Origin of the sequence: Virgibacillus sp. JSM 102003 (assembly GCF_041949995.1) — a bacterium.
Lineage (GTDB): Bacteria > Bacillota > Bacilli > Bacillales > Amphibacillaceae > Lentibacillus.
Genome location: NZ_JBHFQH010000015.1, coordinates 56,436 through 108,517 on the forward strand (window position 1 = coordinate 56,436; position 52,082 = coordinate 108,517).

General features: G+C 37.9%; 65 protein-coding genes, 14 tRNA genes, 2 rRNA genes, 1 riboswitch and 1 other annotated feature (1 of these 83 only partly in view). Of the genes, 15 read left to right on the top strand and 66 right to left on the bottom strand.

Annotated features, from left to right (window positions below):
• From ACE1TG_RS15805 to fosM, 10 genes are all read right to left on the bottom strand, one after another.
• Position 1, bottom strand: a 1-nt sliver of a protein-coding gene (locus ACE1TG_RS15805) for a hypothetical protein (RefSeq protein ID WP_375053386.1). It extends 413 nt beyond the left edge of the window; a 1-nt sliver of its 414-nt coding sequence is all that appears in the window; only part of the start codon is in view: it crosses the left edge, with 1 base visible at position 1; its stop codon lies off the left edge, out of view.
• Between the two features lie 39 nt (positions 2-40).
• Positions 41-889, bottom strand: a complete 849-nt coding sequence (locus ACE1TG_RS15810) for a metallophosphoesterase (RefSeq protein WP_375053387.1) — start codon at positions 887-889, stop codon at positions 41-43.
• Positions 890-1,097: 208 nt separating this feature from the next.
• Complete coding sequence (locus ACE1TG_RS15815; protein WP_375053388.1) at positions 1,098-1,808, bottom strand: alpha/beta fold hydrolase; 711 nt, start codon at positions 1,806-1,808, stop codon at positions 1,098-1,100.
• A 20-nt stretch (positions 1,809-1,828) separates the two neighbouring features.
• Positions 1,829-2,236 (bottom strand): hypothetical protein, encoded by a 408-nt coding sequence (locus ACE1TG_RS15820; RefSeq protein WP_375053389.1) that lies wholly within the window; start codon positions 2,234-2,236, stop codon positions 1,829-1,831.
• A gap of 52 nt (positions 2,237-2,288) precedes the next feature.
• Positions 2,289-2,552 (bottom strand): hypothetical protein, encoded by a 264-nt coding sequence (locus ACE1TG_RS15825; RefSeq protein ID WP_375053390.1) that lies wholly within the window; start codon positions 2,550-2,552, stop codon positions 2,289-2,291.
• A gap of 59 nt (positions 2,553-2,611) precedes the next feature.
• Positions 2,612-3,229 (bottom strand): NUDIX hydrolase, encoded by a 618-nt coding sequence (locus ACE1TG_RS15830; RefSeq protein WP_375053391.1) that lies wholly within the window; start codon positions 3,227-3,229, stop codon positions 2,612-2,614.
• Between the two features lie 84 nt (positions 3,230-3,313).
• Positions 3,314-4,531 carry an MFS transporter gene (locus tag ACE1TG_RS15835; RefSeq protein WP_375053392.1) on the bottom strand — a complete coding sequence of 406 codons (1,218 nt, stop codon included), beginning with the start codon at positions 4,529-4,531 and terminating at the stop codon, positions 3,314-3,316.
• A 139-nt stretch (positions 4,532-4,670) separates the two neighbouring features.
• Positions 4,671-4,923: a binding site (T-box leader), on the bottom strand.
• A 73-nt stretch (positions 4,924-4,996) separates the two neighbouring features.
• Entirely contained in the window at positions 4,997-5,455 is a 459-nt protein-coding gene (locus ACE1TG_RS15840; protein WP_375053393.1) for a GNAT family N-acetyltransferase, read from the bottom strand.
• Between the two features lie 48 nt (positions 5,456-5,503).
• Entirely contained in the window at positions 5,504-5,977 is a 474-nt protein-coding gene (locus ACE1TG_RS15845) for a GNAT family N-acetyltransferase (RefSeq protein ID WP_375053394.1), read from the bottom strand.
• Between the two features lie 23 nt (positions 5,978-6,000).
• A complete protein-coding gene (fosM, locus tag ACE1TG_RS15850; protein WP_375053448.1) occupies positions 6,001-6,420 on the bottom strand; it encodes a FosM family fosfomycin resistance protein in 420 nt (139 codons plus the stop codon).
• Between the two features lie 72 nt (positions 6,421-6,492).
• On the opposite strand from fosM, the gene ACE1TG_RS15855 reads away from it, so the two are divergent.
• Complete coding sequence (locus tag ACE1TG_RS15855; protein WP_375053395.1) at positions 6,493-6,903, top strand: DUF6376 family protein; 411 nt, start codon at positions 6,493-6,495, stop codon at positions 6,901-6,903.
• A 250-nt stretch (positions 6,904-7,153) separates the two neighbouring features.
• Complete coding sequence (locus tag ACE1TG_RS15860; protein ID WP_375053396.1) at positions 7,154-8,389, top strand: MFS transporter; 1,236 nt, start codon at positions 7,154-7,156, stop codon at positions 8,387-8,389.
• On the opposite strand, the gene ACE1TG_RS15865 is transcribed toward ACE1TG_RS15860, so the two are convergent.
• The 6 genes from ACE1TG_RS15865 to ACE1TG_RS15890 all read right to left on the bottom strand — a co-directional run bounded on the left by ACE1TG_RS15865 (position 8,324) and on the right by ACE1TG_RS15890 (position 11,526).
• Positions 8,324-9,112 carry a helix-turn-helix transcriptional regulator gene (locus ACE1TG_RS15865; protein WP_375053397.1) on the bottom strand — a complete coding sequence of 263 codons (789 nt, stop codon included), beginning with the start codon at positions 9,110-9,112 and terminating at the stop codon, positions 8,324-8,326. The genes ACE1TG_RS15860 and ACE1TG_RS15865 overlap by 66 nt on opposite strands.
• 309 nt (positions 9,113-9,421) lie before the next feature.
• Complete coding sequence (locus ACE1TG_RS15870; protein ID WP_375053398.1) at positions 9,422-9,742, bottom strand: hypothetical protein; 321 nt, start codon at positions 9,740-9,742, stop codon at positions 9,422-9,424.
• 51 nt (positions 9,743-9,793) lie between these two features.
• Positions 9,794-10,282, bottom strand: a complete 489-nt coding sequence (locus tag ACE1TG_RS15875) for an NUDIX hydrolase (protein ID WP_375053399.1) — start codon at positions 10,280-10,282, stop codon at positions 9,794-9,796.
• A 128-nt stretch (positions 10,283-10,410) separates the two neighbouring features.
• Positions 10,411-10,869, bottom strand: a complete 459-nt coding sequence (locus tag ACE1TG_RS15880) for an NUDIX hydrolase (RefSeq protein ID WP_375053400.1) — start codon at positions 10,867-10,869, stop codon at positions 10,411-10,413.
• Between the two features lie 3 nt (positions 10,870-10,872).
• Positions 10,873-11,055 carry a hypothetical protein gene (locus ACE1TG_RS15885; protein ID WP_375053401.1) on the bottom strand — a complete coding sequence of 61 codons (183 nt, stop codon included), beginning with the start codon at positions 11,053-11,055 and terminating at the stop codon, positions 10,873-10,875.
• 12 nt (positions 11,056-11,067) lie between these two features.
• Entirely contained in the window at positions 11,068-11,526 is a 459-nt protein-coding gene (locus ACE1TG_RS15890; protein WP_375053402.1) for a GNAT family N-acetyltransferase, read from the bottom strand.
• Positions 11,527-11,621: 95 nt separating this feature from the next.
• Here ACE1TG_RS15890 and ACE1TG_RS15895 point away from each other — a divergent pair, with 95 nt between their 5' ends.
• A complete protein-coding gene (locus tag ACE1TG_RS15895; RefSeq protein WP_375053403.1) occupies positions 11,622-12,473 on the top strand; it encodes an aminoglycoside phosphotransferase family protein in 852 nt (283 codons plus the stop codon).
• 40 nt (positions 12,474-12,513) lie between these two features.
• Here the strand turns inward: ACE1TG_RS15895 and ACE1TG_RS15900 are convergent, their stop codons facing one another.
• The 8 genes from ACE1TG_RS15900 to ACE1TG_RS15935 form a co-directional block, all read right to left on the bottom strand.
• The gene (locus ACE1TG_RS15900; RefSeq protein ID WP_375053404.1) at positions 12,514-12,918 is read right to left on the bottom strand and encodes a VOC family protein; all 405 of its coding nucleotides are present in this window, start codon (positions 12,916-12,918) and stop codon (positions 12,514-12,516) included.
• A gap of 1 nt (position 12,919) precedes the next feature.
• Positions 12,920-13,285: a VOC family protein gene (locus tag ACE1TG_RS15905; RefSeq protein ID WP_375053405.1), complete on the bottom strand. Its 366-nt coding sequence runs from the start codon at positions 13,283-13,285 to the stop codon at positions 12,920-12,922.
• Between the two features lies 1 nt (position 13,286).
• Positions 13,287-13,805, bottom strand: coding sequence for a GNAT family N-acetyltransferase (locus ACE1TG_RS15910; RefSeq protein ID WP_375053406.1), 519 nt, complete (start codon positions 13,803-13,805; stop codon positions 13,287-13,289).
• 31 nt (positions 13,806-13,836) lie between these two features.
• Positions 13,837-14,250, bottom strand: a complete 414-nt coding sequence (locus ACE1TG_RS15915) for a diguanylate cyclase (RefSeq protein ID WP_375053407.1) — start codon at positions 14,248-14,250, stop codon at positions 13,837-13,839.
• Position 14,251: 1 nt separating this feature from the next.
• A complete protein-coding gene (locus tag ACE1TG_RS15920; RefSeq protein WP_375053408.1) occupies positions 14,252-14,428 on the bottom strand; it encodes a hypothetical protein in 177 nt (58 codons plus the stop codon).
• Positions 14,429-14,582: 154 nt separating this feature from the next.
• On the bottom strand, positions 14,583-14,807 hold the full coding sequence (locus ACE1TG_RS15925) for a hypothetical protein (protein WP_375053409.1): 225 nt from the start codon (positions 14,805-14,807) through the stop codon (positions 14,583-14,585).
• Positions 14,808-14,822: 15 nt separating this feature from the next.
• Positions 14,823-14,993: a hypothetical protein gene (locus tag ACE1TG_RS15930; protein WP_375053410.1), complete on the bottom strand. Its 171-nt coding sequence runs from the start codon at positions 14,991-14,993 to the stop codon at positions 14,823-14,825.
• 31 nt (positions 14,994-15,024) lie between these two features.
• Positions 15,025-15,597, bottom strand: coding sequence for a hypothetical protein (locus ACE1TG_RS15935; protein WP_375053411.1), 573 nt, complete (start codon positions 15,595-15,597; stop codon positions 15,025-15,027).
• Between the two features lie 42 nt (positions 15,598-15,639).
• Here ACE1TG_RS15935 and ACE1TG_RS15940 point away from each other — a divergent pair, with 42 nt between their 5' ends.
• A complete protein-coding gene (locus tag ACE1TG_RS15940; RefSeq protein WP_375053412.1) occupies positions 15,640-15,771 on the top strand; it encodes a hypothetical protein in 132 nt (43 codons plus the stop codon).
• Here the strand turns inward: ACE1TG_RS15940 and ACE1TG_RS15945 are convergent.
• From ACE1TG_RS15945 to ACE1TG_RS15965, 5 genes are all read right to left on the bottom strand, one after another.
• Positions 15,760-16,137 (bottom strand): hypothetical protein, encoded by a 378-nt coding sequence (locus ACE1TG_RS15945; protein ID WP_375053413.1) that lies wholly within the window; start codon positions 16,135-16,137, stop codon positions 15,760-15,762. The genes ACE1TG_RS15940 and ACE1TG_RS15945 overlap by 12 nt on opposite strands.
• Positions 16,138-16,217: 80 nt before the next feature.
• A complete protein-coding gene (locus tag ACE1TG_RS15950) occupies positions 16,218-16,361 on the bottom strand; it encodes a hypothetical protein (RefSeq protein WP_375053414.1) in 144 nt (47 codons plus the stop codon).
• Between the two features lie 234 nt (positions 16,362-16,595).
• Positions 16,596-17,192, bottom strand: coding sequence for an SIMPL domain-containing protein (locus ACE1TG_RS15955; RefSeq protein WP_375053449.1), 597 nt, complete (start codon positions 17,190-17,192; stop codon positions 16,596-16,598).
• A gap of 175 nt (positions 17,193-17,367) precedes the next feature.
• Positions 17,368-17,520 (bottom strand): small acid-soluble spore protein P, encoded by a 153-nt coding sequence (locus tag ACE1TG_RS15960; protein ID WP_092493287.1) that lies wholly within the window; start codon positions 17,518-17,520, stop codon positions 17,368-17,370.
• A 93-nt stretch (positions 17,521-17,613) separates the two neighbouring features.
• The gene (locus tag ACE1TG_RS15965; protein ID WP_375053415.1) at positions 17,614-18,246 is read right to left on the bottom strand and encodes a YczE/YyaS/YitT family protein; all 633 of its coding nucleotides are present in this window, start codon (positions 18,244-18,246) and stop codon (positions 17,614-17,616) included.
• A gap of 367 nt (positions 18,247-18,613) precedes the next feature.
• On the opposite strand from ACE1TG_RS15965, the gene betB reads away from it, so the two are divergent.
• On the top strand, positions 18,614-20,083 hold the full coding sequence (gene betB, locus ACE1TG_RS15970; RefSeq protein ID WP_375053416.1) for a betaine-aldehyde dehydrogenase: 1,470 nt from the start codon (positions 18,614-18,616) through the stop codon (positions 20,081-20,083).
• Between the two features lie 251 nt (positions 20,084-20,334).
• Here betB and ACE1TG_RS15975 read toward each other — a convergent pair whose 3' ends face one another.
• The 8 genes from ACE1TG_RS15975 to mscL all read right to left on the bottom strand — a co-directional run bounded on the left by ACE1TG_RS15975 (position 20,335) and on the right by mscL (position 26,471).
• Entirely contained in the window at positions 20,335-21,345 is a 1,011-nt protein-coding gene (locus tag ACE1TG_RS15975; protein ID WP_375053417.1) for an NERD domain-containing protein, read from the bottom strand.
• 218 nt (positions 21,346-21,563) lie between these two features.
• Positions 21,564-22,118, bottom strand: a complete 555-nt coding sequence (locus ACE1TG_RS15980) for an SLOG family protein (protein WP_375053418.1) — start codon at positions 22,116-22,118, stop codon at positions 21,564-21,566.
• Positions 22,119-22,183: 65 nt separating this feature from the next.
• Positions 22,184-22,960, bottom strand: coding sequence for a TatD family hydrolase (locus ACE1TG_RS15985; RefSeq protein ID WP_375053419.1), 777 nt, complete (start codon positions 22,958-22,960; stop codon positions 22,184-22,186).
• Complete coding sequence (locus ACE1TG_RS15990; RefSeq protein WP_375053420.1) at positions 22,953-23,690, bottom strand: ABC transporter ATP-binding protein; 738 nt, start codon at positions 23,688-23,690, stop codon at positions 22,953-22,955. The genes ACE1TG_RS15985 and ACE1TG_RS15990 overlap by 8 nt, the downstream gene beginning before the upstream one ends.
• A gap of 1 nt (position 23,691) precedes the next feature.
• Positions 23,692-24,456, bottom strand: coding sequence for an ABC transporter permease (locus ACE1TG_RS15995; RefSeq protein ID WP_375053421.1), 765 nt, complete (start codon positions 24,454-24,456; stop codon positions 23,692-23,694).
• Positions 24,456-24,746, bottom strand: a complete 291-nt coding sequence (locus ACE1TG_RS16000) for a thiamine-binding protein (RefSeq protein ID WP_375053422.1) — start codon at positions 24,744-24,746, stop codon at positions 24,456-24,458. The genes ACE1TG_RS15995 and ACE1TG_RS16000 overlap by 1 nt, the downstream gene beginning before the upstream one ends.
• Before the next feature lie 10 nt (positions 24,747-24,756).
• Entirely contained in the window at positions 24,757-25,743 is a 987-nt protein-coding gene (locus ACE1TG_RS16005) for an ABC transporter substrate-binding protein (RefSeq protein WP_375053423.1), read from the bottom strand.
• 128 nt (positions 25,744-25,871) lie between these two features.
• Positions 25,872-25,982, bottom strand: a riboswitch (TPP riboswitch).
• 54 nt (positions 25,983-26,036) lie between these two features.
• Complete coding sequence (mscL, locus tag ACE1TG_RS16010) at positions 26,037-26,471, bottom strand: large-conductance mechanosensitive channel protein MscL (RefSeq protein ID WP_375053424.1); 435 nt, start codon at positions 26,469-26,471, stop codon at positions 26,037-26,039.
• A gap of 278 nt (positions 26,472-26,749) precedes the next feature.
• Here mscL and ACE1TG_RS16015 point away from each other — a divergent pair, with 278 nt between their 5' ends.
• From ACE1TG_RS16015 to ACE1TG_RS16035, 5 genes are read left to right on the top strand one after another with little or no spacing between them, the layout of a single operon-like run.
• The gene (locus tag ACE1TG_RS16015; protein ID WP_375053425.1) at positions 26,750-27,592 is read left to right on the top strand and encodes a MurR/RpiR family transcriptional regulator; all 843 of its coding nucleotides are present in this window, start codon (positions 26,750-26,752) and stop codon (positions 27,590-27,592) included.
• A gap of 17 nt (positions 27,593-27,609) precedes the next feature.
• Positions 27,610-28,749, top strand: a complete 1,140-nt coding sequence (locus ACE1TG_RS16020) for a M20 peptidase aminoacylase family protein (protein WP_375053426.1) — start codon at positions 27,610-27,612, stop codon at positions 28,747-28,749.
• Positions 28,739-29,545, top strand: coding sequence for a GNAT family N-acetyltransferase (locus ACE1TG_RS16025; RefSeq protein ID WP_375053427.1), 807 nt, complete (start codon positions 28,739-28,741; stop codon positions 29,543-29,545). The genes ACE1TG_RS16020 and ACE1TG_RS16025 overlap by 11 nt, the downstream gene beginning before the upstream one ends.
• Position 29,546: 1 nt before the next feature.
• Positions 29,547-30,662, top strand: coding sequence for an o-succinylbenzoate synthase (gene menC / locus ACE1TG_RS16030; RefSeq protein WP_375053428.1), 1,116 nt, complete (start codon positions 29,547-29,549; stop codon positions 30,660-30,662).
• 38 nt (positions 30,663-30,700) lie between these two features.
• Positions 30,701-31,861 carry a YkvI family membrane protein gene (locus ACE1TG_RS16035; protein WP_375053429.1) on the top strand — a complete coding sequence of 387 codons (1,161 nt, stop codon included), beginning with the start codon at positions 30,701-30,703 and terminating at the stop codon, positions 31,859-31,861.
• A gap of 220 nt (positions 31,862-32,081) precedes the next feature.
• On the opposite strand, the gene ACE1TG_RS16040 is transcribed toward ACE1TG_RS16035, so the two are convergent.
• The 3 genes from ACE1TG_RS16040 to ACE1TG_RS16050 all read right to left on the bottom strand — a co-directional run bounded on the left by ACE1TG_RS16040 (position 32,082) and on the right by ACE1TG_RS16050 (position 34,286).
• Complete coding sequence (locus ACE1TG_RS16040) at positions 32,082-33,014, bottom strand: manganese-dependent inorganic pyrophosphatase (RefSeq protein WP_375053430.1); 933 nt, start codon at positions 33,012-33,014, stop codon at positions 32,082-32,084.
• A gap of 77 nt (positions 33,015-33,091) precedes the next feature.
• Positions 33,092-33,655 (bottom strand): hypothetical protein, encoded by a 564-nt coding sequence (locus ACE1TG_RS16045; protein ID WP_375053431.1) that lies wholly within the window; start codon positions 33,653-33,655, stop codon positions 33,092-33,094.
• A 73-nt stretch (positions 33,656-33,728) separates the two neighbouring features.
• On the bottom strand, positions 33,729-34,286 hold the full coding sequence (locus tag ACE1TG_RS16050; protein ID WP_375053432.1) for a hypothetical protein: 558 nt from the start codon (positions 34,284-34,286) through the stop codon (positions 33,729-33,731).
• Between the two features lie 63 nt (positions 34,287-34,349).
• Between ACE1TG_RS16050 and ACE1TG_RS16055 the strand changes: the two genes are divergently transcribed.
• On the top strand, positions 34,350-35,468 hold the full coding sequence (locus tag ACE1TG_RS16055; RefSeq protein WP_375053433.1) for an NAD(P)/FAD-dependent oxidoreductase: 1,119 nt from the start codon (positions 34,350-34,352) through the stop codon (positions 35,466-35,468).
• Positions 35,469-35,561: 93 nt separating this feature from the next.
• On the opposite strand, the gene ACE1TG_RS16060 is transcribed toward ACE1TG_RS16055, so the two are convergent.
• Both ACE1TG_RS16060 and ACE1TG_RS16065 read right to left on the bottom strand, forming a co-directional pair.
• Positions 35,562-35,978 (bottom strand): universal stress protein, encoded by a 417-nt coding sequence (locus tag ACE1TG_RS16060; protein WP_375053434.1) that lies wholly within the window; start codon positions 35,976-35,978, stop codon positions 35,562-35,564.
• A 40-nt stretch (positions 35,979-36,018) separates the two neighbouring features.
• Positions 36,019-37,479 (bottom strand): SulP family inorganic anion transporter, encoded by a 1,461-nt coding sequence (locus tag ACE1TG_RS16065; protein ID WP_375053435.1) that lies wholly within the window; start codon positions 37,477-37,479, stop codon positions 36,019-36,021.
• A gap of 292 nt (positions 37,480-37,771) precedes the next feature.
• On the opposite strand from ACE1TG_RS16065, the gene ACE1TG_RS16070 reads away from it, so the two are divergent.
• Positions 37,772-37,939: a hypothetical protein gene (locus ACE1TG_RS16070; protein WP_375053436.1), complete on the top strand. Its 168-nt coding sequence runs from the start codon at positions 37,772-37,774 to the stop codon at positions 37,937-37,939.
• Positions 37,940-38,105: 166 nt separating this feature from the next.
• On the opposite strand, the gene ACE1TG_RS16075 is transcribed toward ACE1TG_RS16070, so the two are convergent.
• From ACE1TG_RS16075 to ACE1TG_RS16105, 7 genes are all read right to left on the bottom strand, one after another.
• Complete coding sequence (locus ACE1TG_RS16075) at positions 38,106-38,777, bottom strand: hypothetical protein (RefSeq protein WP_375053437.1); 672 nt, start codon at positions 38,775-38,777, stop codon at positions 38,106-38,108.
• Positions 38,778-38,941: 164 nt separating this feature from the next.
• Positions 38,942-39,592 carry a YczE/YyaS/YitT family protein gene (locus ACE1TG_RS16080; protein ID WP_375053450.1) on the bottom strand — a complete coding sequence of 217 codons (651 nt, stop codon included), beginning with the start codon at positions 39,590-39,592 and terminating at the stop codon, positions 38,942-38,944.
• 231 nt (positions 39,593-39,823) lie between these two features.
• Positions 39,824-40,768, bottom strand: a complete 945-nt coding sequence (locus ACE1TG_RS16085; protein ID WP_375053438.1) for a cation diffusion facilitator family transporter — start codon at positions 40,766-40,768, stop codon at positions 39,824-39,826.
• A gap of 299 nt (positions 40,769-41,067) precedes the next feature.
• Complete coding sequence (locus ACE1TG_RS16090; RefSeq protein ID WP_375053439.1) at positions 41,068-42,759, bottom strand: diguanylate cyclase domain-containing protein; 1,692 nt, start codon at positions 42,757-42,759, stop codon at positions 41,068-41,070.
• A gap of 222 nt (positions 42,760-42,981) precedes the next feature.
• Positions 42,982-43,422, bottom strand: a complete 441-nt coding sequence (locus ACE1TG_RS16095) for a GtrA family protein (protein WP_375053440.1) — start codon at positions 43,420-43,422, stop codon at positions 42,982-42,984.
• Between the two features lie 42 nt (positions 43,423-43,464).
• Positions 43,465-44,601, bottom strand: a complete 1,137-nt coding sequence (locus ACE1TG_RS16100) for a glycosyltransferase family 4 protein (protein WP_375053441.1) — start codon at positions 44,599-44,601, stop codon at positions 43,465-43,467.
• 17 nt (positions 44,602-44,618) lie between these two features.
• A complete protein-coding gene (locus ACE1TG_RS16105) occupies positions 44,619-45,767 on the bottom strand; it encodes an NAD-dependent epimerase/dehydratase family protein (protein WP_375053442.1) in 1,149 nt (382 codons plus the stop codon).
• A gap of 392 nt (positions 45,768-46,159) precedes the next feature.
• Here ACE1TG_RS16105 and ACE1TG_RS16110 point away from each other — a divergent pair, with 392 nt between their 5' ends.
• The 3 genes from ACE1TG_RS16110 to ACE1TG_RS16120 are packed head-to-tail and all read left to right on the top strand — an operon-like array spanning position 46,160 to position 48,273.
• Positions 46,160-46,714 carry a GbsR/MarR family transcriptional regulator gene (locus ACE1TG_RS16110; RefSeq protein WP_375053443.1) on the top strand — a complete coding sequence of 185 codons (555 nt, stop codon included), beginning with the start codon at positions 46,160-46,162 and terminating at the stop codon, positions 46,712-46,714.
• Positions 46,711-47,367 carry a cysteine hydrolase family protein gene (locus ACE1TG_RS16115; protein ID WP_375053444.1) on the top strand — a complete coding sequence of 219 codons (657 nt, stop codon included), beginning with the start codon at positions 46,711-46,713 and terminating at the stop codon, positions 47,365-47,367. The genes ACE1TG_RS16110 and ACE1TG_RS16115 overlap by 4 nt, the downstream gene beginning before the upstream one ends.
• Positions 47,368-47,385: 18 nt before the next feature.
• The gene (locus ACE1TG_RS16120; protein WP_375053445.1) at positions 47,386-48,273 is read left to right on the top strand and encodes a glycine betaine ABC transporter substrate-binding protein; all 888 of its coding nucleotides are present in this window, start codon (positions 47,386-47,388) and stop codon (positions 48,271-48,273) included.
• A 341-nt stretch (positions 48,274-48,614) separates the two neighbouring features.
• Here ACE1TG_RS16120 and ACE1TG_RS16125 read toward each other — a convergent pair whose 3' ends face one another.
• From ACE1TG_RS16125 to ACE1TG_RS16205, 17 genes are all read right to left on the bottom strand, one after another.
• Entirely contained in the window at positions 48,615-49,808 is a 1,194-nt protein-coding gene (locus tag ACE1TG_RS16125) for a DUF4317 domain-containing protein (RefSeq protein ID WP_375053446.1), read from the bottom strand.
• A gap of 309 nt (positions 49,809-50,117) precedes the next feature.
• Positions 50,118-50,200: transfer RNA gene (locus ACE1TG_RS16130), tRNA-Leu, on the bottom strand.
• 6 nt (positions 50,201-50,206) lie between these two features.
• Positions 50,207-50,280, bottom strand: a tRNA-Cys gene (locus ACE1TG_RS16135).
• A gap of 12 nt (positions 50,281-50,292) precedes the next feature.
• Positions 50,293-50,367: transfer RNA gene (locus ACE1TG_RS16140), tRNA-Gly, on the bottom strand.
• Positions 50,368-50,371: 4 nt separating this feature from the next.
• Positions 50,372-50,446: transfer RNA gene (locus ACE1TG_RS16145), tRNA-Gln, on the bottom strand.
• Between the two features lie 16 nt (positions 50,447-50,462).
• Positions 50,463-50,538 (bottom strand) — tRNA-His (locus tag ACE1TG_RS16150).
• A 13-nt stretch (positions 50,539-50,551) separates the two neighbouring features.
• Positions 50,552-50,625, bottom strand: a tRNA-Trp gene (locus tag ACE1TG_RS16155).
• Between the two features lie 17 nt (positions 50,626-50,642).
• A tRNA-Tyr gene (locus ACE1TG_RS16160) sits at positions 50,643-50,727 on the bottom strand.
• A gap of 21 nt (positions 50,728-50,748) precedes the next feature.
• Positions 50,749-50,824: transfer RNA gene (locus ACE1TG_RS16165), tRNA-Phe, on the bottom strand.
• A 27-nt stretch (positions 50,825-50,851) separates the two neighbouring features.
• A tRNA-Asp gene (locus ACE1TG_RS16170) sits at positions 50,852-50,928 on the bottom strand.
• A 29-nt stretch (positions 50,929-50,957) separates the two neighbouring features.
• Positions 50,958-51,034, bottom strand: a tRNA-Met gene (locus ACE1TG_RS16175).
• A gap of 180 nt (positions 51,035-51,214) precedes the next feature.
• Positions 51,215-51,290, bottom strand: a tRNA-Val gene (locus ACE1TG_RS16180).
• Between the two features lie 7 nt (positions 51,291-51,297).
• Positions 51,298-51,372, bottom strand: a tRNA-Glu gene (locus ACE1TG_RS16185).
• Between the two features lie 15 nt (positions 51,373-51,387).
• Positions 51,388-51,479, bottom strand: a tRNA-Ser gene (locus ACE1TG_RS16190).
• Between the two features lies 1 nt (position 51,480).
• Positions 51,481-51,555: transfer RNA gene (locus tag ACE1TG_RS16195), tRNA-Asn, on the bottom strand.
• Between the two features lie 126 nt (positions 51,556-51,681).
• A 5S ribosomal RNA gene (rrf, locus tag ACE1TG_RS16200) occupies positions 51,682-51,797 on the bottom strand.
• Positions 51,798-51,956: 159 nt separating this feature from the next.
• Positions 51,957-52,082: ribosomal RNA gene (locus tag ACE1TG_RS16205) — 23S ribosomal RNA — on the bottom strand; the annotation flags it as partial.

The following is a 52,082-nucleotide window of genomic DNA, read 5'->3' on the forward strand; positions in this document are numbered from 1 at the left end:
AGGCTCCCGCTCCTCATCTTAAAGACTATTTATCTCCGAACTATTGACCATTTGCATGAAGCGTAACACTTACAATTTCCGGACGGTTAAAGATTCTTTGGGGAATTATACTATTACCAAGCCCTCTGCTAACAATCATCGTAGAGCCGTTTTCAACATACTTGCCTGCTGTATAATTTGGAAACAAACCTTGATCAGGAGCAATTAATCCGCCAATAAACGGCAACCTAAACTGACCACCATGTGCATGACCGGAAAAGGTAAGATCTATGTTATGATCCTGGTAAACGGAAAACATTTCTGGCCGATGTGATAAAAGAATTGAGAAATCAGCACGCATCTTAAGGCTGTTGATCGTTTCACTTACGATACCTTTCTCGGAATAGGGATTTTCAGCTCTTGCAGGGTCATCAATACCCAAAATTGCAATACTACTACCATTCACCTGAATTAGTTCGCTTGAATTCCGAAGCACATTGACTCCCGCAGCTTCTAAGTCATTCTCTAGGGAACTATATTCCTCTGACCACCATTCATGATTTCCAGTTACGAAATATACAGGTGTAATTGCAGTCATATTTTCCATTAATGTAATACCCGGTTTTTTATTAATGTCTTTTTGATCGACTATATCTCCGGTAAATACTATTAAATCAGGATTTTCATTTTTAACACGTTCTACTAATCTCTTTTGATTTTCTCCAAAACATTTACTGTGTAAGTCAGACAGATGAACAATCCTATAACCATCAAAGCTTTCTGGCAGTTCACTAGAATGAACATCTAATTTCGTTGTCGTTAAAACATTATTTTGATGATAGGAGAGCGCAATTGCGAAAACAATTATTGCCAGTATGAGTAGTAACTTCTTTTTCGTGAAAAATTTCAATTTAAATACCCTGCCTATCGAGTTAGACTACAATCTAACTGAATTTTATCACAATTCATTTGCCCTTGGAATGACTTAAGCGAAAAATCCTCTTTAACGACCATCCGGGGTGCCAATCATAGTGCGTCTTTTACTTTTTCACAGCCATATATATTCTGTATCCATCAGCATCATTTCCATATGGTCACCTCATGCCATGTTCGATATTCTAATCCGTGTCGTGCAGGAACATTTCTAATATCTTTGTATAAAATTCTGGCTGTTCGGAATGAACTAGGTGCGATGCAAACGGAATTATAGATACATGAACATCTTCTTTCATCATTTGGTATAATATAGCACTGTTTGTTTCACCCTTATTTCCTTCACCAACCATATACAGAACGGGTGATTCAATACCATTCAAATCTTTTGTCTGCTGAAATGGATACCAATCTTCATCCTTAGCCATATACAAAAACTGCTTCCAATCAGAACTATGCAGATTATCAAAGTAATTTACCGTATCGTCATCTAATAATAATTGAGCCTGATGTTCTACATCTTGTTTATGCATTTCGAGCCAGTTATCTGGTTTTTCCGCCAGAACACCAGAAATGGTCAAACTCCTCACCTTATTCGGATATTTTTTTGCAAAGAATAAACCAACTAAACCACCTAATGAGCAACCCACAATATGTGCAGATTCCTCACCCAAATCGTTGAGAGTCTCAGAAACATCTGAAGCTGAATCATCGAAAAAATTGGAAAAGTCGTTTTCAATTGATTTGCCATGGCCCCTCAAATCAGGAAGAATGATTTTATATTTATCCTTAAAATATTCTTTCTGGTACTCAAAATCTATTAGTCCTGTCTGCAAACCCGTATGAAGAAATACAATAGGCTTTCCATCCCCAAAAACGTCAGTATGTAATATCATATCCATCCCCACTTTTCTATTTAATTTATTTTAGAAATGATTAGTTCATACTCGGAAATTATATCTACTTTATGTTCAATACAAGCCAATGAAAAATGTTTTAAATTTTTGTCTGGCAACGTCGATTTCCTTCTTATAAAATCAAAATAACTAGATTTTTCATAGATTCGAAATGCCTCACCTTTATATCCTTCATCATCGTTCCAGATGGTAAAATCATCGTAAATCACGGAATATGTAACATAATTTGGAAAGTCGATCTGTAGGGTTGTCACTTCGCTGTTAGGATCTGGATGTATAAGTAAGTCAGTTAAATCCTCACTTTTATTTACAAGTATCCTCAACCTTACTCCTTTTGTTCTTGGTTCCAGAATACCTTCAAATGAAATATCATACCCTTTTTCAATTACCAGATCTTCAAATTTCACTACAATTAACCTCCACTGCTGTTGACTCTATTCTTCTTTGGCAAACCCTATTTCAGAATCGCTTTTCAGGCATCGGTAAATATCTTGTAAAATAAGCACCTAAAAGCAACAGGGAAACGCCAATAGACCAGCTTAATACTCCTATAACGTTAAACCAGTAGGCCAAAATGTTTGTTATTGCAACAAGGTATAAACATATTGGGGTTAAAGCGCTTTTCATCCCTGTAACACCGGCTTTTTTTCTTTTTTGAACAACAATATATATGGAAAAAACAAGAACAATCAAAATAATTACAGTTAAGATAACCGGAGCCAATTGATTACCTCCCCCTTTTAGGAAACCTTAAATTTTCCTCTCTAAGTTATTACAGAAAATTAATCAACTATTGATAATTTACTAGGATTTCTTAAAAAATCAAAAAGCATTTTTATCTGGTTTTCTGTATTTCTCCCAGTTGAAAGTTTAGGGAGATTGTTTTCAGAAAAAAATTGTACATCTTTTGTTTCGATTCCAGTTTCTGCTTGTCCTCCGATTAATTCGCATTGAATAAATATTTTGTAATAATGATAAGGTTGAGGTGGGTGAGAATGTTTATTCATATCCAACAGTGCAGCTAATTTTTTGGCGATGACATTATAACCTGACTCCTCTTTAACCTCTTTCACAATATTTTCAGAAGGTGATAATCCAATATCACAAAAGCCTCCTGGTAATGACCATTTATCATCAATTTTTTCCCGCACCATTAAGATTTTATCGTCATTAAAAACAGCTCCTCGTACATCTGCTTTAGGGGTTTGATAACCTGTTTCATTTGTGAACAACCCCGCTATTTTTTCCATTTCCAAATCAGTATATTGCTCCATTATCTCAGTACTAATTCTTTGTAGCTCTTCATACCTTTCAATATCGTACATATCATTTGAAAACGATAGCCCTGATTGAGAGATTGATTGAATTTTTTTAGCCCATTCTAACCATTTATAACTCATTTTGAACACCTTCCCGCAAGTATATCTAATTGTCATGAATCTTTACATCTAGTTTAACACAAATTATCAGAATACCTTGTAAACTTAATAGCTATTATATAGGGAACTGTCTTGATTATTTTGTTTTAAATTATACATAAACAAAAGTCCTGTCACCACCAACATAATAATTGCCCCAGCAATCACAACCACCTGAATCGAGATCAATTGTGCTGCAATACCCATCACTGAAGTCATCACAATAATTAATATTGCCTCGGCAAGCCCATAAACACTGCCAATTCTGCCCATGACTTTGACTGGAATATTGTCTTGATAAAATGTGTAGAATCCTGTATTGGCGAATGCCAGTGAAAAGGACAGGATAAAGAATCCTACAGCTGCTATAAAAAAGCCACCGGAGAACGCATAGATAATATAGCCAATGGAAACAAACAATGATCCTGCTCCCATTAACAACGGTACTGAAATTTTCTTTACAGAAACGGCATTTGTTATTGCTCCCACAACAATTCCTGCGCCGGCAATACTCACAAGAAATCCGTATTTTCCATTCGTTAAACCCAGTACCTCTTTCGCAAATGCTGCCTCGAGTGAATCTATCGCCGTAGCCATCACTATCATGCTGCTAAACAGAAAGTAAATAATCATCACCGAGACATTCCGACGACTGAAGTGCAACACAGCAAACCAGTCTTTTTTAAGTGCTTCTAAAGAAAATTTCTCCTGATGAAACATTCTATTCTTTTCAAGGTTAGGCATGAGCAACGTGATGCCACCTGACAAAAACAACGCGATTGCATTGATAATAATGGCGAAGTCGGGAGTTCCAATAATAAACAACAGACCGGCTATCGCTGGACCAATGAGGAAACCTCCTGAATCAATCAGGCTCCGCAGCGAATTGAACTGTTTTCGCTGTTCGATTGGAATCAATTTTGTTATATATGTCATCGATGTTGGCTCAAATATGGAGCTAGCCATATTGATAAAAAACACACAAATATAAATGAGCCAAATCGTTGAAAATGCAGGTAGTACGGCGATAACCAAGGCCCGAAAGATATCCAAAAATATCATCAGGTTTCTTTTGTTAAGACGGTCTATTAAACTGCCAGACCAGCTATTTGTGCAGATTGTTGCCACTGGTTTCAGAATATATAGTGCAGCCACAGCTAATGGGGATCCTGTCATATCCAGGACTATTAAATTTAATGCAATTAAGAAAATCCAGTCTCCTATATTGGATACACCTATACCGAATAGTAGGATTGTGGTATATTTCCATTTCTCCAATTTCATCAGTCCTCACTCCTTCGCTTAGAAAACTTAGCTTATCGCCAGTCCTTAATATAGATAAGCCTTAGTTGCCTTGTGCAGTAAGAAAGGATTTATACTTTCTTAACTGCCAAATAAAAAAACTCGCCCTCAAGAAATTAATCTTGAGGACGAGTTAACGCGCATCGCGGTGCCACCCCAGTTTATCAATATGTCACCATATCAAACTTATCAGGTACGGTATGAACATACGTATACCCTAGCCCTATAACAGGAGCACCTGTCACACTATCCCCTTCTGGTTCCAATGTGATACTCAGAGCCTTGCTTCAACATGGTCATTCCTGCTCCTTTTCAGCGACTGGAGCTCTCTTTAAAAAATGAAACATGTCTACTCTTCTCATCAACGCGTTTTTCCGATTTAGTTAAAAGATAGATTATCAAAATTAGAGTATATTGTAAAGCTATTTTTTATTGATTGTGTTAACTTCATAATTTCTTCAGCATATGAATCCGTTGACTATCTCGTCTAAACGCAGTATATCCGTTCGTTTTATATAAATTAATAGCGCTTGACCATTCCTTATTGGTTTCCATTACTATTTTTGTATAGCCCATTATCCTTGCTTGCCTTTCGAGATGGAACAGCATTTTTCGGGCGATGCCTTGTCGTCGATATTCTTTTTTTACGGACATTCGTTCAATTCTTGCTGTCGACTCGCTTTCTTTTGTTATGGCCCCAGTGCAAATAACCCAGTCCTCGATTTCTCCTACATAAAAGGCATTTCCGTTCTTGTTATAGTGTCTATATATGCTGTTCAGATCAGGATTCAATGTGTGATCTATAAAACCAAAGTGTTCCTTGAAGCCTTCTAGAATTATGTCTTTGGCTGCAGTCTGTTGTTGTTCGGTAACTTTTGTAAAATTTACTTCGGCAATTGTTTTCATAATGCATCACCTTTAATGATAGTTGTCTAGCAATAGGCTTGACCTCAATTAAGCTTCCTTCACCATCGTTATAAAGCTTGTGGTATCAGTGTCAAATTCTGTTCGTTTTACAAATCCTAATTTTTCATAAAGATGAATAGCTCGTTTGTTAAATGTTGCTACAGTTAATCGATGAGGTGAATCATTATTGTTTTCCTGAATGTATGAAAAAATGAATGAGCAAAATTCAAAGCCATACCCTTGTCCAGTAAAACTGGGCTTCATCCCAAACCCTACATCCAGCATATCTTCATTATATGCGCCAAATTTTCTGCCGGGCGGTACTTGAGCTGACTCACCTATACAAAAATAACCGAATAATTCGTTATTCTGATCAACTATTGCGTGGTATGATCCTCCCAGGAATTCCTTTAAAGAGTCATTCGTCAACTCATTGTTATAAAGATCATACGGTTTGGCATATCTCCAATTAAGTGCTTCGACAGCCCGTTCTTCGTTCATATTTTTTATAAATAATTGCATGTTGTAACCTCTTTCCCTCTGCTCTAATCAAAAAACTCCATGTGCGATTTTTCCTGTCTATAATAATCGATTCTATCCTGTAAAGTTCCTGTATGAAATTCGAACTTGTGCCCATCTGGGTCTGTAAAATAAATAGACTTCTTGTCCCGATCGTCTCTTGGACGGCCCGATAAAATAGTTACGTTAAGCCGCTCTAGCTTTGCATACATTTCATCGAATTCATTTTCTTCAATCGAAAATGCCATATGTGTATAGGATTCATGTATTTCGTTTCGCGGGATATCTGCTTCAACATTCAATGCCAGCCATAATCCATCCAGATCAAAGTAGGCTGTATTTTTCCCTTTCACTATTAATTTCGCGTTGAAAACCTCCTCGTAAAATTTTATGGACCGATTCAATTCTGAAACAGAAAACAGTAGATGATTTATTTTCATTAGTATCCAACTCCAATAACAAGACATAACATATATTCCATGTTATGTTATTAGCAGTATAATTGAAAGGAGAGTTATATGAAAAAATTAATTATTTCGCTAATCATGGTAACAGCCTTAATACTTAGCGGATGTTCTTTTCTACAGGAAGCAAATGATTCGTTAAACTATGCAACGGAAACAACCGAGTATATAAATGAGCTTAGCACTTTTGCAGAAGAAGCCCCTAATCTTGAAGGTCCAGAACTTAAGTCCAGATTGGAATCACTAAAGGGTACGATTAAGGACTTTATGGAAATAGAACCTCCATCAATGGCCGAAGATATTCATAAAGAATTGGAAAGCAAGAGCCAAGTGCTGCTTGATGCTACAAACAAGATTTTAAAGGACGGCGAAGTCAAAATCGAACAACTGAAGCAATCCGACGTTTATAAGACCATTGATAATATCACAAAGCTTAAGAATCAAATTGAGGATTTGGGATTATAACGGGCTTTTAGCATTCTGGTTTTTATTAGACGACTGATATTACTTGGTTCACAATTTCCTACATTAAGTGTGTTTCTTTATAGTACTATCGAATACCAGCCATAAAAAGTGGCATTAATTTTTAAAAAATTGATGCCTCTTTTTTGCTTTTGGAAACGATAATTATAGTAGAATATTGTTTGTTTTTTTAGCAATATGTAATAAGACGTGTTCCTCTGCTGTTGATAAAGTACTAGTAGAGGTGAAAAACATGTATATAGAACTGCTGCAAAGCAAAAATATTCGGTACTATCTAATTGGTGGCGGGGTATCCCGTTTGGGTGATGTGTTATCCGGTATGGCGTTTCTCTTTCTCGCGTATGAGATTACTGAATCAACCATTTATACTACGGCAATGGCAATCGCAGAAACAGCACCATATCTTTTATTTGGCTTAATTGGAGGGGTGATTGCTGATTGGCTGCCGAGGAAAAAGCTATTAATTACACTTGACCTGTTACGTATCCCACTTATCTTTTCAATTTTTCTATTACATCATGTCAATCTGTTGGACTATTATTACTTGCTCATTGTTAGCTTTGCCATTCAAACAATCGGTTGCTTTTTCAATCCAACACACCGGGCTATTTTACCAATTATCACTGAGCCCGAGGAACGCTCGCTAACGAACAGTTTAAATGATACTCTGGGGCGTGGTGTTACAGTTCTAAGCCCAGTCATTTCGGTTTGGCTGTTATCATATGGTACTATTTATTTTTTCGTTATCGATGCACTAACCTATTTAGTCAGTGTCATTTGCCTGCTTCACGTACATTTCACGGAAATTAAACAAGAAGTAAACAAGTCTGTCAAAGGTGTTTTCCTTGCTATAGCGGAATTCTTTGCTTGGGCTAAACGAAACATCACGATTAGACAACTATTTACTATTACGTTTCTAATCGTATTCTTTAACACGTGGGTATGGGAAGTTGGACTGTTGCTTGCACTATCAGAAATGAGTGGTAAAAGTGAGGAATTGTACGCTATTCTCCAAGGAGTATTTGGCGGGGCTGTTATCTTAACAAACATTACAATTCCATACTTCATTAAAAAAATGACGATGAAAGTCTATTTGACAGGAGCAGTTGTCTGGGGAGCTGGCATCACATACTACGGTGTATTTTATCAGATTGAACATTTCTTTGTCGGTGCAATCCTCGTGGGCATTGGGTTGCCGATTTCCAGTCTTGCCAGAGTATACCTGATTCAGTCACTTGTTCCTGAAAATAAACTTGGGCGTGCATTCAGTTCTAATGCATTTCTGCTTTACCTGGCAAACACCATCTCACTCCTGTTTTATGGGATGCTTGTATCCTTTATTCCGATTCAATGGCTTATGATTGGAAGTGGCATAATAATTTTAATAGTAAGCAGTGCAGTCCTACTTATTATTACGATAAAACATACGAAACTCAGTTGGCGTTCTCCCATAAACTTTCTTAAATAGATTATTGTAAGAAGAGATATTTTTGAAGCCGACTTTTAAAGAAATCGACAGAATCGATTCTCCCGTTTGAATAAGGAATTGCTGACTCTTTATCAGACGGTACAATTGGAGCCACGAATATGGCGATAAGCCTGTTTGGTTTTTAAACATATGTGCAAACTGATATTTATTTATCCCAGACAGCTTGGCCATTTCAGCAAGTGTCCAGTTCTCATCATAGCTCTCCTTTAAAGCGTTGGTTACATTCTCTAGTTCACCAGACACTACCGATAAATCATTAGAGTGTGAACCAGGACCATTTTGCAACATAAGTATGGCAAGTTGGGTTAGACTGTTTTCGATAAATAATTCATTGGATGAAACGGTTATGTATTCACGAATAAAGGATATCCAGTTAGTAATTTGCGGGTTTATAGAAGGTATCAATGCGAATTCCGGATCAGTTAGTTTAAAACCTAGCTGTTCCGCGACTTCTTGTAATAAGGATTGCTCCATCTCCACAAGGAACTTCTCTTCGGTGACATGAAGTTGTTTATGCTGCTGGCCTGGGTTTAAAATTAAAGAATTACCAGCATCTATTGATATATCACGCTGACTTGTTTGGTACAGTCCTTTTCCATATGGTGAAAAAATCAGCTTATAGCATTCATCACTTCTCCAATTACGCTCCCCCAAACTATCGTGACGCATGAGAAGCAAGCCTTTATCGTGTTCTAATATCATCTCGTAACCCCCTTACGTACAATAAATATGATTATTGGAACCATATTCAAACTATATTCTCTAAATTACAGAATAACATAAGGGTTAACTTTCATTAAAAAAGCTGCCTCACTGGTAGACAGCCCTGTCGATTTTAACGACTATAGCTTTTATTTTTACGCTTGTTCATAAATTTTCTAACCATAGGATAAATAATTGGTCCATATTTAATCAATCTTCTTATAAGTTTTCCCATTTTCAATTCCTCCATTAAGTTATCATTCACAGGTAGTATTCCTTTTAATAGAGGAAATCAAACAAGTTTGTTGGTTAACTTAATATACTGAACGGAAAAAACAGCCACACATCATCAACATAGACTACCATTATCCCGCCGAATACAGATCCAAGGATTAGAAATGCAACATAGTGAAGTCCACTTTTTACCAAGTTAAATGAATGAGCCAAAGCCAAAACGATGAATACGAACGTCAATCCGACTGTTAGCTGGCCAATTGAAAAGCCACCCAAAAAACTGAAAATATAAGTGCATAAGGCAGCAACCCAATACATTTTAGGGTCGCCTTTAATAGCCAAAACGACTGCTATCAATGTGATCAGTACAAATCCATAGAAGATGAACGTAAACATTGTAATCGCTCCTTATTTATTTTTATCGAACACAAAGAAGACATTTCCATACTATGTTACAGATTGCTCCAATGGTTCCGATATGACATCAATGATTTCCGTATCTTTATATACAAATCGATAACTATATGTATTCTGCTCATCAAGCATTTTCGGCAAAAAATATTTTATGTTTTCGATTACACCAAAATTTTCATCATGCAGTACCCATGAAAGTTTTTTCCAATCCAATATCCCTTCGTCAGTGCTCTTCGGTGTTGTATAATTATATGATTCTGGAAGCTCTGCAATGAACACATACATACCACCAAGGTCCTTGCCATCCGCTTCCCAACATACATTACCTTTGTACATAATATTTTTTGGTTCATTTATACCTGTTTCTTCGTTTATCTCGCGCAGGATGCAATCAAGGGCAGTTTCATTATCTTCTACCTTTCCACCTACCCCATTCCACATTCCCATCCAGGCAGGAGACTCTCTATTCAGCAAAAGAATTTCGTCTCCTTTTTTTATGAAGCAAATTGTATAGTTAAGCATTCCTTTGTCTCCTTCTCATTCTTCTTCATACTCATTAATGCCACAACATTCCCAAAGCAAGCTATTATTTGTATAATTATCATCATTTGTTCGGATACCTGTTGCAAACCTTATTCTATTTCATCCTGCTAGTTACTCGCATTTAAAATTTCCATATAAGGGTTTATGAAATTTCGGTAAATATCAAGTAAATCGTTTGGAAGATGGTTTAGTTGAAAAAACTGAACATCTACAGATTCCGTTCTATCTATTTTAATATCACCTTGAACCTCATCCGTTGTATAAACTGCAGTTACGGAGTAAAATTCATCGCCATTAGCAACTTTTAAATAGTATTCTTCACCAGAAAAAATACCTAGTAGCTTTAGACTCCCAATAGTCAAATTGGTCTCTTCTTTGACCTCTCTTCGTGCAGTTTCCTCCATGCTTTCTCCCAATTCCATAAGGCCGCCTGGCAATCCCCAGCCACCATCTGATCTGTGCTGCAGTAATAATTCATTTTTGTCATTTAAAATTAATACGACTGCCCCTGGCAATATTAGTGGTCTGTGCCCAACTAATTCTCTTAACTCTTTAACATAATCCATTATTTACGTTTTCACCCTTTTATTTTTCACAAACTCAATAAACCAGTACAGTGCAATCCAAGGTAAAATATATCTGGTAACCCATTCAAAAATTGGAAGTATACCTATTAGATTGAAACTCTCAGTAAAGATAAAAATAAAGAACAAAATTCCTAAGACAATAGCGCTTTGAACATAAAACGGCATCCTAAAATCCTCCTATTTCTTCAAGCTAATCCCTAAACAGATCATATCAGTACATCTAATCCCATTCTCGAATATTTCTTCCTCATAATTTTTTATAAAAAAATCCTTTTCAATTCCACTAATTCTAAACCCGCATTTCTGATAAAGTGCCAATTGATTTATACTCGAGTTACCGGTTCCAACTTCAATTTGGGTAAACCCTTGCAGTCGTGCGTTCGCAATAGCATGTGTTACTAATTTTTTGCCGACACCTTTCCCTTGTTCACTCTCTTCAACCGCAATATTTTTAATTTCTATTATGTTCGAATTGATTGGTAGAAGTATATATACTCCTACCAATCTATTATCAATTTTTGCTACATAACACTGACCCTGATTTAGATACTCCTGGATAAGATCTTCAGATGGATCCGCTAAAAGAAGTAAATTCATTGGTGCCGTTTCATTAGATTTTAATTTTTGAATTTCCATGATGATCACCTATTCCTTATCCTTTATATATTTCGATTTCCACCATTGAATTCCTCTAATTATGCTAAAATTAAACTAAAAGGGAGAGACTGATAATGGAACAAGAATTGATTTACTTTTTTAGAAAAGCACTACCAAAATTGAAAATCCATCATTATAGGCGCAATACACATGGATGGGATAACGATATCATAATTGTAAACGAAGATACTGTTTTTCGTTTTCCCAAGAGTGACAAAGTTGCTAATAAAGTCATGTCGGAAGCCTTGCTTTTGAAAAAAATAAATAAACATAAACCCTTCCTGACAATTCCAGATTACACAATGTTATATGAGGAAAATAATAAACTAAGATGTGTTTATTATGAATACATTAAGGGGAAGCCATTAGAGCAAAAGCTGATGAATGATAGAAACGCAATGCTTCTTGGTGATTTTTTAACCAAGCTGCACAGAGTGAATCATCCGAAGTTAAGCACCCTCCATACATATGATTACTGGAACGGCTTATTTATATCTGTAAGGGAGAAAGTTTATCCAAACATAAATGGATTCCTGCAGCAAACAATTACAAAATTATTCACCAGGTTTCTAGATACATTTCCTACCCTTACATATCCAACGACTGTAATTCATGGTGATCTTTCGGCTTCGAATATCATCTGCAATAAGGGTGAAGTTACAGGAATAATCGATTTTACCGATGCACAAATCAGCGATCCAGCTTTTGACTTTGCGGGTTTCTACTGGGAATTTGGGCCTGAATTTACGAAAAAGGTATTGTCTTTCTACGAGGGTATTGAATCAAAAGAATCTATCTTTGAAAGAGTAGAAAGTTTCTATGGATTGCAGCCTGTTTTTCATGAACTTTTACATTCGGTTCATGATGACCAAATGGTTAAATGGAACAGTGCATTATCGAGATTTTTAAAACTATGTAATTTATGAGGGACCTGATAGAAAGCCCCCTCGCTCTAAAACGCATAGTCTAAATACCGTTCGTATTCATTAAAACAATTCGCCAACCGTCCGGGTCTTCAATCGTTACTCCTTTTTCCTCCCAATAATCATTTTCAGGCGGGACACTAGGATAACCCATACCATGTAATCGGTTCGCTACATAATCGATTTTACTTTTCTCCGGAATATAGAAGACTAGCAGATTATCTTCTGTTGGTGCAGGACAAGGACTGCCATCAGCATGTTTAGTGAATTCAAGGTGGTAACCTGCATTTGGCAATCCTAATATAACGCCTGTATATCCGTCTGGATTCGCAAAGTCGGTTAATCGTTCCAACCCAAGACCTTTCTCATAAAAATCGATTACTTCCTCAAATTTGTCTGTTGGCCTTGCAACTCTTATTTGTACCGCTGAAAAATCATTGAACTCCATCCTATCGCTCCTTTATTTGTCCCAATTCTATCCTGTTTCCATCTGGGTCCAGGAATACTGCAATAATTCCCCAGTCAAATTCAAGACGCTGATTTAAGAATACAACTCCACGCATTTCCAATGTCGAAACTGCTTCGTCCACATCGTTCACGTCAAAACGCAGTACAACCGGATTTTGCTTTCTGTTTTTTTCACCTTTCGAACTGAATCCGCCTCTTTCGACCATAAGATAACCATTAGAAACATGAAATGATACTAAGTTCTCTTTTTCAAAGTTTACCTTTAGTTGCAGTACATTTTTATAAAAATTGATGCATGCTTCGTATTGCTCAACAAATAATATCGTACCAAATTCCTTGAAATTCATTTTATCCCTCTTTCACAAGTCGGCTAAGCTCACGCCATCCGTATGCTGTTTCTTTTAGTTTTTCTCCATCAATTTCTAATTCTGCATGTCCCAGTTTTTCGCCACACAAGGCTTCATAAAAACATTTTGCACCATTGTCCTCCAAAACCCATACCAGCATGGTGTTCATACCCGCTTGCAGCAGTTCTTCTGCAACTGGCTGGACAAGCAATTTGCCAATACCTTTGCCCTGGTGTTCCTCAATTATATATATTGCATAAAGTTCCCCGTCATAGCCTTCGTATTTCCCTTCTCTCTCCTTACCACCTGTTGAAAACCCAACAATTTCGCCATCGTTATTTTCCGCTACAAAAACACTGTTACTAGTCATGTTTCGTTCCCATAACTTGGTGCGATGGTCATAATCCAACTTTTCCAAATAAGTATCAGGAACGATATTTCTGTATGTAGAACGCCAGCTATCAACATGTACCTTTGCTATATGTGGTGCATCCTGTTGGGTCGCCTTTCTTATTTTCATAGAATTATAGCCTCCTGTTCGTGGTTTCTGATTATCGCATTTTCTCCAAGATCTTATAATCCTTGGTTTTGATTACTTTAACATCATTGTTCTTAGCATAACGAAATAAATCCTGATAAATAGTCTCAGGGTGAAAGTTGATTATCCTTATATTCAAACCTTTGATCACTTTTATAACCGCACATTTCTTTGCCCAGCTAACACGCTTTAATTTTAGTTCAGTAATTCGTACAGGAGCTACCTCTTTTTTATAAATAGGTACAGCGAAGATATACGTTTTATATGTTATTTTTTCGTCATCGATCGTTAATTCAAAGCTCATAAAAATCAATAAAAATATAACTAGTAAGAAGAACAAATAATAAGTATTGAATGCGGTAAAAGTAAGAGCCATCAAAAACAGAACAGTTCCTGATATATATTGTGTTTTAGCTTTATAAGTCATGCTAATCCTTATCCAGGTCATTCTTCGGATAAAATTCTTCTTCCTGTATTCCGTGTTTTTCTTTCAGAGCTTTACCAACTTCTGAACTATCGATACCGTGCCTGACCGCTACAGTAATGACAAGGTATGCTATGTAAAGTGTTAGCGCATAAAGTATTATTGACATAATTATTCCCATCATCATTCCTCCTTGTAAATTTTATCATAACACAAAATTCCCACAATTCACGTGATTGGAAAGTAAACCATCCTTCCCTCTCTAGTATAATAGAAAAAACCATCAAACTATATATAAGTTGATGGTTCTCCTCAGTACATTTTTAAGTTTTAATTTATGCTTCTTTCTTTTCAGATCTGATAAAAATGCCAACAAACCCAAATAAAACAGCAAAGACACCAATCCACATATTACTCATAAATGCTGCAATGGAAAAAGTTAAAAACATAAGAGCGAACATAGCATGCATATACCTTAATGCTGATTTTTTGTTTGTACTAATAGCATTAAACGACTCAATCAGTATCATTAAAATATTCAACAATACAATCCAGTGCACAAATTCACCCTCCTACTAAAGACTGCCGGATTTCTTATTTTTAAACAGTGATTTGGTATTTGTTTCCTGCACCATTTCAATTTCAATTCCCTTATTAAATTTCTGGGCACTCGCATTTATAAACATGTAAGCAACACCTAGTGAAATAACAAGCATTAGTGTAACACCAGTGATAACATCTTTCATGGCGATTCCAATGACAAATTTTCGTCCCGGTTTAAATCCTTGATAAAACAAACGAAATCACAAGTATAAAAATAACAACAGCTAGAACCAATCCAAACACAAATCCAATTAGGTTAAATTTCCATGTGTAGCCCTTAAAATCAGATGTGTTTTTCGCGTTGTCAACTTTGGATGTGTGTATGAGCATTGTAATATTAATAGTAAGCAATAAAAAAATGATAAGAATAACAAAGAACCAAATGCTTATGGGGTGCTGACTGCTAATGTCGTACATGAAGTAGGCCTGAGTCATAATCATGGCGCCCACGAAAATATTGATTACATACGCGGTTTTGTTCTGCTTTTTCCACTCCTTGCCCATAATCTCTTTCTCATACTTATTAACCTGCTCAATAATTGGCACCCAAGACTTCGTTAAATCCTTTTTTAAAATATTAAAAAAAGACTGCACGATCAGGAAAGCACCAAGCGTAAATAAAATGTAGGACATATTCAATCCTGTATAATTTATGATAGCTACATAAACTGTCATACCGATTAGTATAATTGCGTTTACAAGAATAAATTGCTTCTTTCTCATATCCTTTATAGCCTCAGCCGTCATGAAATCCTCCCCTTATGGTAGATTTTAACATAAATTGATCGTATGTGGACTCTTATTTTTGGCTGCCAGTTCCGAAATGACGGTCTTTATCGATTAGTTGTCGATGTTTATCTACTTGGTGGCGATTTTAACGATTCTAAGTCGATGTTTATCTATTTTGATTTAATAGCTTAATATATACCTTCTACCGCTAGTATTTCCAATCTGTTTGAATTGTTCTTTCACTAGTAATCTATGTGCGATTTGAATACCATCAACCTGCAAAAAATCTCGTGCCTGTCGATTATTTATTGTGTTACCTATCAGCAAACTGTAGTGCCGTAACACTTCCAAGTGAGCATTCTTGGACGTAGCTCCACAATGATGGCAAATCCATTTAGCTTTTTTGTGAGTCATTGGCAGAGAACTACAGCCAGGACAAAAAACACCACGCAGAATATCCGCGTACTCAACCTGATATTTTTTTAAGATATCTACCTTATTTGTTGTGTGTGCTTTAATAAGGAATGAGGAAAGAAATTGAAGTTGCTGTTCGCCCAAACACACTTTATTATGTGTGGAAGCATAACCGTCTATTTTTGTGAGCAGGCTTTCTTTATGAATGACTGTTTCAGAAACGGCTATTTTTCGCCATTATAGCCTGCTCGGAGTTTTTTTGCATGTTTGTTTACTTCTTTACTCTTAAAATGATGTTCTGCGAGGCGCCAGCTGAGTGCTTCGGTTTGCATCATTAATACGGGGACATCGAGTGGTTTAACAATCAATGGAGCACTTCCTTTATTATTTAGTTTTAATATTTATTCGCTATTTTGCCGGGGATTCCTGCTTGATTTGGGCCGATAGATGTGACGAAACTGTGAACTTTATCGATTTGCTGTCGATGTTTATCGATTTTACCTCCTGATTTATCGGTTGGATGTCGATGTTTATCGATACGATGTCAAACTTTATCGATTCCGCAAATTTGCCATAAAAAATAGCCCGCCAGCTACTCTGCACTAGTAATGAAATTGAGCCTCAACTGTCGCACCAATAACTATCTGCCCCGGTTCGATTGGTGTAGAAGCTTCCATTGTGGCATAAGCTTTATAGGTAATTGGCGCTTCGCTTATTTTTTCAATAATTTTGATTGGATAAGGTGCTATGCCAATTTGCATTGTGTTAGCAAGTGTTTGTGCTTTTGCGTATGCATCCTTTAACGCGGAACTAAGCGCTTGCTTGTAATATACATCCTTATTTTCAACTGTAAACTGTATATTTGAAACTCTGTTGATACCATTTTGCACAGCAACATCAATGACATTTCCAGCCTGGTCGATGTCCTTGATTTTTACTGTTATTGCATTCGTCACCTCGTACCCTCTGAAGACTTGAGTGCCATCAACATAATCATACTTCGGGTTAATAGTGTAAGCAGTTGTCTGGATATTTTCCCTCGCTATCCCTAACTGTAATAATGCCTGAATAACTTGATTCATGGTGTCGGCGTTCTCCTGTTGCACCTGACTTAACGACATACCCTCAGTGACCACTTCCAATTGAACCTCAATGACATTCGGCTCGACAGACAAATTTGATATTCCAGTAACAGTCATCACTCGATGGTACATATACATTCCGCCCTTCACAAGTAATCTCTTTAGATAATATGCTGATTATTCGATTTACATGTACCAAAGGTTAGAAAAATAAAGATATAGTTGCGCTTATGCAGTAAAAAATAACACCTTAAACCAGTGCCTGATTTAAGGTGTTATTGACCTAGAAAATCTACATGTCATGATGAGGATTATGCTTTTGCCGTGAATGATTTTTTTGTTTTACTTTATGCGATCCTTCTAACGGTTCTCCGTAAGGCTGCTTTGGACTCTTGGGCAAATTTGGCTGCTCCTGCTGTTTTGGACCTTTTGGTTTTCCACCCATTTTCAATTCCTCCTTTACATGTACATGGATAGTTTTTGAAGAGGAATTGCAATTTATACAATTTAGCCTTTTTACAACAAGCTAATTTACACTTTAGGAAGCAATATTTTTCCCATGCCTCCGTCCGTGAAATTTCAGTCCCTTCACATATGGTAAGAAGAAACTGATGAGTACGCCTGATATAAGTGCGTTAACCAGTGTTCCAATTCCAATCGCACCATTAAAGAAGAATGCTAATATAACGAGACCCACGCTTATTAATACCCGTGAATACGTAACTTTCCAGCCGGTCAGATTTGAAACAATCAACATGGAACGATCCATTGGATTTGGAGCAATGTCAGATTGCAAATAGAACGCAACTCCCAATCCAATTAAAATAATGCCAATTCCTAAAGTAATTGACTGGCCGATCCATGTAACTGGAACAATCCAATCTCCCAATAAAAATAACCAGGTGTCAATCCCAATACCTGTGGCAAGTGATGTTACGATGGCAAAATACTCCGGTCTTTTTTTCTCCGCTATTGCATTACAAAGTACCATTGATAAGCCGACTACGATTTCCCAGCTTCCAATTGTTAATCCGAATGTCCTGTGTAATCCTACAAGAAGTGCATCAAACGGCGATGCTCCTAATGCTGATTGGATTGTAAGTGCTATTCCAAGTGTTAAAATAATAATGCCCATTAGGTAAAAATGAACTCCAGAACGGATTAACCGCATGATAATCACTCCTTTATTAAAAATTAACCGACAAGATATGAGAAGTGACAGTCCCAATCCCAGACTCAAAGTGTAACATATTCTATCCGCTTTTTTCAGCTGAATTATTTTGCTTGTAAGGCTTGATAGCAACTTATTTCAGGACGAAATGCCAAAAAGGAAGCCAGCTTCAAACTTGGCTTTTCTGTTTACATATATCAAATTTTAATAAAAAATGAATTTACGATTTAGTCTGTATTGGTAGTTCTGAATATAATGTATAATTTCTTCTTTTTGACAAAAAAATATGTGCATGATACATTTATTTTGTTAGAAATGTTAAATTTTTTCTTAATAAACTTAACAAAATATATAAGGAGGGGCTACTTTGACCATTAAAAAACAATTTATTGATGGGAAATGGGTACATTCCAACTCAAATAAAGTTAGAAATATTATTAATCCATTTAATCAAGAAGTTATTGCACAAGTAACAGAGAGTGATGAAACAGATGCAAAAGCTGCTATCACTGCTGCAAGAAAAGCTTTTGATCAAGGTGTTTGGTCGTCGACACCAGCAACTGAACGCGGACAAATCGTATACAAGATTGCCGATTTTATTGCACGTGACAGAGAGGAATTAGCAGAACTGGAGTCACTTGATACTGGTAAAACAATGGAAGAAAGCCGCGGTGATATGGATGATATTGCTGGTGTATTCCGCTATTATGCCGAGGCCGCTGATAAAGATGGAGGAGAAATTATTGACTCCCCTATTCCAAATTCAGTGAGTAAAGTAGTCCGGGAACCTGTTGGTGTATGCGGACAAATTACACCATGGAATTATCCACTATTACAGGCATCTTGGAAACTCGCTCCAGCATTGGCAGCAGGCAATACACTGATCATGAAGCCTAGTGAGATTACACCACTTACTTCCATAAAAGTGTTTGAATTAATAGAAGAAGCTGGCGTCCCTAGCGGTGTAGCAAACTTGGTACTTGGAGCTGGAAACACGGTAGGTGCTGAGTTATCGGCCAACACTGACGTTGATTTGATTTCGTTTACAGGCGGAATTGAAACCGGGAAAAAAATAATGCAAGCGGCAAGCGTAAACGTGAAAAAGATCGCGCTTGAGCTTGGCGGTAAAAACCCAAATGTCGTTTTTGCCGATGCTGATTTTGAAACAGCTGTCGATCAGGCAATGAATGCCGTATTTTTCCATGCAGGTCAAATTTGCTCAGCAGGAACACGATTGATTATTGAAGAAAGCATTCACGATGAATTCGTTAGTGCCCTAGTTGATCGCGTAAAAAACATTACACTAGGCAATGGCTTTGACGAAACAACACAAATGGGACCACTCATTTCAGAAGAACATTTAAATAAAGTAATTAATTATGTAGAAAAAGGAAAAAAAGAAGGCGCAACTATTGCAGTTGGCGGCGAACGCCCTGAAGATCCTAAGCTGCAGGACGGTTTCTTCTATCTGCCAACGGTTATAACTGACTGTACAACAGATATGAGTGTCGTACAAGAAGAAGGATTCGGTCCTGTCATCACAGTGGAAAAATTCACTACAGAAAAAGAAGCTATTAACCTGGCAAATGATTCTATTTACGGGCTTGCCGGTGGTGTTTGGACAAAAGACATCGCTAAGGCTGAACGCGCTGTTGCTAAAATGCGCATGGGAACAGTTTGGATTAACGAATTCAACTTATACTTCCCACACGCACCATGGGGTGGATTTAAACAATCCGGAATTGGCCGCGAGCTAGGCAAACCAGGCCTTGATGAATATCAGGAAACCAAGCACATTTTCCACAACTTAAAACCGGAGTCTATGAACTGGTTCTAAGGTTATACTAGAACGTCTATCTAAAGAAGTAATAACAGATCCACAAACTGTCAGTAATCTAGGTGACCTATCGATTTACAAACGTTGCTTCGGACAAGTAGAAAAAACAGTATAATATTGATGAGAATGCAACTTGGCGTGACGCCAAGTTGCATTTTTGATTGTGCGGTGAGCTGTTAAGCGAGCGATAAGTGTGAATTACGGCGAATTAGTTGTGAACTTCGAGCAACCTATTTGTGAACTACAGCGAATTAGTTGTGAACTTCGGCGCTTTTCTTGTGAACTTCGGGATTTAGTAGTTTTTCAGCGTCTAACCTGTACTTTCTCCCACTTTTTTCACCAATTTGATCAAAATGCTCCTGTTGTAATATTCGTTTAACTGAGTACTCAGACCCAACCTGTAAAAACTCTCGTGCCTGACGATTATTTATATAATCACCCACTAACAATGCAAAATCTGCCAACACTGACCGGTGGGCATTCCGTGACGTGCAGCCACAATCAGTACACCGCCATTTCCCACCCCTCCAGAGCATAGGAACTGCACCACATTTCGGGCAAAAAACACCTTTCACAAAATCTTTAGGCGTAACATCGAATTTTTTCATACCATTGTATTCCTCAGGTTCATGTTCCTCTAATAACTTAAACGTAATTTCTATCAACTGATCTTCGGAAAAGCTAGGAGTCTGGTACATTTCGGAAAACTCCTCAATTCTAGGAAGTACTTTTTCTTTATGCATCACAATTTCATTAATGGTCTTATTATTGGTAATATTTTTCAGAAAGGTATCGTCGCGGCTGTAAACTACAATTTTTTCAATGGGTATCGGAGGTAAGTCATATTTGCGGAGGTAGTCAAGAAATCTCCTATGCTGTAAATTGACCTGATCTACAGGATTAGTGAAAACTTCTATCTCATCGTTATTATTGCGATATGCTTGACCCATTCCATCGAAGTGCATATTATCATATATATTTTTCACTTCAACAATGAGAAAAAATTTAAGGGATAGAAGAAGGATATCTATTTGGAAGTGACCTTGCTTGTCGGGGATTCTAAGGTAATGAAAGATGATAAACTCGTCTTCTGGCAAAAAGCTTAGAAAAAATTCCATTGATTTTTCGCCGTTATATCCTGTGCGGAGATTCCTAGCCTTTTTGTTTATTGTTTCTTTTTGGATATGATCTACTGGTGTCCTTGTATCTAATGCTTCTGCTTGAAGGATATGTTTGGGGACTTCAAAGGGTTTTACAAACAATGAGACACTGCCTTTCTTATTTAGTTTTTAATTGCAATGTTCTATATTCGACTTTATTCGTGAAAAGTCCTTCTTTTTTAATAAATATATATGAACTTCGGCGTTTTAATTGTGAACTTCGAGCAACCTACTTGTGAACTTCGGCACTTTTCCTGTGAACTTCAGCGGAAACTATGTGAACTTCGGGATTTAGCACTTTTATCACTAATTCTACTCTGTCACTCCCAATAATCCGAGTCAGTCATGCGCAATTCTTCTACGATATCCTCGAGGTCGCTTGGGGTGATTACAAAAATCGGGTATTCTTCTCCGCTCTGACTTGCTTCTTCATGAAAAAACCGATTGCTGCCCGGATATTCATCATCTAATAGGATGAGGCATGCATCACTTTTGTCCACCAGCCATTTATTCTTCGCTTTGAATTGAAATGCGCCTTTATAGTCCCCTTTATATAGGGGCTGATAAAAGTCGGCAGTCATTGTTAACTCTTGATAGACTTGCTGGATTGGCTCTGGCCAGCGACTTTCCTGATTCTCAAAAGGGGGAATGATTGCGAGTTTAATATTATACCGTTCTTTTAAATCGAGAACCACTTCACCAGCCCATAATTCGACTCCCATTTGACCAGAAATAATTACCCACTCAAGCCCTTCTTCAATAAAGCCAATTAGTCGCTTTTCGATTGCTGCTTTAACAAAAGAAACACGCTGGTCATCCGGCTTAAATATATTCAATTCCATCGGTTTGTATCCTGTAACTGCTAATACCTTCATTGGTGTCTGTCACTCCCAGCCTATAAACTTACCTATTTTATAATAACATTTTTCCGTGAAATTTCTCACAGTTTATAAAAGCGACATGTATTATCATAAATCTGACTATACGCACTCTCGACCGAAACATTCCTCAGCTCAGAAATTTTTTCGATACTCTTATGGATCATTCCAGGGTGTGTCATTTTCCCTTTAAAAACTCCGTCAAATGGCCATGGACCATCTGTTTCCACCATCACACGGGATAACGGATAGGCGCTGACTAAATCCTGAATTTCCTTTTCATATACTACATCAGGTGTCACCGATAAAGAGTATCCATTTTTCGCCATACGCTCTATCGTCTTTGAATCTCCCTTGAACCAATGAAAATGCGCATCAGTTACAGAATACTTTTCCAGTAAATCGCACACAATTGGAGCACCTTCATATATTGCGTGGAGAATTATCGGTTTGTCGAGTGCTGCAGCTTTTCGGATAAATATTTCCAGTAGTTCAACATAGGCGTCTATTGATACTCCTTTATTATCTTGCCGCAAGTAATAAGGCAATCCAACCTCCCCAATAGCAATCATTTCTTGCTGATTTTGCTCAATAAACGATAGAAGTTCAGCAGTCTCGTAATCAGCAGGCAGCGACTGTTCCGGATGAAAGCCAAATGCTGACTTAATACGGCTGTCTTCATGAGCCAAACGCAGAGTTTCCTTGGACGACTTCAAATGGTTCGACACACAAATTAGTGTGTCCACCTTAGCCAACTCCAGCCCACTTAGAACTCGCTGCCGCTCTTTCTGGCTATACATATCCAAGTGAATATGCGAATCGATTATTCTATCAGACATCTTCACTCAACTCCTGATAGATTGCTTTTTTCCAGTCTAAAAATTCCTCTGTCAACAGAATATCTTCATAACGCGGCCTCTCAAACGGAATTGTAAACTCTTTTTTGACAGTTGATGGTTTTTGGGACAGGACAATAACCCGATCGGACAGAAAAATTGCTTCATCAATATTATGTGTGACAAACAGGATTGACCGTTTATTTTCCTGCCAAATGGACATGAGCCATTTCTGCATTTCCAGGCGGGTAAATTCATCCAGTGCGGAAAAGGGCTCATCCAGACAAATAAGTGGCTGCGGACTTAGCAAGCTTCGCACGAACGCAACACGTTGTTTCATTCCGCCTGACAGTTCATGTGGATACGCATTTTCATACCCTTGCAACCCAGCACGCTCAATTAATGCAAGCGCCCTTTTTTCATCATATTTACCGACGATCTCGCCACCAAGCAGGACATTTTTCAGTACTGTGCGCCAAGGCATGAGTGACGGAGACTGCGGTGTATAGCTGATTGACCCCTTTTGACCATTTATCTGTTTATCCTCCAGGTAAATTTCCCCTGAATTAGGCAAACGAATTCCGCCAATCAAATGAAATAATGTACTTTTCCCGCTCCCGGATGGGCCTAAAATGGAAACAAACTCTCCGTCATTAACGGTGAAATCAACACCCTGCAAAATATGATGGTCTCCGTATGATTTTGTTATATCTTTCACAGCTAGATTGCCCATATCAATTTCCTTCTCCTTTTGGCTTCCATCTGATTAGGCTTTTTTCGACCAAAATAATAATTGCAAAAAATAATAAACTAAGAACCATTACAAGAAAAATAGATACGAAAACACGATCGGTCCTGAATGAAGACGATGCTAATGTCATATAAACGCCGATCCCGTTACTCGCACCGAGCCATTCCGATATAACGGCTCCCATGACACTATACGTTGCGGAGATTTTCAGCCCGGCAAATACGTATGGCAACGCATTTGGCCATTCCAGTTTCCAGAATATCTGTTTCTTATTTGCTCCAGCCATTTGCATATAATGTTTCAAATCATGGTCCGTTTGTCTGAATCCATCCAAGGCTGACACCGCGATAGGAAAAAAGCAGACTAGTGTAATCACAATAATCTTAGGTAGCATGCCAAAGCCAAACCATATAACGAGCAGTGGTGCCAGAACAATTATTGGTATATTTTGCGAAATAATGATTAATGGATACAACGCTTCTCGAAGCTGTGGTATAAGATGCAGACTAATCGCAATCAGAATGCCCACACTGCTGCCAATTAAAAATCCAATAATCGTTAATTGAACGGTTGAGAAGATGTGATGCTGATAAGATGCCCAGCCTTCAACACCTGTTTGTAAAATTTGCGAAGGCGCCGGCAACAGCCATCCAGGTATCTTGAATAAATTACTTGCGCCCTCCCATATAATGAATAAAAGGAGGAGAACCGCAACAGGTTTCCACCCTTTTTTCATAAACTTTTTCATCAACGATACTTCTCCGTCAATTGATCCATTGATGCCCCACTCGGATTATAAAGGATTTTCACTTGCGATATAATGCTGGAACTTCCAAGCTCAACCATTCTTTCGTTCATTTTTTCAATAACTGCTAATAGCTCGTTTAGCTTCCCTTCCATTGTAGTTTCCAGTGGATGGACCTCATATTTCACTCCAGCTTTCTCGATCACCTCTATTGCAGCGTCAACATATGGAATGACATCTTCCCCATTGTTTGTTTTTGGGATAATTTGTATACTTACTAATGAATTATTCATATTCCCACTCCTATTCTGGTAAAAATTCGTTGGTAAATGCATCTTCAGCTTTCAATTCTTCTTCTAGAAGTCCATTATCATACATCCAGCTGGAATAATTCTTCCATACCTCTTGCTTTTGAACTCCCCACTTGTCTGCGTCATCCTGATATTTTGGTGATAACCATTCCTGACTTTTCTTAACAAGTTCCGGGTCAAGATCTGGAACAGCAGCGCTGAGGATTTCTGCTGCTTCACCTGGATTATCGATTGCAAACTTATACCCTTTTGAAACCGCTGCTAAAAATTTCTCAGCTTTTTCCGGATTGTCTGCAATCATTTTTTCATTCGTTGTAAGGACAGGTGTATAATAATCAAGCTTTTTGGAGTAATCGGTTAAATAAATCATATTTAATTCCTCCCCGCGCATTTCTGCTTCGACTCCAGTCCAGCCATAGTAAATCCACGCAAAATCAATATCCCGCTTCACTGCTGTGAAGAAATCTGTATTGCCCATATTGACAATATCGACTTTCTCAACATCGGCATTTTCCTGCTTCATAAGTGAAGATAGAACTGCTTTTTCAACCGGTGCTCCCCATCCGCCATATGTTTTTCCTTCAAAATCTGCTGGTGATGTAATTTGTTTGTCTTTTGGTGAAGCGAATCCGGATGTATTATGCTGGATAACCGCTGCAATCGATACGATTGGAATATCCTGAATACGTGCCTCTGTAACAGCTTCCTGTGCACTGACTCCGAAGTCAGCCTTGCCTGATGCTACAAGCTGATCAGAACCAGCCTCACCCGGCATCATAATTTCTACATCCAACCCTTCATCGTCAAAATATCCTTTTTCCTGGGCAACATAAAGACCTGTATGATTCGTATTGGGGGTCCAATCGAGCACTACTTTTGTTTGTTCTGTCTCCTGCCTTTTTTCGTCAGTTCCCCCTGCATCGTTATTACATGCTGTTAGTAAAACGGCTATTAATACTACGAACAACCATTTTTTCATTTCTCATCTCCCTTTCTCTTTTTGTTCACTTCTGGAAGTATGATTGGTGTTGGAAACGAAAGGAATCTCTTATAAGACCAAAAAAAATAACGCCAGGTTAGTCCCTGAGCGCATTACGAACAATATTACTATTGTTTTACTTTGTTCCCTACGCTGGTCTCAACCAAATCAGGTTCCAAGGGTCAGCATCTAACGGATACAATCTCAACCAGCATACACTGGTCCCCCTACAACTTATTATTCAATTAAACTATCAAATTCACTATGCCACAGCTTACTGTATTTTTCAAGTTTTATCTTTTCTTCGACTGTGATGAAATATTAATCGTGACCTTCTTTTTCTGTTTAGGTGTTAGCTTATCCTCTTTTTTCAAAAGGTCACGTATCTCTTTGAGCAACTCAGTTTTTTCATCAGGCTTTGATTCTTTTTCCGGATCCTTCTCACCTCTGAACTTTGCTATGATGCGAATGAAAATGAAGATGGACACCGCGATAACGATAAAATCAAAAACCGACTGGATGAACTCGCCATACAATACATCTGCTTTTCTTACCGTATATTTTAAATTTGTGAAATCAACACCGCTTACTAAGATCCCTGCTAGTGGCATCATGATATTTTCTACAAGTGACGTTACTATTTTTCCAAAGGCTGTTCCGATAATAACAGCAACAGCTAAGTCCAGGACGTTTCCTTTTAATGCGAATGTTTTAAAATCTGACCACAAAAGTACGCACCCCTATTATCAGGCTTGTACTAATTTTATGTATGAGTACAGATGTTTAGCACTTTAATCAGTTATAACTAAGTACATTCATAGTCATCTATCTTGGTCGGGACTTTTTATTCACACACGCTGAATTTTTTAATAATTCCCAAGATTACATATTGAGTAAATTCTACTATTATGGTATGTTACTTATAATAAAGGAATTACTTTTTCTTTATTAAAAGAAAAAGTAATTCCTTCACTTTAACAGATGACAAACTACACGGGGAATTTACATGGAAAATCTGTACAAAAAAATTAAGGAACATCAAGCGAACTTTTCAAAAAGCTTTAAAAAAATAGCATCTTATATTTATAGTGATCCATCTATTTTCGCAATGAATTCTGCTCAGGAAGCTGGCAGAAAAATTGGTGTTAGTGAAACTACTATCATCCGTTTTGCACGCACGTTGGGATATGATGGCTATAAATCTTTACAGCAGACATACCAGCAGCGTTTTTTTGAAAAAAGCAGTCTGTCTGATTTCAGAAACAGAAAGGTATCCAGTCATTCAGAAGATAATACTGTTAAAAACCTAATGTTCAATGATATACGTACAATTCAGACTGTAATCGAGCAAATGTCGGAAACGGATTTAGACCAAACCGTTACGAAGCTGTTATCTGCTGAGAATATCTATATTGCAGGTGTCCGATCATCCTACGCTTTAGCAAGCTGGTTTGCATATGCCTTAAATATTGTGGTTGGCAATGTACGACAGCATTCACCTGATGACGATATTTTGGTACAACTAAGTGAATTACATGAAAATAGTGTATTTGTTGCTTTTTCATTCCATAGGTATGGGATTAACACGATAAGACTGGCTGAATTGGCCAAAAAACAAGGGGCGACAATTATTGCTTTTACCGATAACCCTTATTCGCCCATTACCGAGTATTCCGATATAACATTGGCAATTCGATTAGAGGAACTATCGACACTTGATTTGGTACCTGCCGTGTTTTCACTGATGAATAGTATTGTTGCAGCAATCACAATACGGGCGCCGAAGTTGTTTCAGCAACGCGCAGAACGATTTGATGGAATAGAAGCAAGTAAATTTTTTGCAAATTAATTTAAAGGAGTATATCCATGAAGCCAACAATAGAAACAATAAGACCACAGCTTCAAAAAATTTTCTCCCACCTGCATGAACATCCGGAAATTAGCTGGAAAGAGTATGACACTACTTCTTACATCAAACAGCTTTTTAAAAATTATGATTGCAGTATTACAACACTGGATGATTCACCCGGTCTAGTTATCGAAATTGGCCAAGGATCACCAGTCGTTGCTATGCGAGCTGATATAGATGCTTTATGGCAAGAGGTGAACGGTGAATTTCAGGCAAATCATTCGTGCGGACATGATGCTCATATGACAATTGCAATTGGCTCATTGTTAACGCTTCTTGAAGATGGCTATCCTGAAAAAGGAACATTCCGATTTATTTTTCAGCCTGCAGAAGAAAAAGGGACAGGCGCATTATCCTTAGTTGATAAAGGAATTGTTGATGATGTTGACTATTTATATGGAATGCATTTACGACCAATAGAGGAATTAGAACATGATCAATTTGCTCCAGCTATTCGCCATGGGGCAGCCTGTTTTATTGATGGAGTAATTCAAGGTGATGATGCCCACGGTGCCAGGCCACATTTGAATACCAATGCTATTCATGTTGGTTCCGAGCTTGTCCAGCATCTGCAAAATATTGATATAAACCCAATGATTCCCCATTCTGTTAAGCTGACAGCATTTCAGGCTGGTGGTGAAAGTAAAAATATTATCCCGGGTAACGCAACATTTTCAGTGGATTTACGTGCGCAAACGAACGAGGTTATGGACGAATTGATGATCAATGTTGAGAGAATTACAGCTATGCTTGCCGACTATCATGACATTTCCATCGACTTGAAGATTGGCGCCAATATTGCTGCATCCGTTATTAATCAGGAAGCTACTTCAATTATGGAGGACGCTATAAAAGATAGCGTTGGAATCGATAAACTGCAACCGATGATTACAACGACTGGCGGGGATGATTTTCATTTTTATACAATAAAAAAACCACACTTAAAAGCTACGATGCTTGCAATAGGTTGTGATTTACAGCCAGGTCTCCACCATCCAGATATGACATTTAATCATGCAATAATTCCTGAAGCGGTTGAGATTTTAACCAATGCCTTAGTCAAAACTGCTGAAAGGAGCAACCAAGATGACCAATAATGTTAAAATTCGCAAGCTGACAAGTATGAATGACTTACGAAAGATGCAGGAAGTGGAAGAAGCAGTTTGGCAAATGCCTCCAAATCCCGTACATCAGACATATACTGCTTTAAATCATGGCGGCGTTATTCTCGGTGCTTTTGATGGACAAGCGATGGTCGGATTTTTATACAGCTTTGCAGGATTTGATGGCAGTCACTCCTATTTATGTTCCCATATGCTTGGGATATTGCCAGATTATCGCAAGGGTGGTCTTGGTGAACGAATGAAGCTGAAACAGGCTGAATTTGCTCGAGAAATAGGCTATTCCATGATTACATGGACGTTTGACCCACTTGAAAGTTTGAATGCATATTTAAATTTGCATAAACTTGGAGCAACTGGGGCTTTTTACAAAAAAGATCACTATGGTTCCATGGACGATGAATTAAACGAAGGCCTACCTACAGATCGAATCCAAATCGAATGGAACCTTAATACGAGTACACCAGCCCCAAAAGTTACATTTGATGAAAATAAACTAATGATTGATGTAACTGAGAATGGGGTACCGAAATCTAATCTGGATAGATTTAACCCAATTGATGATGGCTGGTTTGTTGCCGTACCTGATAATTTCCAATCTGTGAAGAAAAAGGATATTAATCTTGCAAAAGAATGGCGGCTAAAAACAAGAGAAGCATTCCAGCTATTATTTGATAATGGTTTTACAGCGAAGAATTTTATACGTAATCATTCAAAAAAGCACAGTTACTATTACTTCACCAAAACCAACTACTTTACTGGAGGAAACTAACATGACAATTCCTATTAAGCAGTTAAAACTTCGGCGACTTAAAATGATGTTAAACAACCCTTTTACGACAAGCTTTGGAACGATACAGGAAAAAGAATTCTTTGTCACGGAAGCTATTGATGGAGAAGGAAACCGTGGTTTTGGTGAATCTGTTGCTTTTACAAGCCCATGGTATAACGAAGAAACAGTTCAAACAACCCAGCATATCATCAAAGACTTTTTAATAAAGCTAATAAAAGAAAACAAAATCAGTCATCCTGATGATCTGTTGAAAGTTTTCAAACCAATCAAAGGGAATAACATGGCAAAATCTGCACTTGAAGGCGCAATTTGGGACCTTTACGCAAAACGCCAAAACACTTCTCTGGCCGAGGCACTCGGTGGTACAAAAAAAGAAATTGACGTTGGCATCAGCATTGGAATAAAGCAAAGTGCAGATGATCTTTTACAAACAGTTGATCACTATGTGAAAGAAGGATATAAACGCATCAAAATTAAAATCAAACCTGGCTGGGATTATGATATTCTTCATAAAGTTAAGTCACATTTCCCAAATATACCGATCATGGCGGATGCTAATTCAGCTTATACACTGAAAGATATAAATCATCTGCAAAAGTTAGATGAACTGGATTTGCTGATGATTGAACAGCCATTAGCACACGATGACATCGTTGACCATTCCAAGCTTCAGGCCGCAATGAATACCCCTATTTGCTTGGATGAAAGCATTCATTCACTTGCAGACACAGAAAAAGCAATTCAACTGCAAAGCTGTAAAATTATTAACATTAAAATCGGCAGAGTCGGTGGACTTTCGGAAGCGAAACGCATTCATGATGTGTGTAAACAAAATGGAATTGACGTTTGGTGTGGCGGGATGCTCGAAGCTGGAATTGGCCGAGCACATAATATCGCACTAACCACCCTGCCACAATTCGTTTTGCCAGGTGATACAGCCGCTTCAGCACTATATTGGAAAAAAGACATCATAAAGCCTGAGGTTACAGTAGAAAATGGTGTCATTTCAGTACCGGATCTACCAGGTATCGGCTATGAAATCGATGAGCAAGCATTAGAGAAATTCACTGTCGAAGAAGAAGTATTCCATTTGTGATTTCCTGTTTGATAAATATATATTTGGAGGGGTTTTAGATGAAGAATTTGTTTGAAGGGGCATTTGGAAGGTACCTGCTGCCAGCAATCATTATTCAATCCGTGTTAATTGGCGGTGGCTTCGCAACAGGGAGGGAAATTGTTCAGTACGGCGCTAAATTCGGAGCGCTCGGATGGCTTGGTGGAATTGGTATTTTAATTGGTTTTATCGTAATGGCTGTCCTGATGTTCGAATTTGCACGTAAATACAAAGCATTTGAATACCGCAAATTATTAAAAGAACTTATCGGTCCTTTTTGGTTCCTATTCGACATCGTCTACTTGTTGCTTGCAATATTAATCATTGCCATTATGGCTTCAGCGACCGGTGAAATTCTAAAAAGTACACTTGGGCTAAATTACTGGATTGGTGTCAGTCTGATTACAGTTATTGTTGGTGTGTTGAACTTCTACGGGAAAGGACTTATTGAACGCTTTAAAACATTCGGTACATTAGCATTAATGATTGGCTATCTGATTTTTGCTGCTCTTGTTATTGGAACTACATGGGATGACGCCATGGCAGTATTGTCATCAGGAGATACGAGCTATATGCCTGGAGAAGTATCAATATTTGCCGTTTTATGGACCGGCATATTGTATGTTGGGTATAACCTGGCTGTATTTCCAGCAGCATTATTTACCATTGAACGCCAGAAATCACGAAAGGAATCTGTCATCTCCGGTATTATAGCCGGTGTGCTTATGACTTTCCCGTGGTTCTTAACATACTTCAGTCTTATGGGCTTCTATCCTTCAGAAGAGGTATTCGGAGCTTCTGTACCATGGCTTGTCATGCTGCAAGATTTCCCTGCAATTGTTATTGTGATATTCGGTATCGTTGTAGGCTGGACACTAATCGAAACATCTTCCGGAATGATTCATGCGTTCGTTGACCGTATGGAGGCACAAATGGAAGAGCATGCCAACAAGTCTCTAACTTCCACACAAAGAGGTGCGATCGCAGTTGGTACACTAATCTTAGCTATGATTCTCTCACAAGTAGGAATCATTGACTTAATTTCAACAGGTTACACAGCAATGGCATATGCAATGATTGCAGTATTCGCCATCCCACTATTAACAATAGGGGTATACAAGATATTCTTTAAAAAAGATGAAGAGGTTGCAGTTGAAGAAGCAGACAGCAGCAATGGATAGAAATTTTAAGACCCCCGCATGGTTTCGGACCATGCGGGGGTTTTTCTGATTAGGCTGGGGGAGGCGGATATCAACCAGAAAACTGTTAGCGTACATAAAGTAGACAGTTTTATCAACCCGCTGGGGTAGATATCAACCAGATTGCAGTTTATCAACTTCTGGGGCAGTTATCAACCGAAAAAGACCTCCCAGTCGAAACTGGAAGGCATCCTTCATCACGCTATTTTGTAAATTCTTCAGTTAAGTTAGTCACGATTTGTTTTTTACGTGACACTACGCCTTTAAGTAATGCACGGTTATTATCATCCAATGATACATTAAACGCTTTTTCAACATTACCTTTTCCTTCACCTAATGCAAGTACTTCCGAATCGTTGTTTAAGATATCTGTTACAACAAACAGAAATAGATCAAGGTTTTTATCCTTAATAATCTGGGCGATTTCTGTTTCCAAATCTGTTTGAAATTGATAGATTTTCGTTGTATCCACTGCGTTTACTTGAGCAATTTCAACCTTTGCGTCACCCATGGAAAATTCCTTGGCATCCATCGTGATAAGATCAAGAACTGACTTGTCACTCAAATCAGCACCAGCTTGAAGCATTTCAAAACCGTATGTTTCCAGGTTTACGCCTGCGATTTCAGCTAATTCATAAGCCGCTTCAACATCTACTTTTGTACATGTTGGTGATTTTAATAATAATGAATCAGAAATGATTGCTGAAAGTAAAAGTCCAGCGATATCTTTCGTTACAGCTACACCATTTTCTTTGTACATTTTATTCAAAATCGTTGCAGTGCAGCCAACCGGCTCAGCACGGAAATATAACGGTTCTTTCGTTTCAAAGTTCGAAATACGATGATGATCAATAACTTCGGAAATGTGTACATCAGTAATATTTTCCACACTTTGCTGAAATTCATTATGATCAACTAAAATAACATCTTTTACATCCTCGTCTACTTTTTCAATAAACTGAGGTGCATCAACTGAAAAATAATCGAGAGCAAATTGTGTTTCTTTGCTGACAGAACCAAGTCTTGCGGGTTCTGCATCAAACCCAAGCTTATTTTTCAAATCTGCATATGCTAATGCAGAGCAAATTGTATCAGTATCCGGATTTTTATGACCAAAAATTAATGTCTTGTCCATGTTCATTTCTCCTTTAAAACTTTGTAATCTTTACTAACCCAACTATTAGATTACCATAATTAATTAGTTTATGGACACTAATTTGCAGTTTTCAATGTTTCAGTAACTTTCCAAATAGTATCATACCCATTGTAGTTGTTCAACGCAATATCCAAGTCATGAAACATACGATGCAAGTTTCTCACATGTTCTGTTGCCTGTTCATTAATTGCTTTTTTGGCCAATTTCTGTATTCGCTCTATGTCAGCCCTTAGCGCATCATCCTTTACATCTGGAAGTTTCTCATCCAGTTTACCTAGTATTTTATTGGCCTGATCCTTTTGCTTTTCCCAATCAAGTGAAGCAATACTCCCATATCCTGTTGTCTCATTATAGAAATCATGCGTTTTAGCTACAAACTTGCCAATATCCGCATGATCCTTCCCAACAGTTTCCTGAACTTCCTCCACCTTTTCCAGTGTTTCCTCCGATACAGGCTCTTCATTACCCTCTGCATTTTCTTCACCGGTGAAAATTGATTTGATATCTAGGTTTAGCATATTAGAGAAGAATAAAAAAGAACCAACAATAGTAATTAAAATAACACTTAAAAAAGTCCAGCCGAACCAACCCATCTTTGAACTATGGTTTCCTTTAGCCAAAAAAGACACTCCTCACTATCTTTATGTTAAGATCGAGTTTAACAAATTGCCTATACATATTCTTGCATTCCGTTTAATTTAAGTTATTATACCACTCTATAATGGTGTATTTTATTTCAGCATCGTGAACTTCCTCAACACCAAATCCATCAACATTAACTACTTTTACGTAATAGCCAGCACTACTTTTGAATTTCACGAGACAGTAGCCTTCTTTTGGTGATGGGACAATTTCTGAAATAGCTTCATCACTATATTTTTCATTAATCTTTTCCTTATCTGATTCCTTTAAAGACCAAGAAACGGGTGCAGTTTTTTCTTCTAAAGTCTTTATGTTATGGAATGCTTCTTTTTGTAATGAAGGTGTTTTTTCATTAATCGTATGGAGTAATTTAATTATTTCGGAAAATCCAAGGAATAGCATACCACTTATAAAACCGCCAATTGTCCACATAAATACAACTGACCAATTCATAACGCCATAATAATCAGCATTTCCCAAAATCAGTCCCACTATTAAACCAATTAACATTTGGGCAATTCCAATAATAAATAAAATTTTTGCTACAATGTTCTCGTTCATATGTATTCTGACTCCTCTCTTCCTATTAATTCTTTTATTAACAATCATTTTCCTTTATTTTTTCAGCAATTATTCCTATAGTATATGAAGATGATATGAAAGGATTTTTCTATGAAGCAGTTTATTGTAATAGGCGCAGGTATACTAGGTGCATCTACAGCATACCAGCTTTCCAAGTCTGGCGCTAAGGTTGTGATTGTTGATCGAAAGGATACAGGTCAGGCAACTGACGCTGCTGCAGGCATAGTTGCCCCGTGGCTTTCGAAACGCCGGAATAAAGCTTGGTATAAGCTTGCAAAAGGCGGTGCTCGTATTTACCATAACTTGATTCAGGAACTAGCTGAAGATGGCGAGACGAATACAGGTTATGCACGCGTAGGCGCGATAAATCTCCATACTGACGAAGAGAAACTAATTGCTATGAAGGAACACGCCTATAAGCGGCGTGAAGATGCTCCTGAAATCGGTGAAATTACACTTCTTAACTCGAAACAAACAAAAGAAATGTTCCCACTGGTGTCTGATGAATATACAGCACTCCATGTAAGTGGAGCTGCACGAGTAGATGGACGTGCATTGCGAAATGCGCTTTTAAGAGGCGCTGAAAAGCATGGGGCGAAGATAATTAACGGTGAAGCACGATTACTCTATGAAGGAACACAAATTACAGGTGTTTCTGTTAACGGCGATAATATAGAGGGTGATCAAGTAATAGCAGCTACTGGTGCATGGACGAGCCATCTGCTTGAACCTCTAGGTATGCGCTTTGATATTAGACCCCAGAGAGCGCAAATCGTACATTTAAAGGTTCCTGGAATATCACCAGCTAATTGGCCTGTTGTAAAACCTCCGTTTAACCAATATATGCTAACATTTGAGGACCGGGTTATTGTTGGATCAACCCATGAGAATAACGTAGGCTTTGATAACCGCGTGACTGCAGGTGGAATTCAACATATACTTTCCAACGCAATTAAAATAGCGCCAGAACTGGAAAATGCCAGTATACTGGAGACACGTGTCGGTTTTCGGCCAATGACACCGGAATCTGTTCCAGTGATTGGCAGTCTGCCCGGATACGATGGTTTATTGCTGGCAAACGGGCTCGGTTCCTCGGGACTTACGATAGGTCCATATGTAGGAAAACAGCTGGCAGATATGGCATTAGAAAAAGAACTGGATATCGATTTAGCCAACTATGATATGACAAGGCTAGTGAAGAAATCTTGACTTTCCCAAGGCTATGAATGAGCACTTATGCCATTTTTTAACCATTAATAAAGGCTGTCCCCTAAAACTTCGGGACAGCCTTTATTATTATATCTATTTAACTATCAAAACGGGACATTCTGCACGTTTCGCAACTTTGTGACTGACACTTCCTAGAATTAGAGTCTGCAAGTTATTTAGACCTCTGCTTCCAATAACAACGCAATCAAATTCATTTTCATTTGCGTGCGATACGATTGTCGGCCCTGCTTCGCCATGTAAGATTTGAGTTTCGAAATCTACGCCTGAAGCCTCCAGTAAGTTCTTTACAGCCCTAATCTTCTCTTTTCGCTTTTTTTCAACTTCAAATTTATTTACATGATGCAAAACATCGGATTTGGACGTTTGGCCATCAACAGCATATACGATTTCAATTTTGCCATCAAATTTTTCGGCAAGCTCAATAGCATACTTTGCTGATCGTGCTGAGTGTCCTGAGCCATCAGTCGCCAACATTATTTTTTTAAACACAAGCCTCACCTCTTTAATTTCATCTAAACACCTTAAAACCTTAATGTCCTGATGCTTTCGAAAGTCCACCTATGCGATTCTTTAAATGTTGACTATCCTCATTCAATCCACTGTAGTAGACTTCGATATCACTCTGTTCAAATTTCATTTCTATTTTATCAAGAGCACCAATGGCTGAATCATCCCACAGATGGGCATGTGTTAAATCAATTTCTACTTCTTGAACGGTGTCTGTAAAATTAAACTTCTTTGGAAGGTCATTTACTGACGCAAAAAATAATTGACCATGAACGCGATAGATCTTTTTCTCGCCATTTCGTACAATTTCGTTCGTCACTTTTGTTTTGGATATTTTCGCTGCAAAGAAAATGGCACTTAACAGAACACCAGCCAATACACCCTTAGACAAATCATGCGTGACTACAACAATGACAACAGTTGTTACCATAACGGCAGCATCTGATTTAGGAAGCTTGTGAAGATTCCGTATTGATGACCAATCAAATGTTCCGATTGCCACCATAAACATAACGCCAACTAACGCTGCCATTGGAATTTGAACAACTACTCCACCTAGCACGATAATTAAAAACATTAGAAATACGCCTGCAACCAATGTAGATAAACGACCATTTCCACCTGACTTTACATTAATAACAGATTGTCCAATCATTGCACAGCCAGCCATTCCTCCAAAAAAGCCGGTTACAACGTTGGCAATGCCTTGCCCGCGTGTTTCTTGATTCTTGTTGCTTTCTGTGTCAGTCATATCATCCACAATATTAGCTGTTAGCAATGATTCCAAAAGCCCAACAATTGCTAACGCGGCCGAGTAAGGAAGAATGATCATCAATGTTTCCCATGTCAATGGGATAGACGGGATTAAAAACACTGGCAGCTGCTGTGTTAATGCACCCATGTCTCCAACTGTACGCACACCGATATCACCAAATATTACAATTGCTGTAATTGCGATAATTGCCACTAGAGTTGATGGCACTGCTTTTGTAAGTCGTGGTAAAAGATAAATAATTACAAGCGTTAATCCTACAAGTGCATACATGATCCAAGACTCATCTACAAAATGCTGCAGCTGTGCGGTAAAAATTAATATTGCCAGTGCATTAACAAATCCGACCATCACCGAACGTGGTACAAATTTCATAACACTGGCTAGTTTAAATACGCCTATTAAGAGCTGAATGATTCCTGTTAGAATCGTAGCTGCCAGTAAATATTCTAACCCATAATCAGCAACTAAGTTAACCATCAGAAGCGCCATTGCACCTGTAGCTGCTGAGATCATTCCTGGCCGGCCACCAACAAATGCAATAACTACAGCAATACAAAACGATGCATAAAGACCAACCATTGGGTCTACTCCAGCAATGATTGAAAAGGCTATTGCTTCAGGGATTAATGCCATTGCAACGACCATTCCAGCCAGCACATCACCTTTAACATTTCCAAACCAATCTTGCTTTATCTGTTCTTTTTTCAATGTTTAACCTCTTTCTATAGTATAGTGTTGCTAAGCTTTTCAACAAAGCTTAAACCGAATTCAACCAACGAATCATACCATAGAAATCACTTTTAACAAAATGGCAAGTAAGCGTAAACATTAAATACATGCTCCAAATCTCTCACATTTGCACCAAATTCCTGGTGAACACATTTTTTACTATAGTAATGAGAACCAATTTTTGACTAAAGCATGACTTTTGTCTTACCCCTATTTACAGCACAATGTGGTTTTGCTACTCTTACACTAAGTATAATTAGGGGGTACTGCTGTGAACAGTAAAAAGGTCGTCTTATTGATTGTTGCTTTAACGTTGATTATATTAATTTTTGGCTGGTTCTTATTGAAGGATGTCATGGTTAATTTTGATGTAGATCGAGATACATCAAAAGCAGAAATCCATCTGGATATGCAATCAACCAACAACAATATAGATTGAGCCTTTAAAAACTTGCTTTTATGATAGGGGTTTTTATGATCATGTAATTGACTTTCTTAGAACCTCTTAAATATTTATATTAGATTGCAAATCTTTATTGCTTTTAACTCCGTAACGCCATGATCAAGTTTATCAACTATACTATTAGATTAATCTCTACTAATTATCATACCTTTAATCCTTGCCTGTCTATTGTTTGTGCACTGATCATAAGTAACTTCGGGTACAAGTTAAATTCATAATTGGGGGACTTTAGGTTTTTTTCATATAAAGGCAGTATCTCCTGAAACACAGTTTGTGAAAGATGTTCAGGGATGTGGAAAAATCCAGCAGGGGTTATATAGCTGCCATCACCAATTGGCAACAGCATTCCAGTTATCACTTCGCCACTCTCTGGCATTTGATAAATGTCATTATACATGCAAACAATCCTTGGCCGGCACTCAAATATGTCACTAACAACGAATACACGTCCACTACTGCTCTTATCATCATCAACATAATAAAAGCCAGGACTACTAGACAACCAACTAGCTACTACCTGTTGAAATAAATTACTCTTTTTTCTCAACACATGGCGTTTTTTTGCTAAAAATAATTGAAAAATTGTCTTATCTTCCCCTGCTAAAGGTGAACAAATTACAGCCCACCATGCAACTTGAAAAAATGTCTTTTCTGCCAGCCCCTCACTAACATCCATTTTGTCAGTGATATTACCTATTTGTTCATTAAGGACTTCTCCATAATTATCCGATGCGAATTGTATTAATTCTTGTAATAAGTCGAATAGATCATGGAGAAGTTTATCGTGAATGTAAAAAACATTTTCTGCAGGCATTACACTTACCTCCCTGTTCCTTTGATATATACTAGCATGGAATTCTAATAGCTGCATCTTGCTATTAATCCATTCTCATATCGGGGTAAGGGAGGAAAAATGTATTTTGTCTAGTTCTTTATTCAAAAATAGCCACTGAAATACACAGGAAAATATAAATTTACCTAACCACTCGCTCTTGATGATGTAAGTTCCTTGTCTTGGTATTTTGTCTGTAATCGATTGATAAGTTTATCAAAGCGCAAAAATGTAAATTGAAAAATAGGACTTTGTATAAATGTGAAAATAAACGTAAAGATAAATACCGGTCCACCCAAAATTAGACCTAACACCAAAACAGAGCTCTCCGTAATAATCCGAACTCTTCCAATAGGTGCACCTAATTTATCTGAAATGGATAGCATAAATCCATCACGTGGCCCTGAACCTACCCTGGCAGCATTATATACACCGCCCCCGAATCCCATGAATACAATCCCAATCACCATCATAGTAGCATCTGTCCAGGAATGATTTGCATCAGGCAGGAAATCAAGCCATAAAAACAAATCCACGAACATACCAACGAGAAACGCGTTTAGAAATGTACCTAATTTTATATAACTCTTATCCAAAATCCATGACGCGATAATTAATGTAAAGCCACATACAATATTCCACGTACCAATCGTAAAACCAAATATTTCAAACAGGCCTACATTTAATACATCCCATGGGTGAATACCTAAGTGTTGAACATTAATCGTTACAGAAATTCCAAAACTAAAAAAAATAAGCCCCACGACAAAAAAGGACCACCGAATTGCAGCCAGTATAATCACCCTTCTTTCCTTGATGTTCTATACATTATCATGCAGTATATTCAATTAATATGCAAGATTAGTGTCTTTAGAAATAAAGAAAAACAGACTTGATCCATATATTTTGCAATGATTCAGGGAGTCCTGCTCATCGTACACCGACAATTATAGGGGCCAGCTTATCTGTTAAGTATTCCACAGAATAATGAAACTACCCCCACTGTGAGGGTAGTTTAATTACTTTTGCTACCTATTTTTTTCACCGTTATCTTCAATAATCCCTAACACTACATCAGCCACTTCCGGCAAACGCATTAGCTTATCACTTAAGCGAAATTTAATATCATCCGCTTCGGCTAGTGAGAATCCTTTTTTGAGTTCCACAGTTCCCTCAACATGATAAGTGCGGCCTTCCTGGATAATTCTTATCTTGTAGATATCAACGACAGCATCATCTTCCAGTAATGATTCGGTAAGTTTTTTTTCAACATCTGCTGGGGCTGAAACGCCAATTAAACCAATCATATTGTCATATCCTACACGAAACGCAACAAACAGCATTAATACACCAATAATCATCGTAAAGATTCCATCCGCTGTAAGGAATCCAAACACCTGCGATAATAAAACACCAATCAAGGCGAATACGGCGCCCGAAGTTGCAACAAGGTCTTCATAAAAAACGAGACGTGTTGCCGGTGATGCTTTTTTGGCACTTTTAAATGCAGATGTTACAATCCATCCAGACTGATCCTCTCCAGATTCCTTGGTAATCTCCTTCATTGCTTTAACCAAAATGGCACCATCTATTATAAGTGATGCAATGAGAACGCCTATGTTTAACCACAAATTACCTGAATCTTCAGGATGCCGGAACAGATGCCAGCCTTCTTTTAGCGTCTCGTATGCCATCACCGATACAACAATGACAGCGACCATACAGAATATATTGATAACCCTTCCAAATCCAGTCGGAAACCGTTCAGACGGAGGTGATTCCGCGAGCACACTGCCAAAAAACACAAACCCCTGGTTAACGGCATCCGCTAATGAATGCATGGTCGTTGCAAACATAGCACCATTTCCACTAAAAAAAGCAGCAACACCTTTTATTAAAGCTAAAAACGTATTACCGAGAGCTGCCAGACCAGAGGATGTATTCCCTTTTTTTACACGCTCCATAAATCCCATATTCGTTCCTCCTGTTGTTTATCATTATCTATGATGCTTAATCTATAGTAATTCTATACATTATTTTCGCTGTTTAAAAACTAAGACTGTATTACAAAAGTTTAGCGCTATTTGTACAGACTACAACTTCCTAAATAATATAATTATGAGAATCCGAGTTCTGTTCTTATCGCGTAAAACAGTCACTCATGAGGATTAGGAAAAACCGCGTAAAGGATGGAAAAGTTTGTTTCGCGGGTTACTGCAGAAATCAGTTACACCAAAAGAAGCCTAACCAAGGTATTGGTTAGACTTCCTTTCTAGTTCACATGCGAATGATGCATGAAATCAAATAATCTATAGTCATTTCTTCCTGCCTTTTTTGCTTTATAAAGCTCTTTATCTGCATACTTCAGCATCTCACTGGCATTTTCAGGGGCCCTCGGTGATGAAATAACAACTCCAAGGCTTGTTGTTGTCCCAAAGTCATGGTTTTCGACACACCAAGGCTCATTCATTACTTTAATAATTCGATCAGCTATTTCAATGACGTCAACGGCAGAGGTTATATTAGGTAACAATAAGGTAAATTCATCACCGCCTAATCGCGCAAGTAAATCCTCATCACGGATTACCTTACTGATCCTCATCCCAAACTCCTGAATAACCTGATCCCCAATGCTGTGTCCCATCTTATCGTTAATCGATTTAAATTGATCAAGATCCATCATGATCATGGCCAGTCGCTGATCCGTATTTTTAATTCTCTCTATATGCTCGGTTAATTGTTTGATAAAAAAGCGACGATTCGGCAAGCCTGTTAACGGATCATGATATGCCATTTGCTGCAGCTGCTGTTCATAATCTTTTCGAAGTGTGATATTTCTTGATACCACTACCATATGTGTGAAATATTTATCATCATCATAAACGGGCGACCCTAGCAACTCCGACCAAATGTAATCCCCATCCCCATGTTTCTGCCTAAATTGTTCTTTCCAGGTTGTTTTCTTCCGTATGGATTCTTTAAATGTTTCCTGCAACCTCTCACAATCATCTGTGTGTACATTATGTAAAAAAGGTTTATTAATATATTCACTGACTTCATAGTCCAGGACTTCTTTGTAAGATGGTGATACGTAAACAATTTTACCCTGATTATCTATCATCGTTATTAAATCATTCGAGTTTTCTGTAATAATTCGAAATTGATCTTCGCTTTCTTTATACTTCTTTCCTAATTGTATTTGTTCATTAATATCTTTAAAGATACCATAGATACCAACTATATCTTCATTGATGATGATAGGAGTAAGCTTCATAATAACCTCTATCATTTCTTCTGATTTATTAAGTACAGTTAGTTGATGTTCTTGTGGAATCCCTTTCACAACATCACGAAAACTTTTGTAAGCTGAATCTTTATCTTTTGAAGCAAATAATTCAACAAATGGCGTGTTTTTCATTTCTTCAGCATTATAACCAAAGACTGATTCCACTGCACTATTTCCATTTTGGATATTTCCTGTAAGACTGAGGGAAAATATAGCGTCCAAATTGTAATCATACAAAGAACGATATTTTTGCTTATTACGATACAGGTCGTTTTTAGATTTTTGAATTTCAAGCTCAGTCAGCCTTCTTCGGGTAACATCCTTCACCAACGCGACAATATGTGTGCAAACACCATCATTATTACACAAGGGAGTCAATGTTGTCTCTGAATATTTAATACCTGAAGTGGACTCATAAAAATCTTCATATGTTAATCCGTCTATAACTTCGATAGCTTCTCTATATTTATTAATTAAAAATTCTGCGGTCTTTTGTGAATAGACGTTCTGAATTGATTGCCCAATTACCTTGTCCGTAAGAAATGTTTGGTTAATGGCCGCCTTATTAAGAAATTCATAGCAAAAATTATCGTTATCGTCTATTGCAATGATAAAAACCATCTCTTTAATTCCGTTCATCAGAACATTATTGAAAAATAAGGAACTATTAAAGCTCAAATTAGTCTCCTCCTTTCCGCAGGCTTATTACTATGTAATTTACAATTATTAAATAAATTATGTTAGTTTCATTATATACTCTATACGAATTTTTTCTAGTCCTTTTTTACTATATTTTAACATTTAGTAGATATTTTTAGATAAAACTTAGAAATAGAGAAGTATATAATTGCAAAATTTAAGTTTTATAATGTAAAAAGACTGAGCCTTCAATGGAATGGCTCAGTCTTGTTTTGGTTTTTTAAACACAAAATATTTAATCATGAAAAAGCTTGCGACAAAGGAAAGGAACATCGCCAGACCTTTCGCAATATTGTATCGCAGCCAATTGGGCACACCGAAACTTTCCATCAGGGTGTTGGATACAATAAACACAAGATTATTAACACCCAAACTCACTATGCCTTGTACAATAAACAGTATTCGCTGCCGATTACTTCCTTTGGCTGAGTGTTGAAACGTAAAGCTCGCATTCCAAAAATAACTATTTGCTACAGCCAGTGTATAAGCGATGGTGTTGTAAAGTAGAAGCAGTCCTCTTTCATCCGAATGGAATAATAATAATAATAGGTTTAGCGTTCCGATATCAATACCTGCATTCGCAACCCCAATCGCGCTAAACTGCAGGAATTGAAGTGGTCCCTTTTTTCTGTCCTGTGTCATGGTACTCCTCTACTTACTCTTTGAGAATTGAAAAACTAAATATCAGTTTGCTGTATTACTTTGTTCTTCTTCTACGCTTACTATTTCCTTATAATAATCAAGCACTTGCTTCGATTGAGCTTCCCAGCCCATCTCAGAAATCCCTTTATGGGCAGCTTTTGCCAAACGCTTTCTTAACGTTTCATCTTCAAACTTAAGCAATGTAGCTGTGAAGTCACCTGGCTTTTCGGGATCATACAGCAAACCAGTATGATTATTTTCTATTTGCTCACAAGTTGGTCCGCTTTCAGCTGCTACAAGTGGCAAACCAGATGCCATTGCTTCTGTAATAACCAGACCAAGCGTTTCTGTAGTCGATGGAAATACGAAGACATCTGATGAGGCATAAGCGTTAGCAAGTTCCTCACCGTGCAATAAACCAGTGAATACCGTATTAGTTCCTGCAAAATGCTTTTCCAGCTCGTTTCTATGTGGGCCATCCCCAACAATTGCAAGCACGAATTGATCTGATACACTTAATACTGATTTTATTTTCTCAATTTCTTTCTCTGCCGCAAGTCTGCCAACATACAGTAACAGCTTTTTCTCAGGGTTACCATTTGAGAGCCTGTCCCGCATTTCATCACTATACTTGGTTGGGTGCAATAATTCTGTATCTACACCACGTTTCCAAACGTGCACATTTTGAAATCCGTGCTCTTCCAATTCAGCCTTTACTGTATTAGAAGTACAAAGATTTAACTCGGCTTTATTATGCAGTTTTCTGAAATACCACCAAACTAATCCTTTAAACAGAGAGAGTTTATAGTAATTCAGATATTGTGCTACATTTGTATGATAAGACGCTATCATAGGGTATCCAAGCTTCTTTGAATAGTATACACCAGAGAAACCAAGAATAGCCGGATTTACCACATGAACAATGTCAGGGTCATATTCACTTAGTAGTTCACTTACTTTTCGATTTGGAAGGGCAAACTTCTTGGAGCGATAAAAAGGAAGGGTACGTGCCGGCACCCCATCTATTTTTGCCCCTTCAAATTCATAAACACCAAGGTCTGGTGCTATTACCCTGACATCATGTCCTTCTTTTAAGAAGTAGCGAATACATGCTTTTAGTCTGGTAACAACTCCATCAGTTGATGGCAGAAAAGTTTCGGTTACGATAGCAATTTTCATAGGTGACACTTCCTTGTTTATTTCCAGGATACTTGTGGCAATACATTTTCTTTAATTATTCGATCTTTATGATTTACAACCGTTTTAAGAATTCCACGAATAACATCGTCTGTCAGTAAATTTGGTTCCAAACCAAGATCCCGAAGTTTTGTATTTTCTGCATGGAAGAAATGCTCTTCCAATTCAACTCTTGGATTCTCAAGATGCGCAATTGTTGTCTCAAGACCTTCTTCTTGAGCAACCTTCTCTACCTTATTAGCCAGATCCAATACAGAAAACTCCTCTGTAAATTGGTTAAACACACGAAATTCTCCTCGATCAGCCGGATTATTCGCTGCAATCTCAATACAGCGTACGGTATCTCTAATATTTAAAAAGCCACGTGTTTGTCCGCCTTTTCCGTATACTGTAATATCATGTCCAATAGTTGACTGGATAATGAAACGATTCAATGCAGTACCAAATACCCCATCATAATCCAGGCGGTTTGACAATACCGGATCCATTTGCGTTTCATCCGTATCTAATCCATAAACAACTCCTTGGTTTAAGTCAGTTGCTCTTATTCCCCAAATTTTACATGCGAATGTTATATTATGGCTGTCATGAACCTTAGACAGGTGATAAAAAGATCCTGGCTGTTTCGGGAATGGAAGAACATCTTTCCTGCCTTTGTGTTCTATTTCGATATACCCTTCTTCTATTTCAATATTAGGGGTACCATATTCACCCATTGTACCCAATTTAATTAAATGACAGTCAGGAACAATTTCTTTAATGCCATACAATACGTTTAACGTTCCTGTTACATTATTGTTTTGCGTAAACACAGCATGTTCCCTATCAATCATGGAATATGGTGCAGACCGCTGTTCAGCAAAATGTGCAAACGCATCAGGCTGCTCCTTTTTCAGAACTTCACGTAAAAAATCATAATGGGTTAAGTCGCCATCATAAACCCGAATTTCTTTCCCGGTAAGTTCTTTCCATTTTGCTACGCGTTCTTCAAGTGTTGCAATAGGAGTAATGGAGTTCGAGTGCAGTTCATTATCCCACTTTCTTCTGATCATATTATCAATAATGGCTACATCATGCCCCTGTTTTGATAAATACAAGGCGGTCGGCCAGCCACAAAAGCCATCTCCACCAGCTACTATAATTTTCATAAGATTTTCTCCTCTATTTAAGTATTCGTATGTAGTATGCTTCTCAATTTAAAACAGCTTGCAGCATACCTATCCTTATAAAAATTATCATGTTATGAATGATTTTACAAATGATGTGATAAATCAATTTAAAATTATTACTCCGTTTTAGTATTCCTTCTTTGTTGAGAGGTATTACAAAAACATAATTTCCTATACAACAACAAAATTATTTCACCTTTATTTTGAAGAAATTTGCACATGCTACAAGAGACTGACTTTGTGGGGTGAGAATTCCCCTTTTTATCTTGTAATCAACCGAATTCCTGTAAAACAGTTGATTTTTAAATTCAATTAATATAGTATGTTTAATATATACAATACAAATTAAACAAATAAGGAGGTTGATACTATTGTCGAATGAGCATGAAACAATTGAGCAATCCAGAGACATAATGATCAGTGCGATTGCACAATCCATGGTTATCTATGGAGTTACTCCTTCTGTTGGTCGTATTTACGGTGTGCTTTATTTTTCCTCCGAACCGCTGACACTTGATGAGATTAAGGATCAGGTAGCAATGAGTAAAGCAAGTGTAAGTAATGGAATGCGGGAACTGTTAGAGACAGATATGGTCACAAAAGTCTGGATGAAAGGTGATCGAAAAGACCATTATGTTGCAGAAAAGGATTATCTAAGAAATTTCATCACATTTTTTATAAAAAAGATACGACAAGAACGTAATTTAATAATGAAGGCCACAGAACAGGTTGAGCCTACTTTAGAAGCTATAGTTGAGGAGACATCCGATGATCAAGTAAAAGAAGAAGCAAACAAAGATCTTGCCCTCATTAAAAACTCTTACAACTATTTTGATTGGACGATGCGGTTTGCTAACGCAATGGAATCGGGGGAAATATTTAATTATTTACCAAAACAACAGGAAAATAAAGGAGACATAACATGAACAATAACAACACTGCTTTGGTGCTAATTGACCTTCAGAAGGAAAGTAATTTTGGACTTGGGCAATTGGACCAAGTAGTTAAGAATGCTAAAAGGCTAATTGACGGGTTTAGAGAAAAGGACATCCCTATTATATACACGCGTCAAATTAACCGGGCAGATGGGGTTGGCCTTTCCTTAGGAGAGCCCTTAAACAGTGATGGTACACCGTATTATTACAACACAGCTAACGAAAGTATCGAAATTTTAGATGGAATCAAACCACAAGATGGTGACATAACCATTGATAAATATCGATGGAGCGCTTTTCACGAAACTAGTCTGGATCTTACACTTAGGAGTCTTAACGTAGAAAATGTTGTGATTGGAGGAGTCGTGACAGATGGATGTTTATTAACCTCTGTATTTGATGCCTATTTTAGAGATTATAAGATCCACCTTGTCAAAGACATCTGCACAGCTTCCAATGAAGGTTCTCATATGGCATCACTTATGATGATTGCAAATTGGGTGTACACTCTCAAAATGTATGATACTACAAATATACTCCAGCGTATTAATGGAGAAGATTACGATGCTTGGGAATCAGACACAGTCGATTCATTACAGTATACACCAGAAAATATGAGAGAGATATTTAATAAATTAAACTAAAAGAAGGAGACATTCATCATGAAGAAGTTATTACTATTATTTATTACATTATCTTTGTTGACACTTGCTGCTTGTGGCAATGGAGAAGAGAAAAATGATGCAGCTAAGGATGAAACTTCCGAAGAAAAAGGAACAATTGTTTTTGGACAAACACCTTGGACAAGTACTGCACCACCAACACAGATTGCAAAACAAATTTTAGAGGAACAAGGATATACAGTTGAAGTAAAACATGTTTCTCAACCAATTATCTGGGATGGAATGAGTAATAAAGAAATTGATTTCTTTATGGATGCATGGTTACCATATACAGAAGCACCTAGATGGGAAGAGTATAAGGATGAATTAGTGAAAGTAGCAACAAGTTATAAAAATGCACAACTAGGTTTAGCAGTACCTTCTTATGTGGAAGAAAACTCGATTGAAGATTTAAAAGCAAATGCAGAAAAATATAATGGTCAAATACTTACCATTGCTGAAGGTGCAGGCATTGTTAATATTGCAAAGGAATTAGTGAAAGGTGAGAACTTAGATGAAAGCGGATTTGAATTAAAAACTTCTAGTGAAGGTGCGATGATTTCCGCTGCACAAAGTAAAATTGATGATAAAGAGCCTGTTGTATTCACTCCCTGGAGACCACATTCTGTCTTTGCGCGTAATGATTTGAAGTTTTTAGAAGGTCAAGGAGACTATTTTAAAGCAGATAACGTCTATGTATTATCATATAAAGGAATTAAGGAAGCACATCCAGAAGCATATAAGATATTATCCAATTGGAGCATTTCCATCCCTGAAATAGAATCGATGATAAGTAAAAATGAACAGAACGGTACATCCTTTGAAAAATTAGCTGCCGAATGGATTGAAAAAAATCGTGATAAAGTCGATCAAATGATTGGAAAGTAACAATACTTTAAGCAGGTCAACTTCATGTTGGCCTGCTTATTTTCGCTCGGATTGTGGCCAACCTGTCGAAGCGGATCCTCGTTCCGTTAAATAGCAGAAAAGGTGCTCTCGGAGGCGGGAGACGGATCCTCGTTCCGCTAATAGCAGAAAATCAGCCGAATTTGACGCAAAAATGACAAATAGCGGAATGAGGATCCGCCAAATCAGTGACACGGTCCTCATTCCGTTAAAGAACGCTTACTTTGCAAGACAAGCCCAGCATTTCTACCGTTATCAACTAGCCTTTTTTAATTGTATAAGAAAGGACAAGGAGTTATCCCCTGTCCCGCAAGTTCCAAGCGTCACTCTGTATTCTCTTCTGCTTTTTCAAATAAAGCTTCTGGAATCATTTCAAAGCCTTCAATCACCGTATTTTCTTCCACTTCCATCATTAAGTAGCGCTTCCCACTGAAATGGACTTGACGTACATATCTTAAGTCTTGTGGGCTAATGGAGATATTAGCTAATTTCGTCTCTATTTTAATAGATTTTGAATTATATTTCGGTACGATGTTATTTGCTTTAAACTCATATGATTCATCATCAGTCACAGTTTTAAAAGCAGTTTCTACCTTTTCCGAATTGACATCTTCTATCCCACTGCTTTTCAAAACATTTTCTACATCCATGTAGTCTAATTTCGGTATCTCTTCCTCTTCATTCTCTTCCACAACACGATGAATCTCATCGTAAACATTTGAAAGTGTGGTAGTGTTAATTTTTTGATCACCTGCTACATTTTTTACGATTTCCTCAAAAACAATTTTATCCTGTGCGGCAGTCATTTTTTCTTGCGCATTTAAAACTTCCTCGATGAAATGATAATTCAGTTCATTCTTCTTCCCTGCCGAATACAGCACGTGGTTAACATCCGCAGCATTATCCGTGATTGAAGGGAATAGAAATCCTGATATTGGTGCTTTCAGATTAATAATTGGATCTACGACTATATTATACTTAAACTCTTTTTCAACATAGTCAAACAGTAATTCCTTTTTTGAATCCTGCGTTTTATTCATACTGCATAATATAAAAGGATGAGAGTAAACCGTATCACGTACACTTTCCTCTGACTCGTCGCTCATGTTCTTCATCGGTTTCATATATTCTCCCCGAATAAAGGTTATGACAATATCCATCTCATATTGCTTATCCTTCAGCATTTTTTCTACAATCTGAAGCATTTGAGCCTTCCATTCTTCTGTATCATTACTTAATAGACCCTGGTGAAGAATTAGCTGACTGTTATTTTCCACATCACGCTGGAACTTTAATTCAAATAATTTTTCATCCAACTGGCCTGATAATACTTTTTTAAAGTTATCCATAAACAACTCTTTCTGTTCCTCTTCCAATAGTTCAAATGATAAACTTTGATGATGATATATTTCACTGGACTCTTTCATTATATAGACATTAAAGATTTCACTAATTTTTAATAAATCATTATTTAATTTGAATTGTTTACGAATACCTGCTATGTCTTTTTTGTTCAATCTTATTACACTCCTATGTTCGTTGTCAGCATGTGAGTCATTCTACACACATTCTTTCATTTTATCATAAATATCAGTTGTTTCCGCCTAATTATTTCTCTTGTAATAGTAATGAAAATGACAATTTCACCTATCAGCAATTCATTTTCTTAAATCATAATAATGAATTTTTCCTTCGATCGTAAAAAAATGCCCAAAACATTGAATAAACAAAACAGATATTTTAGAACGCAAAAAAGACAGAATCTTAATAATCCTGTCTCACAGTTTATGACCATAATATTTTACTACTGTTGTGTATAATACTGATACCGGTGGTCGGGTTCGAACCGACACTCCCAGAGGGAACATGATTTTGAGTCATGCGCGTCTGCCAATTCCGCCACACCGGCATATGTTGGAGGCGGTAACCGGATTTGAACCGGTGATAAAGGTTTTGCAGACCTCTGCCTTACCACTTGGCTATACCGCCAAAACGAAGTAATGGAGCGGAAGACGGGATTCGAACCCGCGACCCCCACCTTGGCAAGGTGGTGTTCTACCACTGAACTACTTCCGCATAATGGCTGGGCTACCAGGATTCGAACCTGGGGTACACGGGATCAAAACCCGATGCCTTACCGCTTGGCTATAGCCCAATAAGTTTGAAAGTTATGGGGCGACCGGTGGGGATCGAACCCACGAATGCCGGAGCCACAATCCGGTGCGTTAACCACTTCGCCACGACCGCCATAATAAAATAATGGCAGGGGTAGTAGGAATCGAACCCACATCAAAGGTTTTGGAGACCTTCGTTTTACCATTAAACTATACCCCTACTTGTTAAAAACTATATGGTGGAGGGGGAGAGATTCGAACTCCCGAACCCTGAGGGAGCGGATTTACAGTCCGCCGCGTTTAGCCACTTCGCTACCCCTCCATATAAATGTAAATGCAAAAATGGTGGCTCCGGACGGAATCGAACCGCCGACACAAGGATTTTCAGTCCTTTGCTCTACCGACTGAGCTACAGAGCCAATATGTATTATTGCTATAAATTTAAATGGCGGTCCGGACGGGACTCGAACCCGCGACCTCCTGCGTGACAGGCAGGCATTCTAACCAGCTGAACTACCGGACCGAATATGTAAATGTGGATATGCTTTAAATTGGTTGCGGGGGCAAGATTTGAACTTGCGACCTTTGGGTTATGAGCCCAACGAGCTACCAGACTGCTCCACCCCGCGATATGAATTAATATTAAATTAATACTCTTTTAACTTGAATAGAACTGTTCGTCGTGTTGCAAGATTATTCGGTGTTGTTGCACTCCTCACAAAGCCTACATTCGGGGTTATTCAATGGTACTTACGGCTTTGCTCCACCCCGCGATTAAAAAAATATTAACTTTAAACTTTCGTCTAAAATGGTGGAGGATGCAGGGCTCGAACCTGCGACCCCCTGCTTGTAAGGCAGGTGCTCTCCCAGCTGAGCTAATCCTCCATAATAGTGGTGACCCGTACGGGACTCGAACCCGTGTTACCGCCGTGAAAGGGCGGTGTCTTAACCGCTTGACCAACGGGCCAGAAAATATAAATGATGGCGGAGAGCGAGGGATTCGAACCCTCGAGGCCGCGATAGCGGCCTACACGATTTCCAATCGTGCTCCTTCGGCCACTCGGACAGCTCTCCATGGCTCCACAGGTAGGAATCGAACCTACGACCGATCGGTTAACAGCCGATTGCTCTACCGCTGAGCTACTGTGGAATGATCCAAATATAGGATATAAATGCTTGTCGTATCGCACGCTTATCCGGAGTAGCCTCACTCCTTACATGACCCATCTTTATGTTTTTAAAGATGTTCTGGCCAAATTACTATGGAATGGGATTTGCCTGGCGGCGTCCTACTCTTGCAGGGGCAAAGCCCCAACTACCATCGGCGCTGGAGAGCTTAACTACTGTGTTCGGCATGGGAACAGGTGTGTCCTCTCCGCTAATGCTACCAGACAATCAAAATATAATACTTAGTAAACCTATTAATTTTTAGTGACAACCAATATTATAATTGTTTCTCAAAAAAAATCAAGCATATTTAATAAAAATGTGTAGAATTTTGTACCCTAAAAACTAAATAAGAGCTCTACATCAACATTACATCAGTATTGATTAGTTAAGTCCTCGATCTATTAGTATCCGTCAGCTCCACGTGTCACCACGCTTCCACCTCGGACCTATCAACCTCATCGTCTCTGAGGGATCTTACTCACTCGAAGTGATGGGAAGTCTCATCTT

Excerpts from the sequence above, each read along its gene's own strand:
- ACE1TG_RS15845 (WP_375053394.1), bottom strand. The coding sequence starts at position 5,977 with ATGCAATTATTTATAAAAAATATGAACGAAGAACGGGCTGTCGAAGCA.
- ACE1TG_RS15860 (WP_375053396.1), top strand. The coding sequence starts at position 7,154 with ATGTATATAGAACTGCTGCAAAGCAAAAATATTCGGTACTATCTAATT.
- ACE1TG_RS15980 (WP_375053418.1), bottom strand. The coding sequence starts at position 22,118 with ATGAAGGTATTAGCAGTTACAGGATACAAACCGATGGAATTGAATATA.
- ACE1TG_RS15885 (WP_375053401.1), bottom strand. The coding sequence starts at position 11,055 with ATGCCGTTTTATGTTCAAAGCGCTATTGTCTTAGGAATTTTGTTCTTT.
- ACE1TG_RS15865 (WP_375053397.1), bottom strand. The coding sequence starts at position 9,112 with ATGATATTAGAACACGATAAAGGCTTGCTTCTCATGCGTCACGATAGT.
- ACE1TG_RS15905 (WP_375053405.1), bottom strand. The coding sequence starts at position 13,285 with ATGAATTTCAAGGAATTTGGTACGATATTATTTGTTGAGCAATACGAA.
- ACE1TG_RS15985 (WP_375053419.1), bottom strand. The coding sequence starts at position 22,960 with ATGTCTGATAGAATAATCGATTCGCATATTCACTTGGATATGTATAGC.
- ACE1TG_RS15855 (WP_375053395.1), top strand. The coding sequence starts at position 6,493 with ATGAAAAAATTAATTATTTCGCTAATCATGGTAACAGCCTTAATACTT.
- ACE1TG_RS15875 (WP_375053399.1), bottom strand. The coding sequence starts at position 10,282 with ATGCTTAACTATACAATTTGCTTCATAAAAAAAGGAGACGAAATTCTT.
- ACE1TG_RS15920 (WP_375053408.1), bottom strand. The coding sequence starts at position 14,428 with ATGGGAATAATTATGTCAATAATACTTTATGCGCTAACACTTTACATA.
- ACE1TG_RS16035 (WP_375053429.1), top strand. The coding sequence starts at position 30,701 with ATGAAGAATTTGTTTGAAGGGGCATTTGGAAGGTACCTGCTGCCAGCA.
- ACE1TG_RS15840 (WP_375053393.1), bottom strand. The coding sequence starts at position 5,455 with ATGAAAACAATTGCCGAAGTAAATTTTACAAAAGTTACCGAACAACAA.
- ACE1TG_RS15995 (WP_375053421.1), bottom strand. The coding sequence starts at position 24,456 with ATGAAAAAGTTTATGAAAAAAGGGTGGAAACCTGTTGCGGTTCTCCTC.
- ACE1TG_RS16050 (WP_375053432.1), bottom strand. The coding sequence starts at position 34,286 with ATGATTGTTAATAAAAGAATTAATAGGAAGAGAGGAGTCAGAATACAT.
- ACE1TG_RS15870 (WP_375053398.1), bottom strand. The coding sequence starts at position 9,742 with ATGTTTACGTTCATCTTCTATGGATTTGTACTGATCACATTGATAGCA.
- ACE1TG_RS15965 (WP_375053415.1), bottom strand. The coding sequence starts at position 18,246 with ATGCGGTTAATCCGTTCTGGAGTTCATTTTTACCTAATGGGCATTATT.
- ACE1TG_RS15910 (WP_375053406.1), bottom strand. The coding sequence starts at position 13,805 with ATGAAAATAAGAAAGGCGACCCAACAGGATGCACCACATATAGCAAAG.
- ACE1TG_RS16100 (WP_375053441.1), bottom strand. The coding sequence starts at position 44,601 with ATGAAAATTGCTATCGTAACCGAAACTTTTCTGCCATCAACTGATGGA.
- ACE1TG_RS16105 (WP_375053442.1), bottom strand. The coding sequence starts at position 45,767 with ATGAAAATTATAGTAGCTGGTGGAGATGGCTTTTGTGGCTGGCCGACC.
- ACE1TG_RS16005 (WP_375053423.1), bottom strand. The coding sequence starts at position 25,743 with ATGAAAAAATGGTTGTTCGTAGTATTAATAGCCGTTTTACTAACAGCA.
- ACE1TG_RS15930 (WP_375053410.1), bottom strand. The coding sequence starts at position 14,993 with ATGAAAGATGTTATCACTGGTGTTACACTAATGCTTGTTATTTCACTA.
- ACE1TG_RS16085 (WP_375053438.1), bottom strand. The coding sequence starts at position 40,768 with ATGGGATTTATGGAGCGTGTAAAAAAAGGGAATACATCCTCTGGTCTG.
- ACE1TG_RS15940 (WP_375053412.1), top strand. The coding sequence starts at position 15,640 with ATGTGGACTCTTATTTTTGGCTGCCAGTTCCGAAATGACGGTCTTTAT.
- ACE1TG_RS15890 (WP_375053402.1), bottom strand. The coding sequence starts at position 11,526 with ATGGAAATTCAAAAATTAAAATCTAATGAAACGGCACCAATGAATTTA.
- ACE1TG_RS16020 (WP_375053426.1), top strand. The coding sequence starts at position 27,610 with ATGAAGCCAACAATAGAAACAATAAGACCACAGCTTCAAAAAATTTTC.
- ACE1TG_RS16115 (WP_375053444.1), top strand. The coding sequence starts at position 46,711 with ATGAACAATAACAACACTGCTTTGGTGCTAATTGACCTTCAGAAGGAA.
- ACE1TG_RS16040 (WP_375053430.1), bottom strand. The coding sequence starts at position 33,014 with ATGGACAAGACATTAATTTTTGGTCATAAAAATCCGGATACTGATACA.
- ACE1TG_RS15880 (WP_375053400.1), bottom strand. The coding sequence starts at position 10,869 with ATGGATTATGTTAAAGAGTTAAGAGAATTAGTTGGGCACAGACCACTA.
- ACE1TG_RS15815 (WP_375053388.1), bottom strand. The coding sequence starts at position 1,808 with ATGATATTACATACTGACGTTTTTGGGGATGGAAAGCCTATTGTATTT.
- ACE1TG_RS15990 (WP_375053420.1), bottom strand. The coding sequence starts at position 23,690 with ATGGGCAATCTAGCTGTGAAAGATATAACAAAATCATACGGAGACCAT.
- ACE1TG_RS15895 (WP_375053403.1), top strand. The coding sequence starts at position 11,622 with ATGGAACAAGAATTGATTTACTTTTTTAGAAAAGCACTACCAAAATTG.
- ACE1TG_RS15915 (WP_375053407.1), bottom strand. The coding sequence starts at position 14,250 with ATGACTTATAAAGCTAAAACACAATATATATCAGGAACTGTTCTGTTT.
- ACE1TG_RS15900 (WP_375053404.1), bottom strand. The coding sequence starts at position 12,918 with ATGGAGTTCAATGATTTTTCAGCGGTACAAATAAGAGTTGCAAGGCCA.
- ACE1TG_RS15960 (WP_092493287.1), bottom strand. The coding sequence starts at position 17,520 with ATGGGTGGAAAACCAAAAGGTCCAAAACAGCAGGAGCAGCCAAATTTG.
- ACE1TG_RS16015 (WP_375053425.1), top strand. The coding sequence starts at position 26,750 with ATGGAAAATCTGTACAAAAAAATTAAGGAACATCAAGCGAACTTTTCA.
- ACE1TG_RS16000 (WP_375053422.1), bottom strand. The coding sequence starts at position 24,746 with ATGAATAATTCATTAGTAAGTATACAAATTATCCCAAAAACAAACAAT.
- ACE1TG_RS16095 (WP_375053440.1), bottom strand. The coding sequence starts at position 43,422 with ATGACACAGGACAGAAAAAAGGGACCACTTCAATTCCTGCAGTTTAGC.
- ACE1TG_RS15835 (WP_375053392.1), bottom strand. The coding sequence starts at position 4,531 with ATGAAATTGGAGAAATGGAAATATACCACAATCCTACTATTCGGTATA.
- ACE1TG_RS16055 (WP_375053433.1), top strand. The coding sequence starts at position 34,350 with ATGAAGCAGTTTATTGTAATAGGCGCAGGTATACTAGGTGCATCTACA.
- ACE1TG_RS16075 (WP_375053437.1), bottom strand. The coding sequence starts at position 38,777 with ATGCCTGCAGAAAATGTTTTTTACATTCACGATAAACTTCTCCATGAT.
- ACE1TG_RS16120 (WP_375053445.1), top strand. The coding sequence starts at position 47,386 with ATGAAGAAGTTATTACTATTATTTATTACATTATCTTTGTTGACACTT.
- menC (WP_375053428.1), top strand. The coding sequence starts at position 29,547 with ATGACAATTCCTATTAAGCAGTTAAAACTTCGGCGACTTAAAATGATG.
- ACE1TG_RS15935 (WP_375053411.1), bottom strand. The coding sequence starts at position 15,597 with ATGACGGCTGAGGCTATAAAGGATATGAGAAAGAAGCAATTTATTCTT.
- ACE1TG_RS15955 (WP_375053449.1), bottom strand. The coding sequence starts at position 17,192 with ATGACTGTTACTGGAATATCAAATTTGTCTGTCGAGCCGAATGTCATT.
- ACE1TG_RS16025 (WP_375053427.1), top strand. The coding sequence starts at position 28,739 with ATGACCAATAATGTTAAAATTCGCAAGCTGACAAGTATGAATGACTTA.
- ACE1TG_RS15830 (WP_375053391.1), bottom strand. The coding sequence starts at position 3,229 with ATGAGTTATAAATGGTTAGAATGGGCTAAAAAAATTCAATCAATCTCT.